Origin of the sequence: Subtercola sp. YIM 133946 (assembly GCF_036553535.1) — a bacterium.
Lineage (GTDB): Bacteria > Actinomycetota > Actinomycetes > Actinomycetales > Microbacteriaceae > Subtercola.
In genome coordinates, this window is record NZ_JAZHPE010000016.1 from 114,561 (window position 1) to 169,590 (window position 55,030).

Below are 55,030 nucleotides of genomic sequence, written 5' to 3' on the forward strand. Positions count from 1 at the left end.
CAGCCCGACGAATCGTCGACGGCGTCGGCTGCCGAGAGATCGAGCTCGTCGCCCTCGTCGACGTCGGCACCCTCGGCTTCGACGAACACCACCTGGCCGTCGGCGTCGTATCGCACGACCTGACTGTCGGCGAATTCGCCGCCCTCGCCCGCCCCCACGATGACGAACGAGTCGATCGTGCGGGGGTCGCGCGCCGGCAGCTTGATGGCGCGGCCGAGTCTGGCGAGCCGGGCGAGCCTGGTCACGCACAGCGTCGCGGCAATGACGCCCACGACGAGCACGATCCACGAACCGTTGACAGCGGTCTGCACCCCGCCGAGCACGGCGACGGCGAGCGCAAGAACGAGGATGCCCGTGGTGACGGCCCGCGCCTTGCGCACCTTCGCGGCCGCCCGAACGGCGGGCGGAGTGCTCTGCACGGTGACCTTCTTCAGCAGCCGCTGGTGCTCGACCACGCTGCGCGCGGTGGCCTCGGCCCGCACCTCTTCGGGCGCTTCGGCCGTCTCGGCGAGAATGCGCAGGGTCTGCTGCAGCCGCACGGCGTTGCGCTCTGTGGCGTTGAACTCGTTGCGGCGAAACCACGTGGGCAGCAGGTAGATCAGCCAGAGCACGGCCGCGAGGCCGACGATGAGTCCTCCGCCGAGCCAGTCCGATGTCATGGGTCTACGGTATGAGCCAGCCTGCCCGTTTCGGCCCAACCGGGGGCGCGTGTCGGGCCCCGCCTCGCAAACCCGCCGCCCGGCATCCGGATGCCCACCAGCGGCACTCCCGCCGGCACGCCCGAAACGGCGGCAGGCCCCGGATGCCCGTCAGCGGTTGCGCGTCGGAATCTGCGTCAGCGCCTCACGCCGGTCGGCCTCGGGCACGCTGCCCTGCCCGTGCGGCACGCCGCCCTCCTTCCACCGGCGCAGCACCCCGACCGGCAGCTCCTCGCCCACCAGGGCGAAACAGAAGTGGTCGCGCCAGTCGCCGTTGATGTGGATGTACCGCCGCCTCAGCCCCTCGTACCGAAACCCGAGCTTCTCGACCACCCGCAGGCTCGGCGCGTTCTCGGGCCTGATGCAGATCTCCATGCGGTGCAGCCCCACCGAGTAGAAGCAGTGGTCGGTGGCCAGCGCCACGACCGTCGGCGTGATGTTCAGGCCGGCGAAGCGCTCGGCGACCCAGTAGCCGATGCTCGCCGACGACACCGACCCGTAGCTGATCGACGACACGTTCAGCTGCCCGGCGATCTCGCCGCGGTACTCGATCACGAACGGCAGGCCGTAGCCGGCCCTCGCGTTCTGCTGCAGACTCCGGATGCTCGCCCGGGTGTCGAACGACAGCGGAGCGTTGGGGCTGGTCGCCTCCCACTTGCGCAACCACGCCCGGTTGGCGATCAGTTCGTTCTCGAGAGCCTTCGAGTCGCGGATACGGATGGGCCTGATGCCGATGGCACCCTCGGAGAGGCTTGGAACGAACATAGGCAATGATAATCAGCTGCGAGAGGGGCCGGCGCGCATTTTCTACAGGTCGGCAGCGAAGTCCTTGATCCAGGGGCGGAGGTCGGGGCCGAGGTCTTCGCGTTCGCTGGCGAGCCGGATGATCGCCTTGATGTAGTCGAGGCGATCACCGGTGTCGTAGCGGCGGCCGCGGAACACGACACCGTAGACGCCACCGGCGATGGGGCCGGCGATCATGGTCTGCAGGGCATCCGTCAGCTGGATCTCGCCACCCTTGCCCGGCTCGGTCTCTTCGAGCACGTCGAAGACCTCGGGGCACAGCACGTAGCGGCCGATGATGGCGTAGTTCGAGGGCTGCTTGCCCGGTTCGGGCTTCTCGACCAGGCCGGTGATGCGAACGATGTCGTCGTCGCCGGTCTCTTCGATCGAGGCGATGCCGTAGAGGTGCGCCTGCGAGGGGTCGACCTCCATCAGCGCGATGACGCTGGCCTGCTTGTCGTTCTGCACGTCGAGCATGCGGGTGAGCAGCACGTCGCGGGCGTCGATCAGGTCGTCGCCGAGCATCACGGCGAAGGGCTGGTTGCCCACGTGCATCTTGGCCCGCAGCACGGCGTGGCCGAGGCCCTTCGGGTCGCCCTGCCGCACGAAGTGCACGTCGGCGAGCTTGCTGGCGTCGTCGACCATCTTCAGGCGGTGGTTGTCGCCCTTCTTCTCGAGCGTCGACTCGAGTTCGGTGTTGCGGTCGAAGTGGTTCGCCAGCGCGTTCTTGTTGCGGCCGATCACGACGAGCACGTCGACGAGCCCGGCGGCGACCGCCTCTTCGACGACGTACTGGATGGCCGGCTTGTCGACGACGGGCAACATCTCTTTCGGCATCGCCTTCGTGGCGGGGAGGAAGCGTGTTCCGAGGCCGGCCGCAGGAATCACTACTTTGGTGATAGGTGAGGTCATGGGAGCAACCTTAGCGAACCCCCGCCCACCACTTCGGGTGGTTGCGAAACACGTGTGTCACAGACAAGCACCTAAAATCGTTACATGGTGTCTTCGACGAGCAACATCAAGCGCGCCCTTCGTGCCGAGCTTCGTGAACGCCGCCGCACCCTCACGAGCACCGAACGCGAGCAGGCCACCACGGGTTTCCGCGACAACCTGATCGAGCTCGTCACCTCGCGGGGCGCGAAGCGGGTGGCCTGCTACCTGTCGGCGCAGAACGAGCCCAACACGCGGCCGTTTCTGAACTGGGCGGCCGCCAACGGCGTCGAGACCCTCTTTCCGATCTCGCGCGAAGACGGCCTGCTCGACTGGGCGCACGGCGACGGCGAGACCGAGATGATCGGGCTGCACGGAATGCCCGAGGTCGTGGGCGACCTGCTCGGGCCGATCGCGATCAACGACGTCGACCTCATCATCATTCCGGCGGCCGCGGTCGACGAGAGCGGCATGCGCATGGGCTGGGGCCGCGGTTACTTCGACAAGACCCTCGGTTCGATGCAGAAGTGCCCGCCGGTCTTCGCGGTCATCTATGATGACGAGTTGCTGGATGCCGTGCCCCGCGAAGTGCACGACCAACCCGTCGATGGCGCTGTCACCCCCACGCGCATCGTCACCTTCTGATTTCTCACGCTGTCACCCACCCGTTCACTCTGGAGCGCAATTTGCCTACCTACTCGTACCGCTGCACGGAATGCGACAACGCGTTCGACATTCAGCAGGCCTTCACCGACAACACGCTGACCGAGTGCCCGGTGTGCGGCGGCAAACTGCGCAAGGTGTTCGGTGCGGTCGGCGTGACCTTCAACGGCTCGGGCTTCTACCGCAACGACTCGCGCGCGTCGAAGAGCTCGTCTGAGCGACCCGGCACGTCGAGCGGCGATTCGAAGTCGGGTGGCGACTCGAAGTCGGGCGACTCGGCATCGAAGTCGGCCGACTCATCGTCGAAGTCGGGCGGCTCGTCGGGTTCCGGCTCCTCGGGGTCTGGCGGGTCGGGCTCCTCGCAATCGACCTCCTCGTCATCGTCCTCATCCGCTGCGAAGCCGGCCGCGCCGGCGAAATAAGGAGTACCTGCACGTGATCAAAGGCTTCAAAGAGTTCATTCTGCGGGGGAATGTGATCGACCTGGCTGTCGCCGTGGTCATCGGCGCCGCCTTCACCGCGATCGTCTCGGCCATCGTCAACGGCATCTTCAACCCGTTGATCGCCGCGATCTTCGACGCAGAAGACCTGAGCAACGCGTTCCAGGTGCAGATCGGCGCCAGCACGCTGCAGTTCGGGCTGGTGCTCGCTGCGATCATCCAGTTCCTGCTCGTCGCAGTCGTGGTGTACTTCGTGTTCGTGCTGCCGATCAACCACCTGAAGAAGGTGTCGTTCTTCAAGAGCAAGCAGAGCCCCGCCGAAGAGGTCGTCGCCGAGACGCCGCCCACTGACCTCGAGCTGCTCGCCGAGATTCGCGACCTGCTCGCCGCCCAGCAGAGCGCGACGACCGTGCCGAGCATCTCGAACCAGGCTCCGGCCGGGCCGCCCTGGCCGAACGAGTGACCGACGCCCGTCGCGGGCGGGGCACCGGCGACGACGAAACGGCAGACGAACCCCGACAGGGGCCCCACCAGCTGTCCGTGCGGCGGGTGGGGCGCCGACGGGTGCAGACCGAGCCGGCGCCCGGTACGGATGCCCGCCCGCAGTCAGCCGCGACGCTCCGCCCCGAGCTGGCCGTCGTCAAAGCGGCCGAAGACACCGACGACACCCGTGGGGCCACCCCGCCCGGCGCAGGCCCCAACGACGAACGCCTCAGGGCCGACAAGCCCCCGCACTGGTGAGGTTCAGACGGCGGTGAGCTGGCGCACACCGATGACGGTGGCGATGCGCTGGGCGACCGCCTCCGGGTCGGTGAAGAGTTCGAAGCTGTGCACCCGCAGGTAATGCCAGCCGAGGCGTTTCAGCATGTCGGGGCGCAGGCGCAGCGACTCGCGCAGGCTCATCGAGTGCACCACCTGGTCGGTCTCGACCACGATCGCGCGGCCCTCGTACGAGGCGACCAGCGTGAGCTTGCCGCGGTGCTCGAAGGCCACTTCGAGGCCCCGCGAGCCGAGGCGGCGGGCGAGGTCGATCAGTAGGGCATCCCCCGGGCTCGAGAAGGTGTCGGGTGTGGGCCCGTTCTCGGCCTCGGTGAGAATCTGCCGCAGCGAGACCACGCCGTAGGTCATGCGGTCTTCGTCGATGTCGCTCGGTTTGAAGCAGCTCACGATGTCCATCGACCGGCGGGCGCGGGTCATGCCGACGGCGAGCAGGCGCTCGCCGCCCGGCTTGGCCAGCGCGCCGAAGTTGGTGAGCACCCGGCCGTGCGGGGTGCGACCGTAACCGACCGAGAAGATGACCCGGTCGCGGCTCTGCGCCACCGACTGCTCGAGCGTCGCCACCATGAACGGTTCGGCGGTGTCTTTCAGAATGAAGTCGCTCAGGTCGCTGCGCTTGGCGAAGGCGGCCAGAACGGCCTGCTGTACCCGCACCGCGTGCTTGGCGCTCGCGGTGATGACCATCAGCGACTCGCGCGGGTGCTTCTGGGCGTGATCCATGACCAGCCAGACGACCCGTTCGACCTCGGCGTCGACACTCTCGACCGCGCCGGTCTCGCTGTCGGGCATGCCGCCCGCCCCTTCGAGGTAGTGCAGGGTGAGGCTGCCGTGGCCGAGAAAGGTGCCGGCCCAGGGCAGGGAGTCGATCTTGCCGTTGTAGAAGCGGTGGTTCACGAGTTCGGCGAGGTCTTCGCCGCCCGCCCGGTAGCTGCGGGTGAGCGAGAGGGTGGGCACGAGTTCGGCCAGCCGAGCCATGGCCGAGTCGCCGGCCAGCTCTTCGATGGTTCGGGCGTCGGCATCGACGTCGACCGAACGCACGGGCGACGGCTGAACGACGGCGGGCACTGCGATCTCGAAGTGCGACGGAGTCTGCGTGACGGGGTCGCCGAACGCCACCACCTGGCGGGCCCGGCGAATCGCGGCGGCATTCTCGGCCAGGGTCGTGGCACCCGCGTCGACGAGGATGACCGTGTCGAACACCACGTCGTCGGTGATGTCGGCGACCTCGTAGGGCGAGGCGAGCCACACCGGGGCGAGCACGCGGCTGAGGTAGGGGGCGGCCGCGTGCAGCTTCACCGAGTCGACGACGTCAGAGCGCAGCAGCGCCTTGAGGGCGGTCGCCTCGTCGGGGTGGTCGACGAGGCCGACACTCCACGTCTCGGCGAGCTGCCAGGCCAGGATCTGCCCGCTGACCGAGGCGTGTGCCTCGTCGACGAGCTTGAAGTCTGACTCGAGGCGGTCGAGGATGCCCGTGTTGGCGCCGAGCAGCGCACGATCGCTCGCGAGCATCAGTTCGAGCACCGACTGCCACCAGGCGAGTTCGAGCTCGTCGGCCACGGCGCTCTCGGGTACGTGGCGCTGCGAGAGATCGGTGAGCAGGGGGTCGAGCGAGAGGGTCTTCAGGGTGTCGAGCAGGGCGGTGCGCTCCTGCAGGTTCGCGAGCACCTCGGAGTCGGCGGCGAGGCCGTCGAGCAGACCGATCAGCTCGCTGATGGGCAGTTCGCTCAACTGGCGTGCGGTACCCGCGAGCCCCAGGGGCAGGTCGAGCTTGGCGAGGTCTTCGCTCACGCTCTGGTACGCCACCTGCACGTCGTCGAGCCCGGTCGGAACCTCCGGCGGGATGCCGGCGGCCGCGAAGCGGTGCCACAGCACGCGCTGCTGCTGGATGCGTCGCAGCGAGGCGTTGATGTCGCCGATGTGCACCCCGGGGCGCACGTACTCCTTGGCCAGGCTGCGCAGCCGGCGCCGGCTGGTGCCGGTCATCTGCGCCGAGTCGCGGCGCGCACCGGTCGCAGCGATGATGTCGGTGAGCGAACGGTCGAACACCACCGGCAAGAACTTGTCGAGCGTCTCGCGCAGGTCGAGCAGCAGCCGCAGGTACGAACCGAGCTCGGCCATCGTCGTGAACTGCCTCATGTGCGTCTGCCCGACGAGCTCGTAGGCCTTCGTCAGCAGTGTCGGCAGGTCGGTGCGGTGCACGCGCTTCGCGATCGCGTGGGCCGTGCTGGCGTCGTCGGCCGAGTCGAAGGTGGCGCCGTACCACGGCGAGTCGTCGGGTCCGTAGCGGAACTCACCGAGCGCCGCCGCCTTGATGAGCGTTCGGGCGGCGGTGCTGCGCCCGTTCGCAAGGGCCTCGAGCGAGCCGCGGTTCAGCCGCGCGGTGGTGGCCGGCGGCTGGGGCAGCAGCGACAGGCGGGCGAGTTCGCGCAGGGCATCCAGAACCGACACCTTGAGCAGCGGGTCGACCCGCGAGAGCGACTGGCGGTAGTCGATCAGCACGTGGCGCAGGCGCACGAGGGCCTCGTCGACATCGTCGACGTGCGGCTGCATGGCCTTCTCGTTGCGGCCGATCGACTGGATGAGGTCGCGGCGCAGCGTGCGCGGCGAGACCGCCACGCCCGGCAGCCCGACGTCGTTGAAGCGGCGGGCGATGCCGCGCAGGCTGAGGCGGCGGGGGCTCACCACGAGCACACGCTTGTTCTGGCCGATGAGGGCGCCGACAGCGTTGACAATGGTCTGGGTTCCGCCGGTGCCGGGCAACGTCTTCACGACGAGCGAGTTGCCCTCGGCGATCTGCGCGATGACGTTCTCCTGCTCGGGGTCGGCGTCGAGCAGCAGCGTGTCGGTCGACGGCGGGCGCGAGTCCTGCGCGGTCGCCTCGACGGGGTGGTACGACTCCTGCACCCCGCGGCGGGCGGTGAGGCTGCCGGCGAGCGAGTCGAGCACCGGATGATCGAGCTGCCGGGCATCCGCCACCATCGAGTTCGCCACATCGGCGAACGACGACACCAGCAGTCGGGGGTGAACGCTGAACCAGGGCAGGTGCGAGGTGACGCCCCGCAGGTGGTCGATGACGGGCTGCGGCTTGAAGACGCCGTTTGTCGCCGCGAGGTTCACCATCTGCTCGGTGTCGAGCGTGATCTGGAACTGGTCGCGCAGGGCGCGCACGAGCTCGGGATTCACGAAGGCGTTGCCGCGCAGCTTCAGTTCGAAGTCGCGGCCGTAGCGGCGGATGCTCAGGGGCCGCAGCAGCACGGGTGCGGCGTAGGGCTGGTCGTCGAGCTTCCACTCGGCCAGGCCGATCGCGAGGTGAACCGAGTCGATGCCACGAATCGAGCGCAGCTCGACGCCCTTGTCGGTGATGGCGCCGGCGGCGATGCGGGCACTGCGCAGGGCGAGTTCATCGCGGATGAGGCTCGAGAGCAGGGTGGCGTTGCCGGTGATGAACTGGGCGAGGCCGCTGGGGTGCGTGGTGGTGAGGTCGACGCGGCTGCGCGGGGCGTCGTCGAACGAGATGAGCGGCGAGACGCCGCCGATCTGGGCCAGTTCGGCCCGCCAGTGCTCGCGGGCGGGTTCGACGAGGTCGTCGGTCGAGAAGATCTGCCCGGTTCTCACACCCGACCCGTCGTCTGAAGCGGAGTCGCCGAAGCGTGCCCATGCCAACGTTGCTTCGTCGGCTCCAGACGCCTCGGGGTCTGAATCTCGTTTCTTATCGGCGCGCCACACACCGTCACCCTATGTGCACGCCACGGCAAATGCCGGTAACCCGGGCCGAGTTTCGCCGTGTTCACTGTCGGCGGGTCGTGGTAAGGCGCCGGCCCGGTCGGGCCCATGGTCAGGGGGGCGGGCATCCCGTGACAAAATCAGTGGATGGCCGAGTCGGCAGACCCCTCCCCGCATTCGTTTGTTCCGCCGCCCCGAACGGGGCCGCGCGACAGCGGTGACGGCTGGGTCGAAGACGGCACCGGCCGCAAGTTCTGGGGCCGGTTCGGGGCGGCCGGGCTGCTCGCCCACGACCCCGCCCGCGGCGTTCTGCTGCAGCACCGCGCGAACTGGAGCCACTTCGGCGGAACCTGGGGGCTGCCCGGCGGAGCCAAGCACGCCGGCGAGACCTCGGTCGACGGCGCGATTCGCGAGGCGAACGAAGAGGCGGGAGTGCCCACGTCGGCCCTCGGCCTGAAGTTCACCTCCAAGCTCGACCTCGGGTTCTGGAGCTACACGACGGTGGTCGCCGATGTGACCACGCAGTTCGACGCCGTCGTCGCCGACGCCGAGAGCATCGAGGTGCGCTGGGTGCCGCTCGACGAGGTCGGCGCCCTGCCGCTGCACCCCGGGTTCGAGTCGGCCTGGCATGACCTCGAGGGCGAGCTGGGCCGACCGACGGTGCTGGTCGTCGATTCGGCGAATGTGGTCGGGTCGCGGCCGAACGGCTGGTGGAGAGACCGCCTCGGCGCGACCAACACCTTCGCGTCGGCCCTTCAGCGGCGGGCCGCGCTGGGTTTCACAGGCGACTCACTCGGCATCGGGCTGCCGGGCACACGCTGGTGGCCCGAGACGGTGCTCGTCGTGGAGGGCCAGGCGCGCGGGGCCGCCCTGCCTGTGGATCCCACGGATGCCGGTAGCACCTATCAGACGGGCGTGGGCGTGCGCATCCTGCCCGCCGAGCGCGACGGCGACCAGGCGATCGTGGATGCCGTACGGGGCTACTTCGCCGCGACGACGCTGCCCGTGGCACCGCGCGTGTTCGTGGTGACCGCCGACCGCGAGCTCGAGTCACGGGTCACGGCGCTCGGAGCCTCGGTGCACGGCCCGGCATGGCTGTGGGCACTGCTCGACGAGTGATCAGCTCGGCTGCAGGTCGAGCGACACCAGCTCGAACTCGCGCACGCGACCGAACCGCGTCGCGGCGCAGGTGCTGAGCAGGGGCTCGGAGAGCGTCTCGGCGACCACGACGCGCACGACGGCGGCTGAGCCCGGTACGGAGGCGGCGAGCGGGTCGGACCGGGGGTGGGATGCGGCGGGGCTGGGCGCAGCGGAGCCGGGTGCGGCGAGGGTCACCGCGAACGTGCCCGGGCGGGCATCCGCAACCGCAGTCTCGGCGAGGGGCGTGAACGAGGCGAGGCGGTCGTCGCCGAAGTGTTCGCGGGCGTAGTGCTGGGCCGCCTGCACCGGATGCGAGAGCGAGCTGCGCCCGCGGAAGAACCGTTCGTCGACCCGCCCGTCGGCGTAGTCGCGAACGATCCGGGTGGTCTCGGCGTCGTCGGCGCGCCCGAAGTAGAGGCCCTCGGGAAAGACCACCATCGTTCCTGCGAAGCGGTCGCCGCCGAGGTGCGAGCACTCCCACGTCTGGGCCGGGTACTCGGCGTCGAGCGCCAGAGCGACGGGTCGGCCGTGCACCGCGCAGCACTTGTCGTGCTTGGCGTGCGTGCACACGCAGAAGATCGGTTCGGGCGAGCGGATGCCCGTGGATCCGTCGAGCGCCACCTCGAGCAGCTCGCGCGGGTCGCCCACCTCGCCCCACCGCACCTCCTCGAACCCGGGCCGCGAGTCGACGAACGCCCACCGCCAGCGCGTCTGCGGTTCGCGCCGCCGCGCCGCAGCCCCTGCCGTCGACCCCGCGGGATGCGAAGCACGAGCAACCCGCCGGATGGCCAGCGGCCGCATGCCCGCCGCCTCGACCCGATGAACGATCGCCTGGCCGAGCTCGCGGCCGAGCGCCGAGGCGACGAAGGCGTTCGCCCCCCACGGCCCCTCGACCTCCACCAGGAACCACTGCAGCCCGCGCGACGCCGTCGCGGCCAGGGGGTCGCCGCGCTCGCGCGACCGGTCGCTGCACGGCGCCCATTCGACTGCTTTGGCGGCCGCACCGGCCGCATCCGCACCACCCGCGACCCCGCCGACCGCCGCAGCGAACACGCCGGCCGCCGCCACACCGCTCAGGCCCCGGCCGGGCGCCACCCCGCCGACCGCATCCTGCGCGCTGCCGCCACCCGCGGCGCCGGCCCCGACGCTCACGCGGGAACGATGATCGCTTCGCGTAGCAGCCGCCGCACCACCACGATCGCCGACTCCGTGTCGAGGCCCGGCAGCTCGTCGACCGCGATCGCGTCACCCTGCGCCAGCCGCTCGACCGCCTGCGCCGCCTCGGCCGGAAGTACCAGCGTGCGGCCGCCGGCCGTGATGCGCACGGCGTCGGCGTCAGCACTCACCGTGGCGCGCAAGGAGGAGCGCCAGCGAACGACGCTCCAGCCGCCGAGCGCGGCGATGGCGTCGATCGTTGCGAGCGGCGAGACCGGCTCGGGCCGGGTCGCCGCCGTGATACGTCGCGTCAGGGCAGCGCTCACGTCGCTGGTCTGGCGCTCGGCGACGGCACGATCATCCGCCCCCGCCGCCAGCATCGACTGCAGCTCTCTGAGCACCTCGTGCACGATCGGCTCGACCTGGGCCTGGTCGGTGAAGTCGACGCCGAACGGCAGCGCGGTGCGCAGGGCCTCGGTGTCGCCGAGCCGGGCCAGCAGAGCCTGCGCGACGTCGGCACGGGTGTAGGCGGCGACGCCGATGGTCAGGTGGATCGAGGTTCCGCCGAGGGCCTCGGCCGAATGGATCCAGCCGCGCGGCAGGTACAGCGCATCACCGGGTCGGAACACCGCGTCGATGAACGGCTCGCCCTCGGCCCGGCGTGCCACGGCCTCGCGGTGGTCGCTCCACGGCTGGTCGCGCAAGGGGGCCGGATGCACCGGCTCGTGGATCGTCCAGTGCTTCTCGCCCGCGATCTGCAGCACGAACACGTCGTGCACGTCGTAGTGCGGGTCGAAACCGCGCGACGAGGCGGGCGTGATGTAGGCGTTCACCTGAACCGGATGCCCGATCTCGTCGACGAGCGCACGGGTGAAGTCGATCAGCGGCGGCCACGTGCGGTGCAGCCCCTGCAGCACGATTGTCGCTCCCGCAGCGAACTCGGCCAGCACCTTCTCGCTCGACACCTGGTCGGCGATCTCGGCGCCGAACCCGCCGGGGGCGGTGTACTTCGAGGGGCTGAGCACGGCACCCTCGAGTGCCATGCGAAAGAAGGGGGTGCGCAGCGCCCGCTGCGAGATGAGGTCGTCGGCTGCGTCGGCGCCGAAGAGGTCGTCGAACGGGGCGGGCAGGTCGGCCGCCCGGGTCAGAACCGGCGTGGTGGCCCAGTAGCGCTCACCGAAGTCGAGGGCGGCGTTCTGCCCCACACAACGAGAAAGCGCGGGCCGGTCGCCCGACCCGCGCTCGAATGCTGACATTACGCCGATCCGTCGGCACCGCCGTCGTGACCGCCGGGGTTTGCGCCGCCATCAGCGGTGCCCTCCCCGTCGTCGGCCGAACCGTCGGCGCCACCATCGTGGCCGCCCGGGTTCGCGCCGCCGTCGGCGGTGCCTTCACCTGCGTCGGCAGAGCCGTCGGCCCCGCCGTCATGTCCGTTCGGGTTTGCGCCGCCATCCGCGGGACCCTCTCCGCCCGCTTCCTGTTCGGTGATGATGTCGTCGTCGTTGATAGCCATAGTCGTCCTTTCGGTACTGCACGGCGGGCGTGCCGAGTTCACCAATGACAGTACGCCGTTTCTGCCCCGCCGTGGAAGGGCCAACCGGGCCTTGTGCCCCGCTGGCGAAGTGGCTAGATGGGGGCCGAGGGCGCCCCCTAAACTGAGCGCATGGCCATCATCGCGGCAGTCTTCGTCGGCATCGCAGCCCTGCTGCACGTCTACATCTTCGTCATGGAGAGCGTGCAGTGGCGCACCCCGGCGATCTGGCGGCGGTTCGGCCTCACCAGTCAGGCAGACGCCGACACCACTGCGCCGCTCGCCTACAACCAGGGGTTCTACAACCTGTTCCTGGCGATCGGCGCGGCCGTCGGCCTGGTGCTCTACTTCGGGGCGGCGAACGAGGCCGGCTTCGCCCTCTGCGTGTTCACCATGGGCTCGATCGTGGCGGCGGCCCTCGTGCTGCTCAGCACCGGCAGGCAACGTCTGCGCGCGGCCGCGCTGCAGGGCGTGCCGGCGCTGCTCGGGCTGGTCTTCGTGCTGATCGCCGGTGTCAGCGGCTGACGGCCAGGTACGTCAGCGCCCCGGTTCCCCCCAGAAGAACGATCGCGGCCAGAATTCGAACGGCCAGGTTGTGCGTGAACTTGTGCCAGCCTGAGGTGAGCTCGGGGCGGGAGAAGTCCTGCGGTTTTGCGCTACGTCGCGTCGGATACTGTGTTTCAGGAGGCATTTGATCAATGCTCCATGAATCCGACTCATTCGTCTGTCCCCCGAACGGGAGGTTTATGCCCCCCGCAGCGACACATCTGTACGCCAAAACGACCGATGAACCGGTGGATGCCCTGCTGGCCCTCATCGCCACGGCCCACCGCCGGGCATCCCAGTCGCCCCTCGACCCCGGGCGCGCCCCGTTCGACGAACCCGTGGTGCTGATCGACGGCCGTTCTGGATCAGGCAAATCCGACCTCGCCACGGCCCTGGCCGCGGCGTGGCCGGGCGCCGCCGCGACCCTCGTGCGGCTCGACGACATCTACCCCGGCTGGCGTGGCCTCGACGCGGCGAGCTCACACGTGCACGACGAGCTGCTGGCGGCCCCGCGACCGCGCTGGCAACGCTACGACTGGGCCGCCGGGAAGGCTGCGGAGTGGGCATCCGTCGACACCGACCGACCGCTCATCGTCGAGGGCATCGGCACCCTGAGCAGGCAGAACGCAACCCTCGCGACGTTCTCCGTCTGGGTCGAGCTCGACGACCGCACCCGTCGCGAGCGCGCCATCGCCCGCGACGGGGATGCCTATGAGCCGTACTGGGAGGTGTGGGCTGAGCAGGAGCGGGCGTTCATCGCCCGCGAGAACCCCGCTGCCCTCGCCGACGCGATCGTCGACTTCACGGCTCGCTGAGCCCTGGAGGGCGGTCGTGTTCGGGGCGCCCTGCGAGTAGCATCGCCTGCGTGACGGGCCGGCTCATCTACTCCAGCATCATGTCAATCGACGGTTTCACTGCAGACACCGCCGGCGACTTCGACTTCAGCGCTCCCGACGAAGAGGTGCACGCCTTCGTCAACGACCTGCAACGCCCGGTCGGCACCTACCTCTACGGGCGCCGCATGTACGAGGTCATGTCGGTGTGGCAGACCCTCGACACCCCCGACAAGCCCCCGGTCATCCACGACTTCGCGCAGCTCTGGCGGGCCGCAGACAAGGTGGTCTACTCCCGCACACTGACGTCGGTGTCGACGCCCCGCACCCGCCTCGAGCCCGACTTCGATGCCGACGCCGTTCTCGCCCTGAAGCGGTCGTCAGACGCCGACATCACGGTGGGCGGGCCGGGTCTGGCGGCCCACGCCATCCGTGCCGGTCTCGTCGACGAGTACCAGCTCTTCCTCTCCCCGGTGGCGGTGGGTGGTGGCACACCCTTCTTCCCATCGGGCGTGCGCGAAGGCCTCACCCTCGCCGACACCCGCCGCTTCGCGGGCGGAGTCGTCTACCTGCGCTACCTCGCCTCGCCCGCTGCCTGATCGGCTGTGCCGTTGGTGCGCCATCTCGCGGGGTGCTGTGAGGTTGCGGTCAGGTGGGCGACGTAGCGTGAAACGACAGTAGACGCCCGTGGCGCGGCCGAGCAGGTGCGCGTCATGCCGACCCGAAATGCGTGACGTGCACCGTTCCACCTTCCAGGCTCCCGGCCGCCATGCGGCTCCTACCGCGGCCGCCCCCGCCGCGCCCAGACGCACCACTGCCGCGGCCCTCAGGCGCACAGTCGCTCCCGCCGCGGCATCCCCCGTCCAGGCGACCCCGGCGGCCTCCAGGCCCCGTGTGGGGCGGGTGCGGAGGCACGACCGACGACCCGTGCTGGCGGTGGCCGTGGCGTGCTTCGGCATGCTGCCGGTGTTCCTCTTCGGGCCCGCCGCGAACGCCGACCCGCTGGGTGCACGCGCGGCGACCCTGCAGCTCGCACCCGGGCCGACCGGCGCCGACGCCGCGGCGGCGGATGCTCAGCTGCTGACCGCGGCCTCCACCGCCGCGGCGACCGATGCCTCACGTGACGACTACACGGTGAACAAGCCCACCGAGGCCACCGTCGCACCGGGCAGCTCGACGAACCGCGACTGGGCGACGCTGGTGCTGGTCGACGGCGGCTGGCCGACGAGCGAGAACAACATCACGGTCATCCTGCAGTGGATGGACTCGGAGAACGACCCGGCCAGCTGGTGGCTGCGCAACAACCCGCTGAACAATGGCTACGGGTCGGGCGGCGGCTCGGGTTTCGGCAGCTACCCCGAGCTCGTCACCGCTGCACGGGATGCGGCCATCAACCTGTCGCAGAACTCGGTGTACTCGGCGATCATCGCCGACTTCGCCGCATCCGCCCCGGTCGCCGAGACGGTGAGCGCCATCGAGGCCTCGCCGTGGGCCAGCTCGCACTACGGCTACGGCAACATCTGGCACGGCGTCGACGTGCCGATCGTGGCGGCCGACGCCGACGCCTGGTAGGCGTCACCCCGACCGGGCGGATCGACACCCGACCGGCCTCAGTCGAACCCGACGCCCTCGCCCACGAACTCCTCGTCGAGGGTCGGGATGGTCGCGGTGATGACCGAGCCGTCGGCCCGCAGGCTGCCCTCGATGTCGCTCGTGGTCGGCGCCCCCTCGAACACCGGCCCGCCGTCGACCAGCATGACGACCGACGGGGTGCCCGCCACCACATCGACCCGCTTGTCGGCCACGTACACCAGCACCGAGTCGCCCTCTTCGACCACGAACGTCATCGACTCGGCGGTGACCGTGACGTGCAGCAGCGTGCCCAGAATCGTCACCCTGAATTCGAGCGACTCCCACTCCTCGGGCAGCCGGGGATCGAAGGTGAACGTGCCGAGGTAGTCGCGCATGCCGCCGAAGCCGAACGCGAGTGCGCTCCACACGCCTCCGGTCGACGCCACGTGCACCCCGTCGGCGCTGTTGTTGTGCAGGTCGCCGAGATCGACGAAGAGTGCTGTCATGAAGTACTCGAGTGCAAGGTCACGGTAGCCGACCTCGGCCGCCACGATCGACTGCGTCGACGCCGACAGGGTCGAGTCGCCGGTGGTCAGCGCGTCGTAGTACTCGAAGTTCTTGCGCTTCTCCTCCTGGGTGAACTCGTCGCCCTGCAGTAGCAGCGCGAGCACCACATCGGCCTGCTTGATGACCTGAAAGCGGTAGATGACCAGGGGGTGGTAGTGCAGCAGCAGCGGATGCTGCGAGGGCGGGGTGTTCTCGAGGTCCCACAGCTCCTTCTCGAGAAACTGCGAATCCTGCGGATGGATGCCGAGCTCTTCGTCGAACAGAATGTGCATCGCCTCACCGGCGGCGGCCCACTCCTCGACCTCCTCGTCTCGCAGGTCGAGTCGCTGCGCCAGGCGGGCGTACTCGCCCGGCGAGTCCTCGCGCACCTTGCGCAGCCGACGGCAGGCCGCGCGCAGGTTCGCGCGGGCCATCACGTTGGTGAACAGGTTGTCGTTGACGACGGTGGTGTACTCGTCAGGCCCGGTCACGCCGTGGATGTGGAAGGCCTGCGTGCCCTTGTTGCCTCGCCAGAACCCCAGGTCGGCCCACATGCGGGCGGTCTCGACGAGAATGTCGATGGCCTCGCCGGCGATGAGGAAGTCGACGTCGCCCGTCGCCGAGACGTACTGCGAGAGGGCGTGCGAGATGTCGGCGTCGATGTGGTACTGCGCCGTTCCGGCCGCGTAGTACGCCCCGGCCTCGAGGCCGTTGATGGTGCGCCACGGGAAGAGGGCGCCCCGCTGGTTGAGTTCGCGGGCGCGCTCGCGGGCCAGGTCGAGCATCCCGCGTCTGAAGCGCAGCGCGTTGCGGGCCACCTGCGGCGAGGTGTAGGTGAGAAAGGGCAGCACGTAGATCTCGGTGTCCCAGAAGTAGTGGCCGCCGTAACCCGAACCCGTGACGCCCTTCGCCGCGATGCCGCCGCCGTCGGTGCGGGCAGTGGCCTGGGCGAGCTGGAAGATGTTCCAGCGGATGGCCTGCTGAATCTCGGGATGGCCTGTCACCACCACGTCGGAGCGGCGCCAGAAGTCGTCGAGCCAGATGCGCTGACGCTCGAAGACCTCTTCGATGGGCGAGGCGGCGATGCGGTCGAGCGTGCGGTCGCAGCGGTCGGCGAGTCCGCGCGTGGGCACCTGGTTCGACGTGTGGTAGGCGATGGTCTTCAGCAGCCGGATGGGTTGGCCGGCCTGCGCCTGTACGCTGTAGACGTGCTTGGCGAGGTCGTCGTCGATCTCGGAGGCCTCGGTGTACTCGTTCTCGGTCTCGAGAACGTGCGAGGCGCCGACGGCCATGGTCATGCCGGCGTTCGCGGTGCGGTAGCTGAGTATGTAGCGCGACCCGTTGGCCTTCTTGAACCGCGGGTGCAGCACGCGGTCTGAGAACGCCGCCGCACGCCGGGGGTCGTCGATGGGATGCTCGGAGGCGGCCGCGGCCGCGTACTCGTCGACCCAGTCCTGCCGGTTCAGAATCTGGCTCGACAGCACGATCGACGCGTTGCTGTCGAGCATCGTGACCTCGTACTCGACCACGGCGAGGTGCCGGTCGGTGAACGAGGTGAGCCGGCGCGACCTGATCAGCACGTGCTTGCCCGACGGCGCGCGCCACTCGATCTCGCGCACCAGCACGCCGGCGGCGAAGTCGAGGCGGCGCTCGTAGCGCACGCAGTCGGCCTCGGCCAGGATGAACGGCTCGTCGTCGACGTACAGCCTGATCAGCTTCGCGTCGGGCACGTTCACGATGGTCTGGCCCACACGCGCGAAGCCGAAGGCCTCCTCGGCGTGCTTGATCTCCCAAGTGTCGTGGAAGCCGTTGACGAAGGTGCCGTTCGAGTAGCCGCCGTAGCCCTCCTCTGCCGCCCCACGGATGCCCAGATAACCGTTGCCCACGGCGAACAGCGTCTCAGACTGCCCCTGCGCGTTCGCGTCGAACTCGGTCTCGGTCAGGCCCCACTCGTCGAGCGGAAACCGGTATCGGTCAAGAGGATCGGCGTTGACGGGGTTCACTGGGGTTGCCTCTCTGTTCAGGCAGGTCGGGTATGCGTGATCGGGGTGTCGCGTGATGCGGCAGCCGGGGGCTGGGGCGCCGTCAGGGAGTGGTTCAGTATTCGATTATGGGCCCGGCGCCGGTCAGGTGACCGCGACGGGGGCGTCGAGGGCGGTCACGAGCTCGTCGAGGTCGCTCACGACCACGTCGGCGCCCGACTCGAGCAGGCCTTCGGCACCGACGCCGCGGTCGACGCCCACCACGAGGCCGAAGTCGCCCTCGCGCGCGGCCTGCACGCCCGAGTGGGCGTCTTCGATGACGGCGCACTCGGCGGGGCTGAGGCCCAGCAGTTCTGCGGCGTAGACGAAGGTGTCGGGCGCCGGTTTGCCGGGCATCCCCGCCTCTGTTGCGACGAGCCCGTCGACGACCACCTCGAACCGGTCGTCGAGCCCGGCCGCCGCGAGCACACTGACCGCGTTGCGTGAGCTCGACACGACCGCGACGAGGCGCCCCGAGTGGATGGTCGCGTCGAGGAAGTCGACCGAGCCGGGGTAGGCGACGACCCCGTCGGATTCGAGCGTGGCGAAGAACTCGTCGTTCTTGCGCAGGCCGAGCCCCCACACCGTGTTGTCGCCGGGAGCGTCGCCCGGCGAACCTTCGGGTACCGTGATGCCGCGAGACGCCAGCAGGGCCCGAACGCCGTCGACACGCGGCCGGCCGTCGATGTAGGCGAAATAGTCGTCGTCGCTGTAGCCGGGCTCGACCCTGCGCTCGGCGAGGTAGGGGGTGAACAGCCGCGACCAGGCCTGAACGTGGATGTCGACGGTGGGCGTGAGCACGCCGTCGAGGTCGAACAAGACGGCCTTGATCGATGCGAAACGTGATGCGTGATCGAATGGCACGGGTATGCACTCCTTGAAGGTCGTCGGCCGCCGTCGCCCGTTGATCACACAATAGTGCGTCTGAGTTACGCCCCTGTTACGGCCGCCACTCGTCTCTTCAGCGGGTGAGCAGGCCGGCGCGCTCCGGATGCTCGTCGAACCATTTGCCCACGTACCAGCACATCGGAATGACTCGCAGCGAGGTGTTCTGCTCGACGTCGTCGATCGCGAAGTCGACCACCTCGCCGGCGTAGCCGTTGCCGCGCAGCGTGGGGTTGGTGAAGGTGTGCGTGAACGAGATGCTGTCGCCGCGCTCGACGTAGTCGGCGGCGCTCACCATCGCGCCGTCGACGCGCAGAACGTACCGATGGTTCTCGGTGTCGTGGATGAGCTCGCGTGCCATGCTCCCAGCCTACGTCTGGTTCCGGCCTCTGGGGCTGGTGCCGCCGGCACCGGCGTCACCGCACCGGCGTCAGCGCATCGGCGTCGCCGCACCGGCGTCAGCGCATCGGCGTCAGCGCATCGGCGTGTGCAGGTACGACTGCAGCTCCTCCGTGCTGATCGCGGCTCCCGGCAGCTCGGTGCGATCCGCCCCGGCGCGCACACCGTCGAGCACGATCGCGGCCTGCCGTGCCACGATGCGTGCGCGGGCCGCCTCGGGCAGGTAGTTGTACTCGCCGAGGCGGAACGCGGCGAGCGTGAGGTCGTTCGTGTCGACGTCGGGCCGCAGCGCGCCCTCGGCGTGGGCTCGGGCGGTGACATCGCGCAACGGGCCGTCCCACCGGCTGCCGTGCCGCAGATCAGGAAAGAGCTCGAGCATCTTGCGCGTCACGCGCGGAACAGCCGGATGCTCGAGCACCATCGCCGCGATACCGGTGATCAGGGTCACCACCCCGTCCCACCCCGTCGGCTGGGCCAGCATCGCATCGACGATGGCCTGGTGGTAGGAGAAGTGGCGCTCGTAGAGGGCCTCGATCACGTCGGAGATCGACGGGAACCGCCGGTACAGTGTCGCGCTGCCCACCCCCGCCAGCTGCGCCAGCTCCGACATCGTCGGATCGGCCTGGTGATCGGTGTAGTGGTGCTCGGCGGCGTCGAGAATCAGGTCGCGGCTGCGCCGCACCTCCACCCTCTCGGCTCGCACCCGCCCCACCTCTGTCATGCCCAGTAGCATACGAGCAGGCCGCCGCCGGGGCCTGTCCCCCGTTCGGCCGCGGGCCGGGCATCCGTCGTTTTGCGCCCTGCCACGCCTCGACTCAGACTGGGGTCATGCCGACCTCACCGATCACCGTCGCCGTCACGCGCACCGTCTCGCCCGAACGCGCCCGCGAGGCCGCCGCGTGGGCTCGATCGGGGCAAGACCTGATCAGCACCTGGCCGGGCTACCTCGGCTCGGGCTGGATCAGGCCAGACCCCGAATCGCCCGAGTGGCACATGCTGTTCCGCTTCGCCGACGAGCAGAGCCTCGCCGCGTGGGAGCAGTCGACCGAGCGAGCCTGGTGGGTGTCGACAGGCGAAGGGCTCGTCGAGCATGGCGACGAGGAGCGCCGAACCGGCATCGAGGGCTGGTTCGACGAGCCGTCGTCGGTGGAGGTCATCAGCCAGGCACCGCGTACTCCGCCGCGCTGGAAGCAGATGATCTCGATCTTCATCGTGTTCTACCCGCTGAGCGTCGCCGCCAACTACGCTGCCGCTCCGCTGCTCGGCTCGTGGCCGATCTGGGCACGCGTCTTCGCCACCGTCGTCGTACTCACCCCGGTGATGACATACTTCGCGCTACCGTTCGTGACCCGCGCTCTGCGACCGTGGCTGCTGAAGCGCTAGCCAGTCGGGGCTTCAGGGCGCGCCGAGCGGGGCCGCGGCGGGGGCGGGCGCGGGCGCGTCGACGATGACCGACTCGAGGCGGCGCACCACGTCGAGGTAGTCGCCCGTCCAGATGATGCGTACGGCCGTCGAGGTCGCGGCGCCACTGTCGTCGCTCAGGTCGGCTCGAACGGCCTCCACCAGGCGCGCGTCGGCCTCGGGGTCGCGCGGGGCCGGGGCCGGCAGTGCGTCGCGGGCGACCAGGCGGCGGCCGAGGTCGCGGTACCAGGCGTTCAGCGCCTCGGTCGACATGGCGAGCGAGCGGCGGGCGTTCGCCCGCTCGACGTCGGTGACGCCGTCTTCGGCCCGCCAGATGTCGAGAATGGCGTCGCTCGCGAGCCGCATGCCGGCGACACCCGTCACCGCCGCCGTCACCTGCGCGAGCGACGTCTGCTTGGCGCCGCGCTCGGTGAGGTAGGTGCGGAACGTGTCATCCAGGCGCCGGGAGGCCGCGGCCGCGCGCAGGGCCTGCTCGGTCGGCGCCGCCTCGGCTAAGGCGCTGCGGTCGCACCGGCCGAGCCCGAACGCGACCGTCGCCGCGAGGTAGTCGACAGTCTCGGCGTAGGCGTCGGCGAGAGATGTCCGAAGCGCTGCGGCTGCGCCGCGAGGCCAGAACAGCAGCCCGACGAGAAGACTCACCGCGCAGCCGAGCACGATGTCTTCGATGCGGAACAGCCCGACGCTCCAGCCGGTCGGCGAGATGATGTTGAACAGCAGCAGCAGTGTGACGGTGAACCCCGCCTGGCCCGCGGCGAAGGAGATCGTCGTCGGCGCGACGCCGGCGACCAGAATCGCGATCGGCAGTAAGACCCACAGCAGTGTGGTGTTCGGCCCGATGGCGAACAGCACCGCGGCACCGATCACGACGCCGACGACGGTTCCGATCACGCCGCGCAGGGCGTTCTGCCCGGTGCTCAGGGCGTTCGACCGCAGCACCGAGAGGGTGCCGAGTACGATCCAGAACGAGTGCTGCAGCCCGCTCAGGTCGGCGAGCGCCACCGCGATACCGAGGGCGGCGGCGCCCCGGATGCTGTTGTGCAGCCACACCGAGTGCCACTCCAGCTGCGCGGCCGCCCGCTGCGCTCCGGCGCTGAACGTGCCGACGAGGTTGCCCGGCTGGCGCCCCAGCAGGCGCTGCCACCACGTGCGTCGCTCGGCTGCGGCGGTGAGGGCGATGTTGCCGCCGACCAGCGAGACGGCGTAACTCAGCTCCTGGGCGCGAAAGCGCGGATCGAGGGCCGAGATGAACTCGTGCACCGCGTCTGGCGCGGCGCCGGTGCCGGCCGCCACCCCCGCTGGCGCGACGCCCGCCGTGTCGGCACCGTGCAGGGTGGGCACCAGCTGCGTCGCGCTCGCCTCGACGACCCGCCGGGCATCCGTCAGCCGCGCCAGGGCCGCGTCGAGGAGGGCTCCGTCGCTGCCGGTCTGCACCAGCGCTTCCGCTCCCCGCTCGAGCACATCGGCGGCCGCCGCCTTCACCCGGCACGCGGTGACATGCGACGTCTTCGTGGGCGGCGGCGCCGACGGGTCGTACCTGCTCGACTGCGACAGGATGCCCTGCAGCCAGTTCAGCTCGTCGATCAGCCGCACCACCGTGCGCGCCGACGTACTCAGCCCCGTGGGGCGGTACGGCGTGGCCAGAAACCCCCTGTGCAGTGTGGCCACGGCCGCGTCGGAGTCGGTGATGGCCTGCTCGAGCCGGGCGCCCATGTCGGGGTCGCGGTCGCTCAGAATGAAGTCGACGTCGGCACGCAGCCGGGCGGCCAGGGCCTGGCACGCGGCGGCCGCACGCGAACGCAGCGGGTCGCGCACCGGCGCCGGCCACAGCACGGCGATGGCGACGACGGCGACCACCGACGCGAGCCCCCACCCGGCCAGCCGCGGCAGAATCACCTCGACAGACCCCGACAGCGTCACGGGCAGGATGAACGCCAGCAGCAGCGACGTGCTTGCCGAGGCGAGCACCGAGCTCACCGTTCCCACGAAGAGCACGGCGAACGTCACGACGGCCATGGCGACCGCGGCCAGCCACACCGGCGACGACGCCAGCGTGCCGAGGCACACGAACACCGCCCCCGTCACGGCGAGCCCGATCTGCGCCTCGATGCGCTGCCGCATCGGCCCACTGAAGTCGACCAACAGCAGCATCGCGAACGACCCGAACGCGGCGAACGTCGCCAGCTCGGCGTCGTGCAGCACCTGCGCGCCGAACGCGAACAGCGTGGGCATGACGATCGCGGTGCGCGCGGCCCGGCGCAGCGCCGTGTGCGCAGGATCGCGCTCGCCGAGCCACCTCCAGAACCGCACCCGCACCACCTCCACCACCGCCACCGTGTGTCGCCACGCCGAACGATCACGTCAAGCATAGGGATGCGGCGCCCCCCACCCGCATGCCCAGCCTCGCCTGCCCGACGCGTGCCCGGCCGCCCGGCCACCCGGCGGTGACTACCTGTTCATACCCCTCTCGAACCCCGAGCCCGTTTCGCACGGCTGGCGAACGCATCGAGCGCATCCAGCACCTCGCGCGCCGCATACGCACGGTTGCGCGAGGCACTTCCGATCTGGTGCAGAATGCCGTCGCGCACCAACCTGTCGATGCCACTCTGAGCATTTGCGACGGTCACCCCGAGCAGTTCGGCCACCAGGGCCGCGTCGATGACCGGCTGTCGCTGCAGTACGTCGAGCAGTCGTCGGCCGGCGCTGCCGGAGCGGGCACTCGTCGCCCGCTCCCATTCCGAGCGAACAGTGCCGAGCTGCTGAACCAGCTCTCGGCCGTTGGCGATCGCGTCGGCAGACGCGCGAGCGAACTCCCGGATGATCGGCTCCACATCACCATCGCGATACGCCGTCAGGGCGTCGAAGTAGCCGCGGGTATCACGCAGCAGACCAGCCGAGACGGGAACGGTCACGTTGCGTGTCACGCCCAGCCGGTGCAACATCGCCTGCACGAGGGCCCGGCCAGTGCGGCCGTTTCCGTCGGGAAACGGATGGATGGTCTCGAACTGTGCGTGCGCGATCGCGATCTGAGGTAAGGCCGGCAGATCTGTTCGCCGCGCGAATGCGACGAGGTCGCTCATCAGGCCAGGAACGCGTTCGTGGTGCGGCGGCACGAACGAGGCGTTGTGCGGGCTGTTGCCAAACCCTCCCCCGATCCAGACCTGCTCTGTTCGCCAGCCTCCGGTGTGCTCAGGTTGATCGTCGCGGAGAATCTCCGACTGCATCGCGATGATCGTTGCGCCGTCGAGTTCTTCGGCCATCTCGATCGCTGCTTCCATCGCTCGAACGTTGCCGACGATAAGTCGTGAATTGTCACCCGAACGACGGCCGAGTTCGGCGAGTGCAATGCTCTTGGATGATGCCGTGAGCCGCTCGATCTCCGAACTCGCCGCACTCTCGCTGCGCAGGAGGATCGCCGAGAACGGCGCAGCGATCGATCCGACTTCACCGTCGAATCGAGCGAGCTCGATCACCGCATCCTCGGCGGAGATCGACGTCTCGTCGGCGATCGGCGGAATAGCGACCTCCGAGATGAGGGGCGGAACTGCCGCCTGATAGGGCCCACGCGCTCTCAGCATCGCACGGCGGGACTGGCCGGAGTGGCGCTCGCCCAGCCACTCGCGACTCTCGAACGCGATCGTCGGCCAGCCTCGACCGTTCTCTGGGTGCGGATGCGATGACACACACCCAGCTAATCACTGGTTATGCCTATAAACAATAATAAGACGCTACGATCTACCCGGGATCACCGTCAGATGCCGTCGACTTAGGGTGTCGGCGGCGAGGCGTACCGTCGAGACATGACACACGGAGCACTGGTATTGGCAGGCGGCGGCGTCGCGGGAATCGCGTGGGAGACGGGAGTGCTGCTGGGCATCCACGACGTCGAGCCGGCAGCGGCTGCGCGGATCATCGGCGCACCCACCACCCTCATCGGCACGTCGGCGGGGTCGAACGTCGCCGCCCAGCTCGCCTCCGGCGCCGCGCTCGACGCCCTGTTCGAGCGCCAGCTCGACGACGATCACGACGAACTCTACGTCGAAGCCGACTTCGAAGCCTTCATGGCGTCGATGGCCGCGGCGCAGGCCGATGCCACCTCAGCCGACGACGCACGACGGCGAATCGGAACGATCGCGAAGAACACGCCGACCGTCGAACGAGAGGTGCGACGCCGCGTGATCGCGTCGCGGCTGAGCGGCGCAGAATGGGGTGAGCGCGACCTGCGCATCACGGCGGTCGACGCCGACACCGGGACACCGATCGTGTTCGACAGGCACTCCGACGTGTCACTGCTCGATGCCGTCGAGGCGAGCTCGGCCGTGCCGGCGATCTGGCCCGTTGTGCCGCTGGGCGCACATCACTACATCGACGGCGGAGTGCGCACGATGGCGAACGCCGACCTCGCGGCGGGCTTCGACCCTGTTCTCGTGCTCGTTCCGCAACCCGAGTTCACTGCCGCCGGGCCCGTGATCGCGCCGGCAGAGCTGGAGGCCCTCAAGCCGTCGCGGGTGCGAGTCATCTACGCCGATGCCGCCTCGGTCGCCGCGTTCGGCTCGAACCCGCTCGACCCCGGCGCGCGCAGGCCGTCGGCCCTGGCCGGCCGCGAGCTCGGCCGCAGTGTCGCGTCGTCGCTGGCCGCCTTCTGGCGGGGCTGATCGTGCTCTCGCCCGAGCGCCCGTGTCCACCGCGGCTCGGTCGAGGTAGGCGGCGCTCTGCGCACAGCAGGTCTGCCTGAAGCAGCATCGGTGGAGATGGTCTGCTGCTCTGGCCGATGCTGGGGGCATGACAAACGAGAACGCACGATTCTTCTTCACCGACCAGGCCAGGGCGCAGCTGCTCTTCAACAGAGTGGTGGTGCTCGACGGCGCACTCACCGACGACAACGGCATGCTGATCGCGAGCCAGCTGATGACGCTCGCCGCGACAGAGCCGGGCGAAGACATCGCCTTCTGGATACACTCACCCGGCGGATCGGTGCCGTCGATGCTGGCGATCCGCGACATCATGCGCGTCATCCCCTGCGACGTCTCGACGGTGGCGCTCGGGCTGGCCTGTTCGGCCGGGCAGTTTCTGCTGACGTCGGGCGCGCGGGGCAAACGGTTCGCGTTGCCGCACGCGCGCATCCTGATGCATCAGGGCTCATCCGGAATCGGCGGGTCGGCCGTAGAGGTCGAGGTGCAGGCCAACGACCTGCGCTACACACGCGATGTGATGCTGGGGCTGATCGCCGACGACACCGGCCAGCCCACCTCGAAGGTCTTCGAAGACTCGTTGCACGACCGCTGGTACTCGGCCGAAGAGGCCAGAGACTACGGATTCATCGACCATGTCGTCACCTCGTTCGACCAGATTCGCCCCAGCCGTTTTCGCCCGGTCGGAATCGGGGCGTCGCTGTGAGCAGCTACACGATTCCCACTGTCGTCAGCGAGAGCCCCCGCGGCGACCGCGTCATGGATGTCTTCTCCCACCTTCTGACCGAGCGCATCGTCTATCTCGGCACAGGCATCGACGCGGGCGTTGCGAACGCGCTGATCGCGCAGCTGCTGCACCTCGAGGCGAGCGCGCCGGGGCGGGAGATCAGCATGTACATCAACTGCGAGGGCGGAGACCTCTCTGCCGCGCTCGCGATCTACGACACCATGCAGTACGTGACGTCGCCGATCGCGACGACATGCGTGGGCGAGGCGATCGGACCCGGCGCCGCGGTGCTGGCGGCCGGTGCCGCCGGCCGGCGCGCGGCCCTGCGTCACGCGCGGGTCGTGCTGCACCAGCCCGCCGACCAAGGTCGCGGCACCATCCCCGACCTCATTCTGCGAGCGGATGAACTGGTCAGGGTGCGTTCAGACATGGAAGACGTCTTGAGCGCGCACACCGGGCAGTCCGTCGAGACGCTGCGCCTGGACACCGACCGCGACCGAGTGTTCAGCGCGCCGGCCGCGCGAGACTACGGGCTCGTCGACGACGTCGTGACGGTGACGCGCGAGCCGGCCCCCGCGGTGTGACGGCGTAGCGGCGTCGCGGTGTCGCCGCGTCGCGGTGCGGCGCGGTGTGGCGCGGTATAGCGGCGTCGCGATGTCGCGATGTCGCGGTGCGGCGTACTGGCTTTGGCGACGTGTCTGTGTGACGGCCGTTTCAGGCCGCGATCGCCATTACCGCAACCGACACCGAGACGTCGAACGACGCACCGCCGCCGGCGCCTGACCGGGTACGCGACCCTCCCCGCGAGGTGGTCGACCTGATGTCGATGACCGGGGCGGAAGCGCGGCCCGTCGAGAGGTCGTCGGCGACGCTCAGCAGGATGTCGGCGAGGCGGCTCTCCAGAGCTCCGACGATGGCGCCGATCATCTCGCTCGAGGCGTCTTTTCGGCCCCGTTCGACCTCCGAGAGGTACTGCGGAGAGATGCCGGCGCGGCTGGCCGTGTCGTCGAGCCGCTCGCCCCGCGCCAGGCGGAGTTCGCGCAGCTGTCGCCCGAGCGCTCGCCTGAAGAGCTCGTCGAGCGGTCGGCTCTTCGGCGTCAGGGGTTCGGATGTCTCGGTCACGTTCCCAGTGAATCACCAACCACGTTCATCCGTCACCACGAATCTGCTCAGAGCAGAATCACCCGTCAGATTCGGAAGAAGCAGCGCCGGCCGAGCACGATCGCTGTCACGTCACTCAGCGAGGGGTTGGTTGAAGATGATGATGAGGCTGACGATCTTGTTTTCACGCACGGAGAAGTAGTGCGTGAGCACGAAGTCGTCAGGCAGGTTCGTCTTGTCGTAGGTGCCGTCGTAGCGACCATCGACGATGGCATCGCCGTAGTGGTCACGAACGTCGACGACGTCGATGGTGACGGCGTCGCCGACGATCTCCCGTTCGATCCAGTCTCGGATAGCCGTGATGCCCTCGAAGACGTTTCTGTGGTCGTTGACGTAGGCATCGTCTGCGAAGGTCGCGACGATCCGGTCTGTGTCGGAGGCGTTGATCGCGGCGAAGTGTTCGGCGATGACGCCGGTGAGTTCTGCTGACATTGGTGGTGTCCTTCGGAGTGGAGTGGATGATAATGCGGTCAGGATGTTCTGCATCTGGCCGTCTGTCTTTCGATCCGTCGAGGTGTCTGATTCGCCGACAACACCGCTGAAAGACGTGCCCGTCGACGAAGCTGACTTCTGGTTCGGCAACGAACCAGACCCCGAAGCGGCACCCGACGCGCCGGTCAGCGTGCTGATCGGCGGCTCCTATTACCTGAAGGGCGAGCGGATGCATCCGCTTCTGGAAGCTCTCCCCCCTGTCATTGTGCTCCCATCCGACGAGAGCGGCGACGCCCCGATACGACTCATCGTCGATCTGTTGGGGGCCGAGCACGATAACGAGAGTCCGGGCACGTCGGCTGCGATCCCTGCGCTGCTCGACCTGCTGCTGGCGTACGTCATACGCGCCGCTTTCGAAACCGCCAGCCCGACATTCGGCTGGGCAGCTGCGGTGCGCGACCGCGCCATGACACGAGCTCTTGCGAACATGCAGAACCGTCCAGAGATCGGCTGGACGATCGAGAGCCTCGCCCGCGCCTCAGATCTGTCACGCGCAACATTCGCGCGCCGTTTCACTGCACTGGTGGGGCAGCCGCCGCTCCGTTACCTGACCTGGTGGCGGATGACGCTCGCCGGGCGACTGCTCGCGGAGTCGGATCTTCCTATCGCGCTGGTTGCCCGCCGCGTTGGCTACAGCTCGGAATTCGCATTCGGAAAGGCGTTCGCACGTGAAATGGGTGTCGCGCCGGGAGCGCACCGACGAGCACACATCGAGCGGCTTCGCCCAGCGATCGCGAGGCGAGTCGGTGCCCCTGGAGGGACTCGAACCCCCAACCCTTTCCTTAGGACGGAACTGCTCTTCCATTGAGCTACAGAGGCTGACCGCACGAGTTTACCCGAGTCGGCGGGGCCCGCGTGAAAACGCTCCTACCCGCCCCACAGCATTCCGACAGGTTGGCGACATGCGGCCACCCCAACCGGGTGACACGATTCGCAGATGTTAGACATGCCGTTAGTCATGACTACTCCTCCCCGTTCCCAGCGCGCCCGCCGCGGCCCCAGAAGCCTCGGCCGCCTGCTGCAGCGAACCCGGATGCTCGCCGTCGGCCTGCTCGCCTTCGCCCTCGTCACGGCGAGCGCCGTTCTCGGCGCCCCGGCAGCCTTCGCCGACGACTACCCGAGCTGGTCTGACGTGCAGGCCGCGCAGGCCAGCGAGTCGGCGAAACAGGCCGAGATCACGACCATCACCAACCTCATCGCCGACCTGCAGGCAAAGGCCGTCGCCGCCCAGGCGCTGGTCGAGCAGCGCACCGCCGAAGACGATGCGGCGCAGGCCGCCCTCGCCGCCGGGCAGAGCAAGGCCGACTCGCTTGCCGCCAGCGCCGCCAGCTGGCAGGCAAAGGCCGACACGTCGAGCCGCCAGGCCGCGCTGATCGCCGCGCAGCTCGCCCGTTCGGGCGGTGGAAACAACATCACCAGCCTGCTGCTCGGCGGTAATTCGAGCCAGCAGAGCGACCTGCTCTCGCAGCTCAGCTCGATGGGCAAGCTCACGCAGACCGTAACCGACATCTACAACCAGGCGAAGCTCGACAGCAACGAGGCCGCGTCGGTCAGCGCCCAGGCGCAGGTGGCGAAGGATGCCCTGGCCGGCCTCGCTGCGGCCGCCCAGGCCGCACTGCAGGCCGCGGCAGCCGCCCAGCAGGCGATGATCGCCGCCCTCAACGAACAGACCGCCCACGAGGCGGAGCTGCAGGCCCAGCTCACCTCGCTGCAGCAGAACCTCGCCACGACCCAGCAGCAGTACCAGGCCGGTGTCGCCGCCCGGGCTGCCGCCGCAGCAGCAGCAGCCGCAGCCGCGGCGGCGGCAGCCCGGGGCGGCGGCGGAATCAGCGTCGGGCCGGTGGGCGCCGACGCCCAGGCCCTCGCCGAGGAGCTTATGGGCGACGTGGCCGACGGCAACTTCCACGGCTCGAGCCCCGACCACATCTTCGAGATCGCCTGGATCGCACAGGGCAAGTCCGTTCCCAACTGCGGCATCGACGTCGTCATTCTGCAGGCCATGGTCACCGCCGTGCGGGCCTTCGGCAGCGCGGGCGTCAGCGACATCAGCCGCCGCTGCACCGGTCAGATCGAGGGCGCCGGTACGGCATCCGCCCACTACCGCAATGGCGGCGGCCACGCGGTCGACTTCACCTCGGTCGGCGGAATGGTGCTGAACGGCTCGAACAACGCCTCGATCGCCCTGATCAGAACGCTCGACCCGATGATGCCTTACGGCTCAGATGTGGGCCAGCAGAACTGCCGCAACTCGGCGGGCACGTCGATCAGCATGAATAACCTGTCGGGCTTCTCTGACACCTGCGACCACCTGCACATCGACGACTTCTAGCCGACCCGGCTCTGCTGCACGCCCGCTCAGCCTGCCCCTCCGGCAGACCAGGTCTTCTGTGTGCCCGCCCACTGCGTCGATTTCGAATGCGTATATGCGAAACGCCGACGTGTTGCTACTGTTAACGCTGTTGTTGGTGTTATAGGTGCGGCTCGCGATGCGTGCGTTACTCCTGTGACGAATGGTACGTACGTTACAAGAGTCTTCGAGAGGCCCCATGCAGTCGACGAGCATCCCCGAGCCCCGCACCGGCAGACGTGTGCGCGCGCTCGTGGTCACCGTCGTCGTCACCGTGCTCGCCATCTCCGCCACCATCACCGGCGGCAGCCCCGTCTACGCCACCGACTACCCGAGCTGGGATGACGTGGTGGCAGCCCGCAGCAACGCCGCCGCCACGCAGGCCGAGGTGAGCCGACTCCAGTCGCTCATCGCCGGCCTGCAGACCGAGGTCGACGCGGCGCAGGCCGCCGCCGACACGGCATGGAACGAGAACCAGGCGGCCCAGGATGCCCTGAACGCCGGCACCCTCAAGGCCGACCAGTTGAAGCTGCAGTCGTCTGCGGCCCAGACCAAGGCCGACACCTCACGCAAACAAGCCACAGCGCTCACCGCCCAGTTCGCCCGGTCGGCGGGCGGCGGCGACCTCTCGATGCAGCTGCTGGTCGGCGGGGCGAAGAGCGATGATCTGCTCTACCAGCTCAGCGCGATGAGCAAGCTCAGCGAGACCTCGAAGGGCGTCTTCGCCCAGGCCGCCCAAGACGCCAACGACGCCACCTCGCTCAGCGCGCAGGCCGACACTGCTGAGGCGGCTCTCTCTGCACTGGCGGATGCCGCACAGTCGTCGCTCGACGACGCCGTCGCTGCTCAGCAGCAACTGAAGGCCGCGCTGCTCGAGCAAGACAACCACGAGGCCGAACTCACGGTTCAGCTGAACGCCCTCTCTGATGCCGCGATCGCGACGGAGGCCGACTACAACGCCGGCGTCGCTGCCGAACAGCAGCGCCAGCTGGAGGCCGAGCAGGCCGCCGCTGCCGCCGCCCAGGCCGCCGCCGCGGCGCAGGCCGCACAGGCCGCGTCGAACCCCAGCAGCTCGGGTTCGGGGTCATCCAACGGCGGCGGTTCGTCATCGGGCTCGAGCTCGGGCTCATCGGGTGGTGGCGGCGGCGTCGCCGCACCGATCGGTGACGCCCCCGCCCAGCTCTTCGACGGGGCCGCCCTCGTGGCCTACGCGCAGCAGTACGTCGGCGTCGTGCCGTACAGCGCCGGCGCCTCACCCAGCGCCGGCTTCGGCTGCGACGGCCTCACACAGTGGGTGTACGGCCATTTCGGCGTCTCGCTGCCGCGTCTTGTGAGCCGCCAGACCGCCATGGGCATTCGGGTTTCGTCGTCTGAGGTGCAGGCCGGCGACCTCGTGGTGTGGCCGAACGAGCACGTCGGCATCTACGACGGGCACGGCGGAATCATCCACTCCCCCGACTGGGGCCGTTACGTGACGCACGCCACGAGCCTCTGGAGCGGCTACATCTTCATCCGCATCGTCTGACCGGCGACAGCGCCCGAGTCGTCTGACCGGCGTCAGCGCCCGGGTCGTCTGACCGGCGACGTCATCCACCGCATCGTCTGACCGGCGACCGGCGGGTCGACGCCCTCACGCTGAAACGGATGCCCGAGGCGCCTGTCACCCCGGACATCCGTTCACGCGGCGAACTGCAGGTAGTTCTCCCACTCGGGCTGCGCGCGTTCGACCCCGCGCACGAACCAGCCGGCGTGGTGCGGCATGCGCGGCGGCTGCTTCAGCGACCAGCCCATCTCGGCCGGAGTCTTGTTGCTCTTGATGTTGTTGCACTTGAGGCAGCAGGCTACGAGGTTCTCCCACGTGTCTTTGCCCCCGCGCGAGCGTGGCTGAACATGGTCGACCGTCGTCGCCCCCGCACCGCAGTAGACGCAGCGCTGGTTGTCGCGGCGCAGCACACCCCGGCGGCTCACGGGAACCTGGCGTGACGAGGGAATCTTCACGTAGCGGGTGAGCAGGATGACCGACGGCCGATCGTACGCACCCGACGCTGCCCACACCGGATCATCATCGTCGGCCTCGACGATCTTCGCCTTGTCGTTCATCACGAGCACCAGCGCTCGTCGATAGGAGACAACACCCAGCGGTTCGTACCCCGCGTTCAGCACCAGCGTTCGCATCTTCTTCCCTTCGCAATGCCTGGTCGGCTACCAAGTATTCGATTCACGTGCGATGTTCGCTCACCTGCCTCGGGGTCGGCGCGGAACCCCCCTCGGATGCACAAAAAAAGGCGTTGTCACAATGACAACGCCTTATGAACGCACGCAGGTGCGAACGGTGTGTATGCGATGGGAATGCACGCCGGTGAGTATTCGCGCACGAAGCAGGCGCTCACCCCTGGTGGGGATGCTGCCCGACTCGGTCACGAGCTCTCCTTCGGTACTTCGAGGAATATCAGGGCATCAGGCTAACAAACAATGCGGCCCGCGCATATTTTCAGGGCGGGAGTTTCGGCAAGCTGTAACCGAGTATTCACAAATCGCCGGGTGTGCCTACTGCTCGGGCAGCAGCGCGGCGCCTCGCGCGGTGATGAAGTCGACGTGCAGGTGCGAGCACGAGTCGTTGAACTCAGACAGGTTCACGAAGCCCGAACCGGATGCCCGGCATTCGCTCTGGCCCACGTCGGAGTTCGGCGGAACCAGCGGGTCGAGGATGCGCAACAGCTTCATCGAGTCGGAGTCGCCACCCGTCAGGCTGTGGCCGTTCAGAATGTAGAAGTCGACAGCGTGCCCGCCGCCGTTGCGGTAGTGCGGCGAGATCGTGCCCGCACCCTCGAGCTGGCCGGTGCAGAGCCGGTTGATGTCGCTGACGCCCACCTTGTCGAAGTTGTCGACGGCCACCTTGATGGTCTGCAGAACGCGGTAGTCGACACCGCAGTTCGGCACGACCTGCCCGTTCGCGAGGTACTGGATCTCGGTGATGTGATTGGGGCGCGAGCCGACGAGGCGCCCGGCGGCGACGGCATCCATCAGCTCGCTGGCCAGGGCCTGCACCTCGGGCGATACCACCGAAGGATAGGTGTTGGCGGTGACGGCCGCCGTCGACGACAACTTCAGCGCCGCAGCTGCTGCAGCCGCAGCGGCCGCCGCTGCGGCTGCGGCCTTCTGCGCCTGGAGCTCGGCGAGGGTCGGTGCCTTGTAGTCGTCTCGGCTGACCGTGGGGGCGGCCTGCACCTCGTCGCTGGTGACGCTCTGCGAGCCGATCACCGCTGAGGCGGCCGCCGGATCGAAGGCACCCTGCGTGCTGAAGGCATACGCGGGCAGCGCCATCGTGGCGATCAGCCCGACGGCTGCGGTCATGACGAGTACGCCGGCGACGCGACGCGTGGGAGTCTTCACGCGTCAGCGCCGATCATCGTGTGGTGCAGGTAGATCAAATTGCGAAACCTAGTTCGGGTAGTACCGCACGAAGTAGTAGCTGCCCCACACCGGGTCGTACTCGACCATGCGGCCCCAGTCGGGTGCGGTCACCGCCATGCCGTTGCCGGCATAGATCTCGGTGTGCCCGATCGGGTAGATCATCACGTCGCCCGGCTGCGCTTCAGAGGCGGGGATGCGCACACCCAGCGCGGCCTGGTTGCTCACGGTGCGCGGCAGGTTCACGCCGAAGTGCTTCATGACGTACTGTACGAGACCGTCGCAGCTGAAGCTGGTGTCGGGGCTGTTGCCGTTGCCGTAGGGCACCTTGCCGACGAACTGCATGGCGTAGTCGACGACGGCCTGGCCGTCGTACGGGGCGACCGGAGCGTTGTCGACCGCGACCGAGCTGGCCTTCGACGTGGCGACGGATGCCACCGCGGTCACCTTGAGAGCAGCGGCTTGCGCGGCGGCGGCTGCGGCGTCAGCGGCAGCCTTGGCCTGGGCTGCAGCCAGCTCGTCTTTGGTCGGAGCCTGGTAGTTGTCACGGCCCACCGTCGCGGTGGCTGCCGAGGCATCGACCTCGAGGGTCTGCTGACCGGAGGTGAGCGACTGGGTCGAGGTGCTCGGGTCGAAGGCACCGGAGGTCGAGAAGGCGTAGGCGGGAAGCGCCATGGTGGCGACGAGTGCTGCGGCGGCGGTCATCACGACGGTGCTGATGATGCCGCGGCGAGTCGGTCGCGTGAAGCGGGGCTTCTTCGAGGAGGTGGCCGCTCGGCTGGCCGCGGTGGCGGCCTTCGGGGCTGCGGCGACCGTCTTCGGAGCTGCGGAGACCGCAGTCGACTCACGGCGCACGACGGCAGAGCCGACAACCGTCGCGGGTGCTGTCGCTTCACTTCGGGCCACCGTGGCGTCGGTCGACGCGGCACCGGCTGCGGCATCGGTCGTCACCGCGGCAGACGCGGCGACACCCGCGGCGGCCAGCTGCGCTTCACGCAGCGATCGCCTGGTCGGGTGGACTACCTCGGTGCTGGGGTTCTCGATTTTCGGGTTGTGCGTCGACTCGGGTGAGTCTTGCGATTCGCTCGAAAAGGGCAAAATGTATTCCTCCGGCACGTTGCGGCAACAATCGTGCCACACCACCTGAATGAGCCGCGCCGGGTAAGTAGCGCAGTGCTCGAGTGGCTTATTTCGGTGTCTTGTTCTGGGGTCTGCGGCCGGTCTCCCGGCCCGTCGGACTTGTTCGAGGATACGGGAGGGTTCGGTGTTTGTCATCCTGAAACGGCCGTTTGCAACAAATTGGTAACGAAGAAATTCTCGAGCGCGCAGACAACAGGCTGTGGCCCGGTGACACCGCCGCCACTATATGTGGGATTCTGTACCCCACACGGGGGGCGGGAAGGCAACGGGGCCTTCGAGATGCCGGAACGGTCGTCGCGCCGCGAGAGCGGCGGTGTGACAGTCGGCTCAGATGCCGACGAAGATGTGGCTCGCCACCTCGTTGGGCAGTTCGAGCCCCTGGCTGAACCCCTCGACCTCGACGAGAACGTACGAGCCGGCCGCCGAGAACGCGGCCGTGTTGCCGGGCACCACGCCCGACTGCTTGAGCTGCAGCAACAGCTCGGGGTCGACCTGGGCCGGTTCGCCGAGGCGCTTGATGATCTTCGTCTGCGACCCCACTGCGCCGTGCACAAGCGTGACGATGTTCACCACCCCCCGGGTGAACGGAACGGCCTCGACATCGCCGAGTTCTTCGAGCCCGGGAATCGGGTTGCCGTAGGGCGACTCGGTCGGATGGTCGAGCATGTCGAGGATGCGGCGCTCGACCTGCTCGCTCATCACATGCTCCCAGCGGCATGCCTCTTCGTGCACGAATTCCCAGTCGAGCTTGATCACGTCGCTGAGCAGGCGTTCGGCCAGGCGGTGCTTGCGCATCACGTGCACCGCCTTGCGCCGGCCGATCTGCGTCAGTTCGAGGTGGCGGTCGGTCGAGACGACGACGAGCCCGTCGCGCTCCATGCGGCCGACGGTCTGCGACACGGTCGGCCCGGAGTGCCCGAGACGCTCTGAGATGCGGGCGCGGAGGGGCGTGATGTTCTCCTCTTCGAGTTCGAGAATCGTTCGAAGGTACATCTCGGTGGTGTCGATCAGATCCGCCAACGGCCGCTCCTTGCTTGATTGCGCACGTAGGTAATAAGACTACTGTTCCTGTTGACGGCAACGGCACTGCGGTGCAAGCGAGCCTGTGCGCCGCTGTGGATGCCATCCTGAGCGCTCTCAGTACACTGGTGGTCATGCCCGCTCTGCAGATTCCCAGCTCCCTCTTGCCCGCCGACGGTCGCTTCGGCTGCGGTCCTTCGAAGGTCCGCCCCGAACAGCTGACCGACCTCACGGTTCGGGGGGCATCCATTCTGGGCACCTCGCACCGCCAGGCACCCGTCAAGAACCTCGTCGGCGAGGTGCGCGACGGTCTCTCCTCTCTTTTTCGCCTGCCCGACGGCTACGAGGTCGTGCTGGGCAACGGCGGCTCGACGGCGTTCTGGGATGCCGCGGCCTTCGGTCTGATCGACCAGCGCAGCGAGAACCTCACGTTCGGCGAGTTCGGCGCGAAGTTCGCCGTCGCGGCCGCCGCGCCGTTCCTCACCGCCCCGCACGTCATCAAGGCCGACGGCGGATCACGCAGCGAGGTCGAGGTCGTCGAGGGTGTCGATGTCTACGCCTGGCCGCACAACGAGACGAGCACCGGCGTCATGGCACCCGTACGCCGCGTGCACGGCGACCCGGGCGCCCTGACCGTCATCGACGCGACGAGTGCCGCCGGCGGCATCGACTTCGACGTCGCCGAGACCGATGTGTACTACTTCGCCCCGCAGAAGAACTTCGCCTCTGACGGCGGGCTCTGGTTCGGCCTCTTCTCCCCCGCCGCCATCGAGCGTGTCGAGCGCGTCGCCGCGTCGGGGCGCTACATTCCCGAGTTCTTGAGCATCACGAACGCGATCGACAACTCGCGCCTGAACCAGACGCTGAACACCCCGGCGATCAGCACGCTGCTGCTGATGAGCAGCCAGATCGAGTGGATCAACACCTCGGGCGGCCTGGCGTGGGCGGATGCCCGTACCAGCGAGTCGTCGTCGGCTCTGTACGACTGGGCCGAGGCCACGAGCTACACGACCCCGTTCGTCTCGAACCCCGACCACCGCTCGCAGGTCGTCGTCACGATCGACTTCGACGAGCAGATCGACGCCGCAGCTGTAGCCAAGGCCCTGCGCGCCAACGGAATCGTCGACACCGAGCCCTACCGCAAGCTCGGCCGCAACCAGCTGCGGGTCGCCACCTTCGTGGCGATCGACCCGGCCGACGTTCGCGCGCTCATCTCGAGCATCGAGTACGTGGTCGAGAACCTCTGACCGTCGTTTCGTCTGATCGTCGTTTCGTCTGACCGTCGTTTCGTCTGACCGTCGTTCAGTAGGCGCGGTCGACGTCGTCTGGGTCGGCCGCACCGTCGTCGTCTGATTCGTCGTCGAGGTCTGCCGCCTCGTCGTCGGAGTCGGCTCCCGTGTCATCGACGTCTGCCACCTCGAGGTCGTGTTCGGCGAGCTCGAGCGCGTCGTCGAGGCTGTCGAACAGTCGAGACGTGCGGTCGAGCTGCTCGTCGTCGACGCCGTCGATGTCGAGGCCCTCTTCGGCGATGGTGTCGATGTCGATGCCGTCACGATCGCGCCTCAGCGCCAGCGCGGCAACGTCCTCGTCCTCGTCGTCGTCATCGTCGTCATCGTCATCGTCGTCGCCCTCGTCGTCGGAGTCGTCGTCGTCGTCGCGATCTTCGTCTGACTGGGCGTCGGCATCGTGCCCCGCCTCGTCACCGGGCTCCACCTCGCCGTCGTCGTCGACGTCGTCATCGTCGAACTCGCTCTCCGAATCGTCGATGAGCTGCTCGGGCGTGACGCGATCGGCCCACGGCACCCACGCCGGTGACAGGATCGAACCCTCGCCGGGCAGCAGCTCGACCTCGAGAACGGTCGGTGCGGCATCCGCGTCGACCCTGGTGAGCGTCGCGGTCCAGTGCCAGTCGGGGTACCCGGCCAGCTTCGAGGCGAACTGCAGGCTGAGCAGGCGTTCACCCTCGACGATGTGACCGAGGTAGATGTGACCGAGGTAGTCGCCGATCGACGACGCGGGCGTGATCTCGGCCAGAGCCGCACGGGCCTGGTCGACGGCAGCCAGCAAGACCTCGTCGGCTTCGTACGCGACCTCGGCGATCGAGCCGTCGGGCTCGACGACCTCGGTCTCGAACACCTCCGGCTGCTGCTCGTCGGCCGGCTCAGGCTCGGGCTGCTCGTCGGCCGGCTCAGGGTCGGGCTGCTCGTCGACCGGCTCAGGGTCGGGCTGCTCGTCGACCGGCTCAGGGTCGGGATGCTCGTCGACCGGCTCCGACGCCAGCTGCCCGCCGGCCGTCTCGAGCTCCGACACCGGCTGCCCGCCGACCGGCTCCGACGCAGGTTCGCCCCCCACCGGCGCCAACTCGGCGTCGAGGGTGACCTCCTCGACCGAGACGGCCTCGGTCACCACGTCGTCGATCGCGGGCCGGTCTGCAGTGCTCTCGTCTGACAAACCCTTACGCATCCAGTTCGTCGGCGACCTTGCGCAGCAGCGCAGCGATCTTGCGGCTGTGCGCCGAATCGGGGTAGCGGCCGCGCTTGAGGTTGGTGCCGATGCCGTCGAGCACCTTCACCAGGTCTTCGATGATGACCGCCATGTCGTCGGCCGGCTTGCGGCTCAGCTTGACCATGCTCGGCGGGGCTTCGAGCACCCTGACCGAGAGCGCCTGAACGCCGCGTTTGCCGTCGGCGATGCCGAACTCGAGCTTGGTTCCCGCCTTGACGGTCGCCCCAGCGGGCAGGGCTGACGCGTGCAGAAAGACCTCTTGGCCGTCATCTGAACTGATGAAGCCGAAGCCCTTCTCGTCGTCGTAGAACTTGACCTTGCCGGTAGGCATCTGTGAATCTCCTTGAGTGTTTTTGCCGAAAAACTGCGCAGTCGGCCACAGCTAAGCCTATTAGCTTGCCGCAGTGCCCGTATTATCAGAAGCGTGACTGACACAAACAAACCCGTGATCCATCGGGCGGAACGCACTCTGACGTTCATGATCGCGACCATCATCGGTCTGTCGATTTTGTGCATGCTCGCCGCATTCGTCTCGGGCATCGCCCACTTCACGCTCGTTCCCGTCATCCTCGTCTTCCCGCTCTTCGGTCTGCCGATCGGGGTTCTGCTGATTCTCGCGCTTCTCATCACCAACGCCGTTCGACGAACCCGCGAGGCTCGTAGCACCGAATGAGCGACACCCTCGCTCTGGCAGGCCGGTTGCAGCGCGAGAGCGATGATGCTCTCGCCGCGCTGCTGACCGCGAGGCACCTCGCCAAGCGCGACCTGCGCGACTTCTTCGATCTCGCCGACGCCCTGCTCAGCACCGAGTCGGTTCAGGATGCCCTGTCGCACCTCGACCGCCCCACCCTGTCTGCGCTCTGCAGCGCCGATGTGCCGCTCGAGCGCGCGTCGCCCGAACTGCTGGCCGCGCTGCACTCGATGCTCGTCTTCGACGCCGACGGCGTTCTGAAGCCCTATGACGCCGTCGCAGCGACGCTCGCCTCCTGGCCGAGCCTCGGCCTGCCCGACGCGTCGGCACTTGCAGACGATGGGCCCCCACCGACACCACCCCCGGCCACCTCCGACGAGCGCCGGCTCGCCGACCAGCTCGCCGGTGAGCGCTCGTTCGAGACCAGCGTCGCCGTGACCGAGCTGGTCATCTCGCTGGCCTCCTCGCCGGCCCGCGAGCTCGCCAAGGGCGGCCTCGCCGTTCCCGACGCGAAGCGCCTGGCGGCAGCGACCGGCCTCACCCCCGACGACATGAACGGTGTGCTGAGCGTCGCCGAACGCGCCGGTCTCACGACCCGCGACGGCTCGACCTGGTTCGTCACCCCACTCGCCCACGACTGGTTGCTGCTGCCCCTGGCCGAACGCTGGGGCGTGCTGGCTTCGGCCTGGCTCGCCGCCCTGCCCGCCCAGATCGTCGGCTTCTTGATCGAGCGGGTGGACTCGAGCTGGGGCGACAGCCTCGTCGCCTACCTCTCGTGGCTGTACCCGGCCGGTGGGTCGCACCTGGCCGAGCAGACCGCCGAGCTGGTGAGCGATGCCGAACGACTGGGCGTCGCGGCGAACGGCCAGGCCAGCCGGACCGGTGCCCTTCTGCTCAGCACGGGCGTCGAGGCGGCGGTCGAGGTGATCGCGGCAGAACTGCCCGCCGAGGTGAGCACCGTCTACGTGCAGCACGACCTCACCATCGTCGCTCCGGGGCCGCTGCGGCCCGACCTCGACGCGACACTGCGCGCCATCGCCCAGATCGAGAGCCACTCGATCGCGTCGACGTACCGCATCTCGTCGGGGTCGATCGCCCGGGCACTCAGTGCGGGCTACACCGCGCCGAGCATCCGGAGCTTTCTCGAGAGCATCTCGAGCACCGGCATTCCGCAGCCGCTCGAGTACCTGATCGCCGAGTCGAGCGCGCGCTACGGCCTGCTGCGGGCCGGCACCATCGCACCCGGGCCCGGCGAGACGGCCGGCAGCTACGTGCGCTCCGACGACCGCGAACTGCTGCACACGATCGCGGTCGACCAGCGGCTCGGTTCGCTCGGGTTGGTGTTCGTGAACGGCAACCGGCTGGTGAGCCGGTTCGGCCTCGATGCGGTGTACTGGATGCTCGTCGACGCCCGCTACCCCGTCATCGCCGAGAGCGACAGCGGGCACCCCCAGTCGCTGACACGCAGCCAGCCATCCACCGCGTCGAGCGCTCAGCCGACGCGGTCGGTCGACGAGCTGATCAACCGGCTGCGCGGCAGCGGAGTTCAGGGCGGTACCGACACGGCCGAAGCCTGGCTGGTGCGCCAGCTCGATGCCGCCGTGAAGAACAAGACGAGCGTGCTCGTGACCGTGCGGCTGCCGAACGGGTCTGAGGTCGCGCTGGCGATGGTACCGACCTCGGTGGCGAGCGGCCGCATGCGTGGCACCGACCAGAAGGCCGGTGTCGAGCGTACCGTGCCGCTCGCGAGCATCACGAAGGTCGTAGCGGCGGTCAGCCCCGTCGCCTGACCGCACGCTGCGACCACGACTGCGGCCAACGCTGCGGCTGCGGCTGCGACCGCGGCCGCGATCGGGCCCGGCAGGCAGAGCACCCGGCTCGGCCCGGTAAACTCGACAGTTATGCCCGATGGCCCCCTGATCGTTCAAAGCGACCGCACCGTACTGCTCGAAGTGGCTCACCCCGACGCCGACAACGCTCGGCACGAGCTGGCGGTGTTCGCCGAGCTCGAGCGCGCGCCTGAGCACATCCACACCTACCGCATCACACGGCTCGGGCTCTGGAACGCGCGGGCCGCCGGCCACACCACCGACGAGATCCTCGGCACGCTCGAGCGCTACTCGAAGTTCGCCATTCCGCAGTCGGTGTCGATCGACATCACAGAGACGGTGGGGCGCTACGGCCGCCTCGTCATCGAGCGCCGGCCCGACGGCGTGCTCACGCTGCGGGCGACGGATGCCGCGGTGCTCGCCGAGATCGTCAAGGGCAAGCGCATCGCTCCCCTGCTGCCCTCGCGCATCGACGATCAGACCTACGAGATCGAGCAGTGGGCCAGGGGCCAGCTGAAGCAGGAACTGGTGAAGCTCGGCTGGCCGGCAGAAGACCACGCGGGCTACACCCCCGGCACCCCGCACGAGATCACGCTGTTCGAAGACGGCTGGCAGTTGCGCGACTACCAGCAGAAGGCCATCGACAACTTCTTCGAGCGCGGCTCGGGCGTCGTGGTGCTGCCCTGCGGCGCGGGCAAGACGCTGGTGGGAGCGGGGGCGATGGCCACCGCGAAGACCAACACGCTCATCCTGGTCACCAACACCGTGTCGGCCCGGCAGTGGCGGTCGGAGCTGCTGAAGCGCACGTCGCTCACCGAAGACGAGATCGGCGAGTACTCGGGCCAGGTCAAAGAGGTGAAGCCCGTCACCATCGCGACCTACCAGATTCTGACGGCCAAACGCGGCGGGGTGTTCGCCCACCTCGAACTGCTCGATGCGCTCGACTGGGGTCTCGTCGTCTACGACGAGGTGCACCTGCTGCCCGCGCCCGTGTTCAAGCTCACCGCCGATCTGCAGGCCCGGCGGCGCCTCGGCCTGACCGCGACCCTGGTGCGCGAAGACGGCCGCGAGGGCGACGTGTTCAGCCTGATCGGGCCGAAGCGGTTCGACGCACCCTGGAAGGAGATCGAGGCGCAGGGCTTCATCTCGCCCGCCGAGTGCTTCGAGGTGCGCATCGACCTGCCGCAGAGCGACCGGCTGGTCTACGCCGCGGCGAGCGATGACGAACGCTACCGCCTCGCCGCCACCGCCCCGGCGAAACTCGACGTGGTCAAAGAACTCATCGCCAAGCACGCCGGCGAGCGCATCCTGGTCATCGGGCAGTACCTCGACCAGCTGGATGCCCTGGCCGACGAGCTGGGCGTGCCCGAGCTCACCGGCTCGACCCCGATCGCCGAGCGTGAGCGCCTGTACCAGGCCTTCCGTGACGGCGACGAGCCGATTCTCGTGGTCAGCAAGGTGGCGAACTTCTCGGTCGACCTGCCCGAGGCGACGGTGGCCATCCAAGTCTCCGGGTCGTTCGGCTCGCGCCAGGAGGAGGCCCAGCGCCTCGGCCGGCTGCTGCGCCCCAAGGAGTCGGGGCTCTCGGCGAACTTCTACACGCTGGTCGCGCGCGACACCGTCGACCAGGACTTCGCGCAGAACCGGCAGCGTTTTCTGGCCGAGCAGGGCTACAGCTACACCATTCTCGACGCTCAGGCGCTGGCGGCCTGACGGCTGGTTTCGATACGGTCGGTCGGGTTTCGATACGCAGCTGCGCTGCTACTCAACCAGCGGGCGCACGCCGGTTGAGTAGCGGGGCGCAGCCCCGCGTATCGAAACCACCCGCCAACACGGGTTGACGCAACTCTCAGGGCGCGTTCAGCAAACCTGCAGATAATGAGAGCATGACCGGACCTCGCATTCTCATCGTCGACGACGAGCCCAACATCCGCGACCTGCTCACCACCAGCCTGCGCTTCGCCGGCTTCGCCGTGCGAGCCGTGAGCAACGGGGCGCAGACCATCTCTGCCGTGCTCGAAGAAGAACCCGACCTCATCATCCTCGATGTGATGCTGCCCGACATGAACGGCTTCGGCGTCACCAAACGCCTGCGGGCCGCGGGGTACACCGCTCCCATTCTCTTTCTCACCGCGAAAGACGACACCGAAGACAAGATCACCGGCCTCACCGTGGGCGGCGACGACTACGTCACCAAGCCGTTCAGCCTCGACGAGATCGTCGCCCGCATCAAGGCCATCCTGCGCCGCACGATGCAGGCCGACGAAGACGCCATCATCCGCGCCGGCGAGCTCACCATGGACCAGGACACGCACGAGGTCTTCGTGGCCGACACCGCCATCGAGCTCAGCCCCACCGAGTTCAAGCTGCTGCGCTACCTGATGCTGAATCCCAACCGGGTGCTCTCGAAGGCGCAGATTCTCGACCACGTGTGGGAGTACGACTTCAACGGCGACGCCGGCATCGTCGAATCGTACATCTCGTACCTGCGCCGCAAGCTCGACCAGTACAGCGACGAGTCGCTCATTCAGACCAAGCGCGGCTTCGGCTACATGCTGAAGGTCAGCAAGGCGTAAGGCGTCAGGCCCGCGCCGGTCGAGTAGGTGCGCGAAGCGCACCGTGTCGAAACCTCACCGCCCACCCGCTCATCCCGGGTTTCGATACGCGCTCCGCGCCACTCAACCAGCGGGGGCTCAGCTCGCACCGCGTACTCTGGTAGACACTCATGGCCGTCACTCCCTCCACGTTCTGGAACTCGATCTCACTGCGCACCAAGATCACCGGTGTGACGGTTCTGCTGCTCACGCTGGGGCTCGTGGTGGCGGGGGTCGGCACCATGACCGTGCTGCGGTCGTACCTGCTGAACCAGGTCGATTCGTCGCTGTCGACGGCGTACGACGACTCGTACTCGTCGTTCATGGGACCGAACGCCACACACACCACCTTCGCCCTGAGCGATGTGACGAGTGCTCCACAGGAGTACTTCGTCGGGCTGCTGAGCTCTGACGGTACCCTCGCCGCGAGCAACTGGGGCACGCGGGCGGTCGACGACCAGCCCGTTCTCACCGGCCTGCCGCTCACCCCGTCAGACGCGGTGGTGGCGAAGAAGCCGATCTACGCCCTCTCGTCGGCGAACAAGGGCGAGTGGCACGCGGCGGTGCGTACCATCTACTTCGCCGACAACTCCACCGGCACCCTCGTCATCGCCTCGTCGCTCGAGAACACCGACCGCATCACGACGACCTACCTCTCGATCTTTCTGGCCTTCAGCATCGGCGTGGTCATCCTGGGCGCCATGCTCACCCGGCTGCTCGTGACGAGCACGTTCGCGCCGCTGCGCGCGGTGGAGAAGACCGCCGCCGAGATCGCCAACGGCGACTTCAGTCAGCGCATGGCCGACGGCACCCCGAACACCGAGGTCGGGCGGCTCAACCGGTCGCTCAACACCATGCTGAGCAGAATCGACAGCGCCTTCACCGACCGCGCCAAGACCATCGACCAGATGCGGCGGTTCGTCGGCGACGCGAGCCACGAGCTGCGCACGCCCCTGGTGTCGGTTCGCGGTTATGCGGAGCTCTACCGCATGGGGGCCCTGCAGACGCCCGAAGAGGTGGCGAAGGCCATGGACCGCATCGAGAAGGAGGCGATCCGCATGGGGGCGCTCGTCGAAGACCTGCTCGAACTGGCCCGGCTCGACGAGACGAAACCGCTCAACCTCACCCGCATCGATCTCGTGCCGATTGCGGTCGACGCGGCTCTGGATGCCCGGGCCTCGAGCCCCGAGCGAGTGGTGTCGATCATCCTGCCCCGTTCGTCGCAGCCCGTGAGCTTCGCGCCCGCGGCCGACGCCGCGCTGGGGCCGGAGGCGGCGCAACTGCTGCTCGCCACCACCGACGTCGCCGGTGTGCCCGCCGCAGACGACAGGGCGGCGGCAGGCAATGTGACGGGCCCGATCGGTTTTGCGGGCGCGACCCTGGCTCGACTGCGCCGCCGGCCGCGCGCCCCGGGGGCGACCACCGCCACCGGAACGCTCACCGCCGTCGGTTCTGGCGACGCCCAGGCGGGCGACGAGGCGGCCCTCGCCGAGATCACCCCGGCCGACCTCGATCTGGCCAGCCTCGACTCCGACGACCGCGACGGCGTCGCACCCGTCGTGATGGCCGATGAGAACAAGATCAGGCAGGTGGTGGCCAACCTCATCGGCAACGCCCTGCGTTTCACGCCGAACGACAGCCCCATCGAGGTGTCTGTGCAGGTCGACGAGGCCCGGCAGGTGGCGGTGCTCGACGTGATCGACCACGGCGAGGGCATCCCGCCGCAGATTCGCGAGAAGATCTTCCAGCGCTTCTGGCGTGCCGACTCGTCACGCACCCGTGAGACGGGCGGCAGTGGGCTGGGGCTCGCGATCGTGTCGTCGATCATCCAGGCCCACAAGGGCACGGTCGAGGCCGTCGAGACGACGGGCGGCGGGGCCACCTTCAGGGTGACCCTGCCGCTCGCCGCCCCGGCCTCGACCTGACAAGCGCCGACGGCCGGTCACCGCACGGTGACGGTTGCGGCGGCGGGCGCCGGCTCGGCGACCTCGTCGCTGCGCAGCACGAGCGTCACGCCCGCCTGCACCGCCGCCTGCCGGCGCCAGCCGATCGCCTGCCGAACCTGCAGGTCGCTCTGCTCGCCGGGCTCGACGGTGACGACGAACTCGGGAGCGAACAGGGCGCCCGCCTCGGCGAACGCGCGATGCGCCGACCGGATGATCGCCGCACCCCAGAGTTCGGGATGCGATATCGACGGCCGCACGATGAGGCAGCGCAGCTCGACGGGGTGCACCGAGCCGACAGGGCCCCACCACACGGCGCGGGCCACCGGTCTGTCGTCGACGAACGCGAGCCACGTCCATTCGCGACGCAGGCTGCCTGAGGCGAGGCCCCGGCCGAACTGGTCGGGTGTGATCCAGACAAGCGGATCACGGGTTGAGAAGCGCAACAACGACAGATCGTCGGTGCGCTGGGATACACGGAACACGAGAGACTTCCTCCGAGAGAGTGGAACGGAGGCGCTTCGGGCGAGACAGCTGGGCTGCGGTTATGCCGCTGGGGGAAGCGCCGGGATGGATGGGCGTACTGCACGCACTGCGTGCGACGTGACGGGCACTGCGCCTGAAAGCGCTGCTGCTGCGCTCGTAAACGCTGCTGGGCCGCCTGCTGCCTCTGTTGTGAAGATCATCATCCTGGTTCACCTCCCCTTTCGATTCGAAGTCGTGTCGCGGCCAACTGGTCGCGGTTGTCAACCATAGCGCGCCCCTCTCGTGCCGCGCAAGACACAAAAAAACGGGCCGGCTCCCGAAGGAGTCGGCCCGTTCTCGTGAATCGGTTCGACGGACTAGAAGTCCATGCCACCCGTGGGGTCACCGGCGGGAACCGGGTTGCGCTCGGGCTTGTCGGCCACGACGACCTCGGTCGTCAGGAACAGACCGGCGATCGATGCGGCGTTCTGCAGAGCGGAGCGCGTCACCTTCACCGGGTCGTTGATTCCGGCAGCCAGCATGTCGACGTACTCGCCGGTCGCGGCGTTGAGGCCGTGACCGGTGGGCAGGTTGCGCACCTTCTCGGCGACGACACCGGGCTCGAGGCCCGCGTTGACGGCGATCTGCTTGAGCGGGGCGTCGATGGCGACCTTGACGATGTTCGCGCCAGTCGCCTCGTCACCCGTGAGCTCGAGCTTCTCGAACGCGGTCTTGCCGGCCTGGATGAGTGCGACGCCACCACCGGCGACGATGCCCTCTTCGACGGCGGCCTTCGCGTTGCGAACGGCGTCTTCGATGCGGTGCTTGCGCTCCTTGAGCTCGACCTCGGTCGCAGCGCCGGCCTTGATGACGGCGACGCCACCGGCCAGCTTCGCGAGACGCTCCTGGAGCTTTTCACGGTCATAGTCGCTGTCGGTGTTCTCGATCTCGTTGCGGATCTGCTGCACGCGACCGGCGATGAGCTCGGCGTCGCCGGCACCCTCGACGATGGTGGTCTCATCTTTGGTGATGACGACCTTGCGTGCACGGCCCAGAAGGTCGAGCGTGACATTCTCGAGCTTGAGGCCGACCTCTTCAGAGATGACCTGGCCGCCGGTGAGAATGGCGATGTCTTGCAGCTGCGCCTTGCGGCGGTCGCCGAAGCCGGGAGCCTTGACGGCCACCGACTTGAAGATGCCGCGGATCTTGTTGACGACGAGCGTGGCGAGTGCTTCGCCATCGACGTCTTCAGCGATGATCAGCAGCTGCTTGTTGGCCTGGATGACCTTGTCGACGATGGGCAGCAGGTCTTTGATCTGCGACACCTTCGAGTTGACGATCAAGATGTAGGGGTCTTCGAAGACGGCCTCTTGACGGTCGGGGTCGGTGACGAAGTACTGCGACAGGTAGCCCTTGTCGAAGCGCATGCCCTCGGTCAGCTCGAGCTCGGTGCCGAACGTGTTCGACTCCTCGACGGTGACGACACCCTCTTTACCGACCTTGTCGATGGCCTCGGCGATCAGGGCGCCGATCTCGGTGTCACCGGCAGAGATCGATGCGGTGGCAGCGATCTCCTCTTTCGTCTCAATCTCTTTCGCGTTCGCGACGAGCTCGGCGATGACGGCCGCAACAGCCTTCTCGATGCCTTTCTTCAGGCTGATCGGGTCGGCGCCGGCTGCGACGTTGCGCAGGCCTTCGCGAACCAGGGCCTGGGCGAGAACGGTCGCGGTGGTCGTTCCGTCACCGGCGACGTCATCGGTCTTCTTGGCGACCTCTTTGACGAGCTCGGCACCGATCTTCTCGTACGGGTCGTCGAGCTCGATCTCCTTGGCGATCGACACACCATCGTTCGTGATGGTGGGCGCGCCCCACTTCTTCTCCAGTACGACGTTACGACCGCGCGGGCCGAGCGTCACCTTGACCGCGTCGGCCAAAATGTTGAGTCCACGTTCGAGGCCGCGTCGTGCCTCTTCGTCGAAAGCAATAATCTTTGCCATGTGTGTTTCTCGTCCCTCCCGGGCGTCATGAAAGATTCATAAAGGTTTAGCACTCAGGTACTACGAGTGCTAAGACCAATACTGGCACTCACATGGTGAGAGTGCAAGTGACGCCCAGGGGGACGCAGGTTTCGATACGCGGCTTCGCCGCTACTCAACCAGTGGACGGGTTATGCCAGGCGAACAGACTCCGCCTGCGGGCCCTTCGAGCCGGCACCGACCTCGAAGATGACCTGCTGGCCTTCTTCGAGAACTTTGTAGCCGCCCATGTCGATGGCCGAGTAGTGCACGAAGACGTCTTGTCCGCCACCCTCGACGGTGATGAAGCCGTAGCCCTTTTCAGCGTTGAACCACTTCACGGTTCCGTTCGCCATTGTTACTCCCAGTTGCTGTGTTACTTGCCCACCACTTCGACTGAAGTGGTCCGTTTTTCTAGTAAAACGGTGCGGTAACGAAAATCAGGGGCGCGTGACCACAATTCAACAAGAATTAAACAAGCTGGAAATACAAGCCAGTGATCAGCCGGCGGCGGGGTCGACGTAGTCGGTTCCGAGCACGGCCGTGAGGTCTGCGCCGGGAAACTGGTCGGAGACGGCCACAGCGATACCGCCGAGCGTCGCGGCCAGCCCCTTGGCCTCGCCCTCGTTCGCCGGGTCGGAGTAGTACACCGTCGACGTGGCCACGTCTTGGCTGCTTGCGTTCGCCTCAGCTCCCACCGTCCATCCGGCGGTCGTCGCCTGGTCGGCGGCACGGGTGGCGAGACCCTCGGTGGTGGTTCCGTTCAGAATGGTGACGTTCGCGGCCGGGTTCGTGGTCGGCTGGACCGTGGGGGTCGGGGTGGCCGTGTCGGCCGCCGCGCTCGACCCGGTGCCCGAGAAGACGCCGGTGAACTGGTTGCCGTTGTTCACGGCGAACAGCCCGACGACACCGAGGCCGACGAGCACGCCGGTGGCCAGCGCGGCCCAGGCGAAGACGATCCATCCCCTGCCGCGCCGCTTCGGCCCGCGGTGCGCCCCGCGACGGGCGACGTCTGTCGGCACGCGGTCGAAAGAGTCTCGTGGTTCAGTTGCCATAGGTACGTGCAGGCCGTTCTGGTTCGCTACTCGCCACGCGGCAGCAGCCGGGCGGCGCGGGCCGCCAGCCGGGTGTCTCTCAGCCGCCTGAGTCGTTTGATGAGCATGGGTTCACGGGCGAGCGCCGCAGGGTCGTCGATGAGCCGGTTCAGAATCTGGTGGTACCGCGCAGCCGAGAGTCCGAACTCCTGGCGTACGGCCTGTTCTTTCAACCCGGCATGCTGCCACCACGCGCGTTCGAATTCGAGAATGCGAACGTCGCGCTCGGACAGCTGTGCCACGACTTCTGCCGAAGGGTCGACCGGTCGGTGCTGCGCATCGGCCACGTCTCCACCCTTCGCTACGCCTCTTTCGCCTCATTGTAGGGCGGGGCGCCTTGGCGTCAGGTGTGCGCCACGGCTGTGTCGGCTGTGGGTGAGCGGTACATCGAGGTGTGCAGGATGCCCGCCTCCTCGTACTCGTCACCGAACGCCTCGAACCCGAACCCGGCATACAGGGGAACGATGTACGACTGCGAGTGCAGCAGCATCGGCAGCTGCCCGTACTGCTCGAGTACCCGGGTGATGAGCCGCTGGGCGAGGCCCTGGCCCCGGTGCTGGGGCGCTACGACGACCCGGCCGATGAGGTGCCGGGCGTCGCGGTGCTCGGCGGTGGCGTCTTCGATCACACGGAGGTAGGCGATGGTGCGCTCGCCGTCGGCCAGCCAGAAGTGCTTCGTGGTCGGTTCGCGGTCGCGGTCATCCAGCTCTTCTTCGTCGACCTTCTGCTCGACGAAGAACACGTTCGTGCGCAGACGCAGGAACGCGTACAGCTCGTCGGTCGTGAGTTCGCTCCACGACTTCGAAATGATGGAATGGTCTGACACGCGGTTCAGTTTACTGTGATGATGGATCGCGCTCTTCGGGCAGCGACGCGGCCCGCAGCCGCCAGAGACAAGGGAAATGCATGAGCTACGACGTATCGAAGTCTGACGAGGAATGGCGCACCGAGCTGAGCCGCCAGGAGTTCGCCGTGCTGCGTGAAGCGGCGACAGAGCGCCCGTGGACGGGCGAGCTGCTCGACGAGAACCGCGAGGGCGTCTACAAGTGCAAGGCGTGCGGGCAGGAGCTGTTTCGCAGCGACGCCAAGTTCGACTCGCACTGCGGCTGGCCGAGCTTCTATGCGCCGAAGGAGTCTGACGCGGTCGAACTGATCGAAGACCGTTCGCTCGGCATGGTGCGCACCGAGGTGCGCTGCTCGAACTGCGGCTCGCACCTCGGGCACCTGTTCGACGACGCGCCCCAGACCCCGACGGGCGACCGGTTCTGCATGAACTCCGTGTCGCTGTCGTTCGACCAAAAGGGCTGACCACCCTTCGTGTCGGCCTACGACAGCCTGCTCAGGCGGCGGTCGCTCTCGAAGGTGGGGGCGAACGCCCCGTCGCAGACCGAGCTGCTCAGGCTGCTCGACGCCGCGGCGACGGTCGCCGATCACAGCTCGCTGCGACCCTGGCGGCTGATCACCCTGCGCGGCGACAAGCGCGACCTGCTGGGGCACGCGTTCGCCGAAGCCGACGGCGGCAACGCGCTGAAGTACGTCTCGAGGGCGCGCCGGGCCCCGTTGCTGATCGCGATCGTGGCCGTCCACCGGCCGAGCGGCAAGGTCGCCTACTGGGAGCAGGAGGCGGTGGCCGCCGGCGTGGCCCACAACCTGTCACTGCTTCTCGATGAGGCGGGCTGGGGTGTCATCTGGCGCACGGGGCACCTCACCCGCAGTGAGCCGGTGCGACGGATGCACGGGCTGGCCGGCAACGAACAACTGCTCGGCTGGCTGTACGTCGGCGACGCTCCCCCGGGGCGCGAACTGCGGCGCAAGCGGCCGAACCCCGCCGACTTCCTCAGCGAGCTGTGAGGGCGGTGCCGGGCGTCAGTGGCGCTCGTGCAGGCCGAGCGGGTTGACGGGGTCGGGGCCCAGGCGGCCAGAGGCGTCGATCAGTTCGCGCACGTGTTCGGCCATATAGCCGGCGGCCTCGGTGAGGGTCTTGGTCGACGTGACCCAGACGCGCAGGCCGCTGGTGTCGCAACCGTAGGTGTAGACGCCGAAGAGCACGTGGGGGCCGTCGGTGTACCGCCTTATCCAGCCCAGGCAGCGGCCGTCGTGCGCCAGGAACCACACATCGTCGCTCCACGGCGTGGGCACGTACACGACGTGCGGCTGGGTCGCGTCGACGTCGGTCGGCAGGGCGGCGGTGGTACCGGTCGGGGTGCTCACAGACACCAGATTATGTCGAATTGCTGACAGAACGCCCCATACACTCGGTGTGTTCTTGGTGCACATCGTGCAAACAGGTCGAGCGAAACCGGGCGGCCGAGAGCCGCGCGGGAGAGTCGGCCGGCTGGTGGCCCGTGCTGCGGGACTCCCCCGCTGGCGCGTCGGCCGGCTGCTAGCCTGTGCCGCATGGTCTCCCCCGCCGTCACCCTGAGCACTGCTGCCCTGACAATCGAACCGCTGCGGGTCGACCACGCCGCGGCCATGCTGGCGGTGCTCGCCGACGCGGCGCTCTATGAGCACACGGGCGGCGAACCACCGACGCTGGGCGAGCTGACGGCGCGGTACGAGCGGCAGCTGGCGGGCTCGCCGGCCGGCGGCGAGCAGTGGCTGAATTGGATCGCCGTCGAGCGTTCGACCGGCGCGGCCGTGGGCTTCGTGCAGGCCACGGTTCGGGATGCGGCGGAGCTCGCCTGGCTGGTCGGAGTGCGGTGGCAGGGCCGGGGGTATGCCACCGAGGCGGCGAAAGCGGTGCGGCAGTGGTTGCAGGCGCAGGGCGTGCTGGTGTTCGAGGCGCACATCGCCGACGCGAACATCCCGTCACGGCGGGTGGCCGCCGCCCTGCTGCTCGAACCGACAGAGGAGTTCGTCGACGGCGAGCGCACCTGGCGCGGCCGGCGCGAGTCAGCCTGAGCGTTCGTCTCGCCGCGAACGGATCGGCGCAGCCGGCGCAGTTGTCGCGGCCGCGAGCAGGCCTCAGCGCTGGTCGAGCGCGAGACGCATGTGCTTCAGGTCGAGCCAGCGGCCGAACTTGATGCCGACGCCCTCGACGGTTCCGCTGTCGGTGAAGCCGAGGCGCTCGTGCAGTCTGATCGAGGAGGCGTTGCCGGCCTCGATGGCCGCGATCATGACGTGGAACCCGGCGGTCTTCGCCTCGGCGATGAGCGCCTCCATCAGGGCCTGCCCGAGACCCTCGCCGGTGCGGTCGGCGCGGATGTAGACCGAGTTCTCGACCGTGAAGCGGTAGCCCTCTTTGGCTCGCCACGGGCCGTAGGTGGCGTAGCCGAGAACGGTGTCGCCCTCGGCGGCGACGATCGCCAGCTGGCCGGGCGAGCGATGCGCGGCGAGCCAGGCGCGGCGTTCGCCGAGGGTGGCGAGAGTGTCTGTCCAGATGGCGGTGGAGTGCTCGATGTTGTGGTTGTGGATGGCCAGCAGCTGGGGCAGGTCGGCGTCGGCGGCGCGGCGGATCAGCATGGGTGCTCCTGGCGGGTGGCGGTGGCGGTCGGTCGGCAGCCGAGGGCGGCTTCTGCACGATTCTACGGCCGGGCGGGCATCCGGAGCGGCGGGAGCCGGGCGGGCATCAGGAGCGACGGGAGCACGGCGGGCATGCGAGCAGTGGGAGCACGGCGGCCTCCGGAGCGGCGGGAGCCGGGCGGGCACGCGCGGTCGAAGGGCCGAGGGCGGGCATCCGGAGCCGTTTGCGCAACGAAGGGCCGCCCGGCCCTGCGGCGCGGGCGGCCCTCGTGGTCGTGGGGCGGTCAGTCGCCGAGCGACTCCACCGCCGCGAGGATGGCCGCGATCGCCGCCTCGGGGTGCGACACCATCGACACGTGCGATGCGGCGACCTCTGTGATGATCGCACCCGCACGCTCGGCCATGCTGCGCTGCGTGGCCGGCGGAATCACGCGGTCTTCGGTGCCCACGACGACCCAGCTCGGGATGCTCTTCCAGGCCGCCACGGCCGACGGAGTGGTGTTGGCGCCGAGCGTGATCGGGCGTTGGCTCGCGACGATGAGCAGGCGATCGGCCTCGGGCAGGTCTTGGGCGAACGAGTCGTGCACGGTCGCCGGCTTGAGGAAGGCCTCGGCGTCGCCCTCGGGTGCACCCGGGTAGCCGGCGATGTCGAGCACGGAGGTGGGGTCGGGCACGTCGAGGGCCGAGCCGGATCCGCCGAGAATCTGGAAGACGGTCTCGCCGATCTCGGGGATGAACGCGTCGACGTAGACGAGCGCCTTGACGTCGCCGCCCTCGGTGCCGGCGTTGGTGATGACGTAACCGCCGTACGAGTGGCCGACGAGCACGACCGGGCCGGTGGTGCGCTGGGCCAGGAACGACGCGACGTACGCGGCGTCGCCAGCCCCGTGCAGCAGGTTGGGCGGAGTGAGAACGTCGAAGCCCTGCGACTGCAGTTCTTTCGACACGGCGTTCCAGCTCGAGCCGTCGGCCCAGGCTCCGTGAACCAGAACGATGGTGGGTTTTGCCATGTCAGTACCCCTTCACATGCGAGAAGATGCCGTGAGAGCGCGGCCATCACGCGGCAGCCTACGCCCTGCCGTTCGGCGGCGCGATAGGTTCGAGGTATGCGACTTGGGGTTCTCGACATCGGTTCGAACACTGTTCACCTGCTGTTGGTCGATGCGCATCCGGGAGCCGCCCCGATCGCCTTCGGTTCGCACAAGCGGGCGCTGCAGCTGGTCGCCTACCTCGATGCCGAGGGCGCCATCAGCGAGGCGGGCCAGCGCGAGCTCATCGACTTCATCGGTGAGGCCGCCGAGTTCGCCCGAAGCAACAACGCCGAAGACCTGCTGGCGTTCGCCACGTCGGCCATCCGCGAGTCGGCGAACGGCGTCGCCGTGCTGGCGCGCGTGTTCGCCGAGACGGGTATTCGGCTCGAAGAACTCAGCGGTGGAGATGAGGCGGCGGCCACCTTCCTCGCCGTGCGACGCTGGTACGGCTGGGGTGCGGGCAACATTCTCAACCTCGACATCGGCGGCGGATCGTTCGAGCTCGCCATGGGCACCGACGAGCATCCGGAGCTCGCCCTGTCGGTTCCCCTCGGCGCCGGCAGGCTCACCTGGGACCACCTCGAGGCCGACCCGCCGACCGCCAAGAGCGTGAAGGCTGTGCGCAAGTACATCAAGGCCACCCTCGACGAACCGATCGCCGCGTTCGGCCGGCTCGAGCCCGCGACGATCGTGGCGGCGACGTCGAAGTCGTTCCGGTCGCTGGCTCGCATCACCGGCGCCGCGCCGCGGGCCGCGGGGCCCTATGTTCGGCGCGAGCTGCGGCTCGCCGACCTCACGCTCTGGTCGAGCCGGCTGGCCGCGATGTCGTCGGCCGATCGCGCCGAACTGCCGGGGGTGTCGGATGTTCGGGCCAAGCAGCTGCTCGCTGCCGCGCTCGTGGCCGAGGCCGCCATGACCGGACTCGGCGTGGCCTCGGTGCAGATCTGCCCGTGGGCGCTGCGCGAGGGTCTCATCCTGCGCCGCTTCGACCACCTGCGCGCGGCCTAGCTCGACGCGAGCGCGGCGGTTCGGTGCATCCGCTCCCCTTCGAACACCCGCAGACGCGCCGAACGGGCGCGCATGCATTCGAGGGCGCCGCGGCGCGGCGGGTCAGGGCAGGCGCAGCACGCCGTCGACGCGGGTCGGTACCGTCAGAGGGCCGTCGCGCAGCTCGGCGGGGAGGAGCGACTGGGGGGCGTTCTGCCAGGCGATCGGCCGCAGGAAGCGGCGCATCGCCGTGACGCCCACCGAGGTGTGCAGCGAGTTCGTGGCGGGCCACGGCCCGCCGTGCTGCTGGGCCCACGAGACGCGCACCCCGGTCGGGTAGCCGTTGAAGACCACGCGGCCGACGTTGCGCTGCAGCAGCTCGACCAGCGGCGCGAGGGCGGCGAGCTCGTCGTCTTCGGCGTGCACGGTGGCGGTCAGCGAGCGCGGCACCTCGAGAAAGGCCGACGCCACGGTGTCGAGATCACTGTAGCGGGCGAGCACGACGAGGGGGCCGAAGCATTCTTCGCTCAGCTCGGAGGTGAGCTCGGCGGCGAGGGTCGAGAGGATGGTCGGCGACACGTCGAACGCGTCACCGAGGCCGCCCGGCGCTCCGGTCGCCAGCACGTCGCCGCCGGCATCCTTCAGGCGGGCGGTGATGTCGTGGTACGAGTCGCGGATGCGCGAATTGAGCAGCACCTGCGCCTCGGCCTGCTCGGTCAGCCGGGCCAGCGCGTCGACCAGCAGCTGCCCCTCGGCCCCGTCGGGAATGAACGCGATGCCGGGCTTGGTGCAGAGCTGGCCCGCTGATCCGGTGACGGCCGCGAACAGCCCCGCCGCGATCTCGTCTGAGCGCGCGGCGACGGCGCCGGGAGTGACGATCAGCGGGTTCACGCTGCTCAGCTCGCCGTAGAACGGAATCGGGTCTGGCCGCGTGTCAATGGCCGCCCGCAGCGCCGATGCGGCCCCGAGCGACCCGGTGAAGCCCACAGCAGCGATCGACGGATGCTGCACCAGCGTCACCCCGGCCGCCTGCCCGTACACGATGCCAAAGGTCGCGGCCGGTGCGCCCACCTCGGCCGCCGCCTCACGCAGCACCTCGAACGACAGCCGGGAGGTCTCGGGATGCGAACCGTGCGCCTTGGCGACGACCGCAGACCCGGCGGCAATGGCCGAGGCCACGTCGCCGCCCAGCACCGAGAACGCGAACGGAAAGTTGCTCGACCCGAACACGGCGACGGCGCCCACCGAGACCAGCAGGCGGCGAACATCCGGAGCCGCACCGAGCGGGGTGTCGGCGGCGTGGTCGATCATCGCCTCGAACATGCTGCCCTCGCGCACGGCCTCGGCGAAGAGCGAGAACTGGA

General features: G+C 68.6%; 57 protein-coding genes, 1 tRNA gene and 1 pseudogene (2 of these 59 only partly in view). 26 read left to right on the forward strand and 33 right to left on the reverse strand.

The genetic code is table 11. The features are described from left to right. The 3 genes from V3W46_RS05740 to galU form a co-directional block, all read right to left on the reverse strand. Positions 1–659: the 5' portion of a hypothetical protein gene (locus tag V3W46_RS05740; protein ID WP_331782135.1), read on the reverse strand. Its footprint begins 466 nt before the window's first position; 659 of the gene's 1,125 nt are visible here — the first part of the coding sequence; its start codon is at positions 657–659; the stop codon falls past the left edge of the window. A 150-nt stretch (positions 660–809) separates the two neighbouring features. Continuing rightward, complete coding sequence (locus tag V3W46_RS05745; protein ID WP_331782136.1) at positions 810–1,463, reverse strand: GNAT family N-acetyltransferase; 654 nt, start codon at positions 1,461–1,463, stop codon at positions 810–812. Between the two features lie 42 nt (positions 1,464–1,505). Next, the gene (gene galU / locus V3W46_RS05750) at positions 1,506–2,393 is read right to left on the reverse strand and encodes a UTP--glucose-1-phosphate uridylyltransferase GalU (RefSeq protein WP_331782137.1); all 888 of its coding nucleotides are present in this window, start codon (positions 2,391–2,393) and stop codon (positions 1,506–1,508) included. Between the two features lie 84 nt (positions 2,394–2,477). Between galU and V3W46_RS05755 the strand changes: the two genes are divergently transcribed. The 4 genes from V3W46_RS05755 to V3W46_RS05770 all read left to right on the forward strand — a co-directional run bounded on the left by V3W46_RS05755 (position 2,478) and on the right by V3W46_RS05770 (position 4,255). After that, complete coding sequence (locus V3W46_RS05755; RefSeq protein ID WP_331782138.1) at positions 2,478–3,056, forward strand: 5-formyltetrahydrofolate cyclo-ligase; 579 nt, start codon at positions 2,478–2,480, stop codon at positions 3,054–3,056. Positions 3,057–3,097: 41 nt separating this feature from the next. After that, positions 3,098–3,496 (forward strand): FmdB family zinc ribbon protein, encoded by a 399-nt coding sequence (locus V3W46_RS05760; RefSeq protein ID WP_331782139.1) that lies wholly within the window; start codon positions 3,098–3,100, stop codon positions 3,494–3,496. Positions 3,497–3,509: 13 nt separating this feature from the next. Further along, positions 3,510–3,977 (forward strand): large conductance mechanosensitive channel protein MscL, encoded by a 468-nt coding sequence (mscL, locus tag V3W46_RS05765; protein WP_443069939.1) that lies wholly within the window; start codon positions 3,510–3,512, stop codon positions 3,975–3,977. 101 nt (positions 3,978–4,078) lie between these two features. Further along, a complete protein-coding gene (locus V3W46_RS05770; RefSeq protein WP_331782140.1) occupies positions 4,079–4,255 on the forward strand; it encodes a hypothetical protein in 177 nt (58 codons plus the stop codon). Positions 4,256–4,258: 3 nt separating this feature from the next. Here the strand turns inward: V3W46_RS05770 and V3W46_RS05775 are convergent, their stop codons facing one another. Further along, positions 4,259–8,017, reverse strand: coding sequence for a DUF4011 domain-containing protein (locus tag V3W46_RS05775; RefSeq protein ID WP_443069940.1), 3,759 nt, complete (start codon positions 8,015–8,017; stop codon positions 4,259–4,261). 144 nt (positions 8,018–8,161) lie between these two features. Here V3W46_RS05775 and V3W46_RS05780 point away from each other — a divergent pair, with 144 nt between their 5' ends. Beyond that, the gene (locus V3W46_RS05780; RefSeq protein WP_331782141.1) at positions 8,162–9,133 is read left to right on the forward strand and encodes an NUDIX hydrolase; all 972 of its coding nucleotides are present in this window, start codon (positions 8,162–8,164) and stop codon (positions 9,131–9,133) included. Here V3W46_RS05780 and V3W46_RS05785 read toward each other — a convergent pair whose 3' ends face one another. The 3 genes from V3W46_RS05785 to V3W46_RS05795 are packed head-to-tail and all read right to left on the reverse strand — an operon-like array spanning position 9,134 to position 11,822. Beyond that, positions 9,134–10,306, reverse strand: a complete 1,173-nt coding sequence (locus tag V3W46_RS05785; protein ID WP_331782142.1) for a sucrase ferredoxin — start codon at positions 10,304–10,306, stop codon at positions 9,134–9,136. After that, positions 10,303–11,565 (reverse strand): cupin domain-containing protein, encoded by a 1,263-nt coding sequence (locus V3W46_RS05790; protein WP_331782143.1) that lies wholly within the window; start codon positions 11,563–11,565, stop codon positions 10,303–10,305. The genes V3W46_RS05785 and V3W46_RS05790 overlap by 4 nt, the downstream gene beginning before the upstream one ends. After that, a complete protein-coding gene (locus V3W46_RS05795) occupies positions 11,565–11,822 on the reverse strand; it encodes a BatC protein (protein ID WP_331782144.1) in 258 nt (85 codons plus the stop codon). Before V3W46_RS05795 ends, V3W46_RS05790 begins: the two co-directional genes overlap by 1 nt. A 150-nt stretch (positions 11,823–11,972) precedes the next feature. Between V3W46_RS05795 and V3W46_RS05800 the strand changes: the two genes are divergently transcribed. Then, entirely contained in the window at positions 11,973–12,365 is a 393-nt protein-coding gene (locus V3W46_RS05800) for a DUF1304 domain-containing protein (protein ID WP_331782145.1), read from the forward strand. Here V3W46_RS05800 and V3W46_RS05805 read toward each other — a convergent pair. Then, positions 12,355–12,531, reverse strand: coding sequence for a hypothetical protein (locus V3W46_RS05805; RefSeq protein WP_331782146.1), 177 nt, complete (start codon positions 12,529–12,531; stop codon positions 12,355–12,357). The genes V3W46_RS05800 and V3W46_RS05805 overlap by 11 nt on opposite strands. Before the next feature lie 55 nt (positions 12,532–12,586). Here V3W46_RS05805 and V3W46_RS05810 point away from each other — a divergent pair, with 55 nt between their 5' ends. From V3W46_RS05810 to V3W46_RS05820, 3 genes are all read left to right on the forward strand, one after another. Beyond that, entirely contained in the window at positions 12,587–13,201 is a 615-nt protein-coding gene (locus V3W46_RS05810; RefSeq protein WP_331782147.1) for an ATP-binding protein, read from the forward strand. A 50-nt stretch (positions 13,202–13,251) separates the two neighbouring features. Beyond that, positions 13,252–13,818 carry a dihydrofolate reductase family protein gene (locus V3W46_RS05815; protein WP_331782148.1) on the forward strand — a complete coding sequence of 189 codons (567 nt, stop codon included), beginning with the start codon at positions 13,252–13,254 and terminating at the stop codon, positions 13,816–13,818. Positions 13,819–14,146: 328 nt separating this feature from the next. Beyond that, positions 14,147–14,791, forward strand: a complete 645-nt coding sequence (locus tag V3W46_RS05820) for a hypothetical protein (protein WP_331782149.1) — start codon at positions 14,147–14,149, stop codon at positions 14,789–14,791. 38 nt (positions 14,792–14,829) lie between these two features. On the opposite strand, the gene V3W46_RS05825 is transcribed toward V3W46_RS05820, so the two are convergent. The 4 genes from V3W46_RS05825 to V3W46_RS05840 form a co-directional block, all read right to left on the reverse strand. Beyond that, positions 14,830–17,340 (reverse strand): glycoside hydrolase family 65 protein, encoded by a 2,511-nt coding sequence (locus tag V3W46_RS05825; protein ID WP_331782150.1) that lies wholly within the window; start codon positions 17,338–17,340, stop codon positions 14,830–14,832. A 123-nt stretch (positions 17,341–17,463) separates the two neighbouring features. Beyond that, positions 17,464–18,222, reverse strand: a complete 759-nt coding sequence (locus tag V3W46_RS05830; protein WP_331782151.1) for an HAD family hydrolase — start codon at positions 18,220–18,222, stop codon at positions 17,464–17,466. Between the two features lie 97 nt (positions 18,223–18,319). Next, on the reverse strand, positions 18,320–18,604 hold the full coding sequence (locus V3W46_RS05835; RefSeq protein ID WP_331782152.1) for a GNAT family N-acetyltransferase: 285 nt from the start codon (positions 18,602–18,604) through the stop codon (positions 18,320–18,322). Positions 18,605–18,715: 111 nt separating this feature from the next. Then, entirely contained in the window at positions 18,716–19,363 is a 648-nt protein-coding gene (locus V3W46_RS05840; RefSeq protein ID WP_331782153.1) for a TetR/AcrR family transcriptional regulator, read from the reverse strand. 107 nt (positions 19,364–19,470) lie between these two features. Between V3W46_RS05840 and V3W46_RS05845 the strand changes: the two genes are divergently transcribed. Then, positions 19,471–20,025, forward strand: coding sequence for an antibiotic biosynthesis monooxygenase (locus V3W46_RS05845; protein WP_331782154.1), 555 nt, complete (start codon positions 19,471–19,473; stop codon positions 20,023–20,025). Between the two features lie 12 nt (positions 20,026–20,037). Here V3W46_RS05845 and V3W46_RS05850 read toward each other — a convergent pair whose 3' ends face one another. Further along, positions 20,038–22,371, reverse strand: a complete 2,334-nt coding sequence (locus tag V3W46_RS05850) for an FUSC family protein (RefSeq protein WP_331782155.1) — start codon at positions 22,369–22,371, stop codon at positions 20,038–20,040. Between the two features lie 146 nt (positions 22,372–22,517). Further along, entirely contained in the window at positions 22,518–23,744 is a 1,227-nt protein-coding gene (locus tag V3W46_RS05855; RefSeq protein ID WP_331782156.1) for a Fic family protein, read from the reverse strand. Between the two features lie 117 nt (positions 23,745–23,861). On the opposite strand from V3W46_RS05855, the gene V3W46_RS05860 reads away from it, so the two are divergent. From V3W46_RS05860 to V3W46_RS05870, 3 genes are all read left to right on the forward strand, one after another. Then, on the forward strand, positions 23,862–24,716 hold the full coding sequence (locus V3W46_RS05860; RefSeq protein ID WP_331782157.1) for a patatin-like phospholipase family protein: 855 nt from the start codon (positions 23,862–23,864) through the stop codon (positions 24,714–24,716). Between the two features lie 127 nt (positions 24,717–24,843). Further along, positions 24,844–25,458, forward strand: a complete 615-nt coding sequence (locus tag V3W46_RS05865; RefSeq protein ID WP_331782158.1) for a ClpP family protease — start codon at positions 24,844–24,846, stop codon at positions 25,456–25,458. After that, positions 25,455–26,063: a ClpP family protease gene (locus tag V3W46_RS05870; protein WP_331782159.1), complete on the forward strand. Its 609-nt coding sequence runs from the start codon at positions 25,455–25,457 to the stop codon at positions 26,061–26,063. Before V3W46_RS05865 ends, V3W46_RS05870 begins: the two co-directional genes overlap by 4 nt. 130 nt (positions 26,064–26,193) lie before the next feature. Here the strand turns inward: V3W46_RS05870 and V3W46_RS05875 are convergent, their stop codons facing one another. Continuing rightward, the gene (locus V3W46_RS05875; protein ID WP_331782160.1) at positions 26,194–26,601 is read right to left on the reverse strand and encodes a helix-turn-helix domain-containing protein; all 408 of its coding nucleotides are present in this window, start codon (positions 26,599–26,601) and stop codon (positions 26,194–26,196) included. Between the two features lie 111 nt (positions 26,602–26,712). Next, positions 26,713–27,072, reverse strand: coding sequence for a nuclear transport factor 2 family protein (locus tag V3W46_RS05880; RefSeq protein WP_331782161.1), 360 nt, complete (start codon positions 27,070–27,072; stop codon positions 26,713–26,715). Positions 27,073–27,115: 43 nt separating this feature from the next. Here V3W46_RS05880 and V3W46_RS19620 point away from each other — a divergent pair. Further along, positions 27,116–27,823: pseudogene (locus tag V3W46_RS19620) on the forward strand (AraC family transcriptional regulator); the annotation flags it as partial. Between the two features lie 56 nt (positions 27,824–27,879). Here the strand turns inward: V3W46_RS19620 and V3W46_RS05885 are convergent. Next, positions 27,880–27,951, reverse strand: a tRNA-Arg gene (locus V3W46_RS05885). Between the two features lie 139 nt (positions 27,952–28,090). Here V3W46_RS05885 and V3W46_RS05890 point away from each other — a divergent pair. Both V3W46_RS05890 and V3W46_RS05895 read left to right on the forward strand, forming a co-directional pair. After that, entirely contained in the window at positions 28,091–29,461 is a 1,371-nt protein-coding gene (locus tag V3W46_RS05890; protein WP_331782162.1) for a hypothetical protein, read from the forward strand. Positions 29,462–29,678: 217 nt separating this feature from the next. Then, a complete protein-coding gene (locus V3W46_RS05895) occupies positions 29,679–31,004 on the forward strand; it encodes a C40 family peptidase (RefSeq protein ID WP_331782163.1) in 1,326 nt (441 codons plus the stop codon). Positions 31,005–31,156: 152 nt separating this feature from the next. Here V3W46_RS05895 and V3W46_RS05900 read toward each other — a convergent pair whose 3' ends face one another. The 4 genes from V3W46_RS05900 to V3W46_RS05915 form a co-directional block, all read right to left on the reverse strand. Further along, positions 31,157–31,654 carry an HNH endonuclease gene (locus V3W46_RS05900; RefSeq protein WP_331782164.1) on the reverse strand — a complete coding sequence of 166 codons (498 nt, stop codon included), beginning with the start codon at positions 31,652–31,654 and terminating at the stop codon, positions 31,157–31,159. 372 nt (positions 31,655–32,026) lie between these two features. Next, positions 32,027–32,872 (reverse strand): hypothetical protein, encoded by an 846-nt coding sequence (locus V3W46_RS05905; RefSeq protein WP_331782165.1) that lies wholly within the window; start codon positions 32,870–32,872, stop codon positions 32,027–32,029. Positions 32,873–32,920: 48 nt separating this feature from the next. Then, a complete protein-coding gene (locus tag V3W46_RS05910) occupies positions 32,921–33,988 on the reverse strand; it encodes a C40 family peptidase (RefSeq protein ID WP_331782166.1) in 1,068 nt (355 codons plus the stop codon). 369 nt (positions 33,989–34,357) lie between these two features. Continuing rightward, on the reverse strand, positions 34,358–35,050 hold the full coding sequence (locus V3W46_RS05915) for a metal-dependent transcriptional regulator (protein WP_331782167.1): 693 nt from the start codon (positions 35,048–35,050) through the stop codon (positions 34,358–34,360). Positions 35,051–35,184: 134 nt separating this feature from the next. Between V3W46_RS05915 and serC the strand changes: the two genes are divergently transcribed. After that, positions 35,185–36,297, forward strand: coding sequence for a phosphoserine transaminase (gene serC, locus V3W46_RS05920; protein WP_331782168.1), 1,113 nt, complete (start codon positions 35,185–35,187; stop codon positions 36,295–36,297). A gap of 55 nt (positions 36,298–36,352) precedes the next feature. Here the strand turns inward: serC and V3W46_RS05925 are convergent, their stop codons facing one another. Both V3W46_RS05925 and V3W46_RS05930 read right to left on the reverse strand, forming a co-directional pair. Further along, positions 36,353–37,501: a DUF3027 domain-containing protein gene (locus V3W46_RS05925; RefSeq protein WP_331782169.1), complete on the reverse strand. Its 1,149-nt coding sequence runs from the start codon at positions 37,499–37,501 to the stop codon at positions 36,353–36,355. Positions 37,502–37,505: 4 nt separating this feature from the next. Further along, a complete protein-coding gene (locus V3W46_RS05930) occupies positions 37,506–37,886 on the reverse strand; it encodes a cold-shock protein (RefSeq protein ID WP_331782170.1) in 381 nt (126 codons plus the stop codon). Positions 37,887–37,979: 93 nt separating this feature from the next. On the opposite strand from V3W46_RS05930, the gene V3W46_RS05935 reads away from it, so the two are divergent. The 5 genes from V3W46_RS05935 (at position 37,980) to V3W46_RS05955 (ending at position 44,594) form a co-directional block, all read left to right on the forward strand. Then, complete coding sequence (locus tag V3W46_RS05935; protein ID WP_331782171.1) at positions 37,980–38,228, forward strand: hypothetical protein; 249 nt, start codon at positions 37,980–37,982, stop codon at positions 38,226–38,228. After that, the gene (locus V3W46_RS05940) at positions 38,225–40,036 is read left to right on the forward strand and encodes a helicase-associated domain-containing protein (protein ID WP_331782172.1); all 1,812 of its coding nucleotides are present in this window, start codon (positions 38,225–38,227) and stop codon (positions 40,034–40,036) included. The genes V3W46_RS05935 and V3W46_RS05940 overlap by 4 nt, the downstream gene beginning before the upstream one ends. Before the next feature lie 111 nt (positions 40,037–40,147). Further along, complete coding sequence (locus V3W46_RS05945; RefSeq protein WP_331782173.1) at positions 40,148–41,788, forward strand: DNA repair helicase XPB; 1,641 nt, start codon at positions 40,148–40,150, stop codon at positions 41,786–41,788. A 173-nt stretch (positions 41,789–41,961) separates the two neighbouring features. Beyond that, positions 41,962–42,651, forward strand: coding sequence for a response regulator transcription factor (locus V3W46_RS05950; protein WP_116411953.1), 690 nt, complete (start codon positions 41,962–41,964; stop codon positions 42,649–42,651). 149 nt (positions 42,652–42,800) lie between these two features. Further along, complete coding sequence (locus V3W46_RS05955) at positions 42,801–44,594, forward strand: sensor histidine kinase (protein WP_331782174.1); 1,794 nt, start codon at positions 42,801–42,803, stop codon at positions 44,592–44,594. A 17-nt stretch (positions 44,595–44,611) separates the two neighbouring features. Here the strand turns inward: V3W46_RS05955 and V3W46_RS05960 are convergent, their stop codons facing one another. From V3W46_RS05960 to V3W46_RS05985, 6 genes are all read right to left on the reverse strand, one after another. After that, on the reverse strand, positions 44,612–45,097 hold the full coding sequence (locus V3W46_RS05960) for a hypothetical protein (RefSeq protein ID WP_331782175.1): 486 nt from the start codon (positions 45,095–45,097) through the stop codon (positions 44,612–44,614). Positions 45,098–45,454: 357 nt separating this feature from the next. Beyond that, positions 45,455–47,074 carry a chaperonin GroEL gene (gene groL, locus V3W46_RS05965; RefSeq protein WP_331782176.1) on the reverse strand — a complete coding sequence of 540 codons (1,620 nt, stop codon included), beginning with the start codon at positions 47,072–47,074 and terminating at the stop codon, positions 45,455–45,457. Positions 47,075–47,244: 170 nt separating this feature from the next. Further along, positions 47,245–47,448: a cold-shock protein gene (locus V3W46_RS05970; RefSeq protein ID WP_331782177.1), complete on the reverse strand. Its 204-nt coding sequence runs from the start codon at positions 47,446–47,448 to the stop codon at positions 47,245–47,247. A 144-nt stretch (positions 47,449–47,592) separates the two neighbouring features. Then, positions 47,593–48,114, reverse strand: coding sequence for a LytR C-terminal domain-containing protein (locus tag V3W46_RS05975; protein ID WP_331782178.1), 522 nt, complete (start codon positions 48,112–48,114; stop codon positions 47,593–47,595). A gap of 59 nt (positions 48,115–48,173) precedes the next feature. Continuing rightward, positions 48,174–48,428, reverse strand: a complete 255-nt coding sequence (locus V3W46_RS05980) for a DUF3263 domain-containing protein (protein ID WP_331782179.1) — start codon at positions 48,426–48,428, stop codon at positions 48,174–48,176. Between the two features lie 101 nt (positions 48,429–48,529). Continuing rightward, positions 48,530–49,012 carry a GNAT family N-acetyltransferase gene (locus V3W46_RS05985; protein WP_331782180.1) on the reverse strand — a complete coding sequence of 161 codons (483 nt, stop codon included), beginning with the start codon at positions 49,010–49,012 and terminating at the stop codon, positions 48,530–48,532. 80 nt (positions 49,013–49,092) lie between these two features. On the opposite strand from V3W46_RS05985, the gene msrB reads away from it, so the two are divergent. Both msrB and V3W46_RS05995 read left to right on the forward strand, forming a co-directional pair. Next, positions 49,093–49,494, forward strand: a complete 402-nt coding sequence (gene msrB, locus V3W46_RS05990; RefSeq protein ID WP_331782181.1) for a peptide-methionine (R)-S-oxide reductase MsrB — start codon at positions 49,093–49,095, stop codon at positions 49,492–49,494. A gap of 9 nt (positions 49,495–49,503) precedes the next feature. Then, a complete protein-coding gene (locus V3W46_RS05995) occupies positions 49,504–50,037 on the forward strand; it encodes a nitroreductase family protein (RefSeq protein WP_331782182.1) in 534 nt (177 codons plus the stop codon). Positions 50,038–50,052: 15 nt separating this feature from the next. Here V3W46_RS05995 and V3W46_RS06000 read toward each other — a convergent pair whose 3' ends face one another. Next, positions 50,053–50,397 carry a hypothetical protein gene (locus V3W46_RS06000; RefSeq protein ID WP_331782183.1) on the reverse strand — a complete coding sequence of 115 codons (345 nt, stop codon included), beginning with the start codon at positions 50,395–50,397 and terminating at the stop codon, positions 50,053–50,055. 186 nt (positions 50,398–50,583) lie between these two features. Here V3W46_RS06000 and V3W46_RS06005 point away from each other — a divergent pair, with 186 nt between their 5' ends. Next, positions 50,584–51,087, forward strand: coding sequence for a GNAT family N-acetyltransferase (locus V3W46_RS06005; RefSeq protein WP_331782184.1), 504 nt, complete (start codon positions 50,584–50,586; stop codon positions 51,085–51,087). A 63-nt stretch (positions 51,088–51,150) separates the two neighbouring features. On the opposite strand, the gene V3W46_RS06010 is transcribed toward V3W46_RS06005, so the two are convergent. Further along, the gene (locus V3W46_RS06010) at positions 51,151–51,648 is read right to left on the reverse strand and encodes a GNAT family N-acetyltransferase (protein WP_331782185.1); all 498 of its coding nucleotides are present in this window, start codon (positions 51,646–51,648) and stop codon (positions 51,151–51,153) included. Positions 51,649–51,932: 284 nt separating this feature from the next. After that, complete coding sequence (locus V3W46_RS06015) at positions 51,933–52,658, reverse strand: alpha/beta fold hydrolase (protein WP_331782186.1); 726 nt, start codon at positions 52,656–52,658, stop codon at positions 51,933–51,935. 96 nt (positions 52,659–52,754) lie between these two features. Here V3W46_RS06015 and V3W46_RS06020 point away from each other — a divergent pair, with 96 nt between their 5' ends. Beyond that, positions 52,755–53,687, forward strand: a complete 933-nt coding sequence (locus V3W46_RS06020) for a Ppx/GppA phosphatase family protein (protein WP_331782187.1) — start codon at positions 52,755–52,757, stop codon at positions 53,685–53,687. 102 nt (positions 53,688–53,789) lie between these two features. On the opposite strand, the gene V3W46_RS06025 is transcribed toward V3W46_RS06020, so the two are convergent. Then, on the reverse strand, positions 53,790–55,030 hold the 3' portion of the coding sequence (locus V3W46_RS06025) for an aldehyde dehydrogenase family protein (RefSeq protein WP_331782188.1). It continues 265 nt past the right edge of the window; only the last 1,241 of its 1,506 coding nucleotides appear in the window; the start codon falls outside the window, past its right edge; its stop codon occupies positions 53,790–53,792.

What these genes read in the sequence shown, in the direction of transcription:
- V3W46_RS05745 (WP_331782136.1), bottom strand. Translation starts at nt 1,463, where the DNA reads ATGTTCGTTCCAAGCCTCTCCGAGGGTGCCATCGGCATCAGGCCCATC.
- galU (WP_331782137.1), bottom strand. Translation starts at nt 2,393, where the DNA reads ATGACCTCACCTATCACCAAAGTAGTGATTCCTGCGGCCGGCCTCGGA.
- V3W46_RS05755 (WP_331782138.1), top strand. Translation starts at nt 2,478, where the DNA reads ATGGTGTCTTCGACGAGCAACATCAAGCGCGCCCTTCGTGCCGAGCTT.
- V3W46_RS05780 (WP_331782141.1), top strand. Translation starts at nt 8,162, where the DNA reads ATGGCCGAGTCGGCAGACCCCTCCCCGCATTCGTTTGTTCCGCCGCCC.
- V3W46_RS05790 (WP_331782143.1), bottom strand. Translation starts at nt 11,565, where the DNA reads ATGTCAGCATTCGAGCGCGGGTCGGGCGACCGGCCCGCGCTTTCTCGT.
- V3W46_RS05795 (WP_331782144.1), bottom strand. Translation starts at nt 11,822, where the DNA reads ATGGCTATCAACGACGACGACATCATCACCGAACAGGAAGCGGGCGGA.
- V3W46_RS05800 (WP_331782145.1), top strand. Translation starts at nt 11,973, where the DNA reads ATGGCCATCATCGCGGCAGTCTTCGTCGGCATCGCAGCCCTGCTGCAC.
- V3W46_RS05805 (WP_331782146.1), bottom strand. Translation starts at nt 12,531, where the DNA reads ATGCCTCCTGAAACACAGTATCCGACGCGACGTAGCGCAAAACCGCAG.
- V3W46_RS05810 (WP_331782147.1), top strand. Translation starts at nt 12,587, where the DNA reads ATGCCCCCCGCAGCGACACATCTGTACGCCAAAACGACCGATGAACCG.
- V3W46_RS05835 (WP_331782152.1), bottom strand. Translation starts at nt 18,604, where the DNA reads ATGGCACGCGAGCTCATCCACGACACCGAGAACCATCGGTACGTTCTG.
- V3W46_RS05840 (WP_331782153.1), bottom strand. Translation starts at nt 19,363, where the DNA reads ATGACAGAGGTGGGGCGGGTGCGAGCCGAGAGGGTGGAGGTGCGGCGC.
- V3W46_RS05845 (WP_331782154.1), top strand. Translation starts at nt 19,471, where the DNA reads ATGCCGACCTCACCGATCACCGTCGCCGTCACGCGCACCGTCTCGCCC.
- V3W46_RS05860 (WP_331782157.1), top strand. Translation starts at nt 23,862, where the DNA reads ATGACACACGGAGCACTGGTATTGGCAGGCGGCGGCGTCGCGGGAATC.
- V3W46_RS05865 (WP_331782158.1), top strand. Translation starts at nt 24,844, where the DNA reads ATGACAAACGAGAACGCACGATTCTTCTTCACCGACCAGGCCAGGGCG.
- V3W46_RS05880 (WP_331782161.1), bottom strand. Translation starts at nt 27,072, where the DNA reads ATGTCAGCAGAACTCACCGGCGTCATCGCCGAACACTTCGCCGCGATC.
- V3W46_RS05890 (WP_331782162.1), top strand. Translation starts at nt 28,091, where the DNA reads ATGACTACTCCTCCCCGTTCCCAGCGCGCCCGCCGCGGCCCCAGAAGC.
- V3W46_RS05895 (WP_331782163.1), top strand. Translation starts at nt 29,679, where the DNA reads ATGCAGTCGACGAGCATCCCCGAGCCCCGCACCGGCAGACGTGTGCGC.
- V3W46_RS05900 (WP_331782164.1), bottom strand. Translation starts at nt 31,654, where the DNA reads ATGCGAACGCTGGTGCTGAACGCGGGGTACGAACCGCTGGGTGTTGTC.
- serC (WP_331782168.1), top strand. Translation starts at nt 35,185, where the DNA reads ATGCCCGCTCTGCAGATTCCCAGCTCCCTCTTGCCCGCCGACGGTCGC.
- V3W46_RS05930 (WP_331782170.1), bottom strand. Translation starts at nt 37,886, where the DNA reads ATGCCTACCGGCAAGGTCAAGTTCTACGACGACGAGAAGGGCTTCGGC.
- V3W46_RS05940 (WP_331782172.1), top strand. Translation starts at nt 38,225, where the DNA reads ATGAGCGACACCCTCGCTCTGGCAGGCCGGTTGCAGCGCGAGAGCGAT.
- V3W46_RS05945 (WP_331782173.1), top strand. Translation starts at nt 40,148, where the DNA reads ATGCCCGATGGCCCCCTGATCGTTCAAAGCGACCGCACCGTACTGCTC.
- V3W46_RS05950 (WP_116411953.1), top strand. Translation starts at nt 41,962, where the DNA reads ATGACCGGACCTCGCATTCTCATCGTCGACGACGAGCCCAACATCCGC.
- V3W46_RS05955 (WP_331782174.1), top strand. Translation starts at nt 42,801, where the DNA reads ATGGCCGTCACTCCCTCCACGTTCTGGAACTCGATCTCACTGCGCACC.
- groL (WP_331782176.1), bottom strand. Translation starts at nt 47,074, where the DNA reads ATGGCAAAGATTATTGCTTTCGACGAAGAGGCACGACGCGGCCTCGAA.
- V3W46_RS05970 (WP_331782177.1), bottom strand. Translation starts at nt 47,448, where the DNA reads ATGGCGAACGGAACCGTGAAGTGGTTCAACGCTGAAAAGGGCTACGGC.
- msrB (WP_331782181.1), top strand. Translation starts at nt 49,093, where the DNA reads ATGAGCTACGACGTATCGAAGTCTGACGAGGAATGGCGCACCGAGCTG.
- V3W46_RS06005 (WP_331782184.1), top strand. Translation starts at nt 50,584, where the DNA reads ATGGTCTCCCCCGCCGTCACCCTGAGCACTGCTGCCCTGACAATCGAA.
- V3W46_RS06010 (WP_331782185.1), bottom strand. Translation starts at nt 51,648, where the DNA reads ATGCTGATCCGCCGCGCCGCCGACGCCGACCTGCCCCAGCTGCTGGCC.
- V3W46_RS06015 (WP_331782186.1), bottom strand. Translation starts at nt 52,658, where the DNA reads ATGGCAAAACCCACCATCGTTCTGGTTCACGGAGCCTGGGCCGACGGC.
- V3W46_RS06020 (WP_331782187.1), top strand. Translation starts at nt 52,755, where the DNA reads ATGCGACTTGGGGTTCTCGACATCGGTTCGAACACTGTTCACCTGCTG.